Source organism: Paenibacillus sp. VTT E-133291, from assembly GCF_002264395.1.
Taxonomy (GTDB): Bacteria; Bacillota; Bacilli; order Paenibacillales; family Paenibacillaceae; genus Paenibacillus_AQ; species Paenibacillus_AQ nitricinens.
The window spans coordinates 1-57,671 of the sequence record NZ_NFVA01000004.1 but is presented as its reverse complement, the minus strand read 5'-3'; the positions used below and the strand labels follow the sequence as shown (position 1 = coordinate 57,671).

55 protein-coding genes and 1 pseudogene (1 of these 56 running past the window's edge) are annotated in these 57,671 nt (G+C 43.4%); 21 read left to right on the top strand and 35 right to left on the bottom strand.

Going from position 1 to position 57,671, the window contains the following annotated elements:
* The 5 genes from CA598_RS03085 to CA598_RS03065 all read right to left on the bottom strand — a co-directional run.
* Positions 1 to 20: the start of a methyl-accepting chemotaxis protein gene (locus CA598_RS03085; RefSeq protein ID WP_179283570.1), read on the bottom strand. 1,615 nt of this gene lie to the left of the window's left edge; only the first 20 of its 1,635 coding nucleotides appear in the window; it begins with the start codon at positions 18 to 20; the stop codon falls past the left edge of the window.
* 44 nt (positions 21 to 64) lie between these two features.
* Positions 65 to 829 carry a polysaccharide deacetylase family protein gene (locus tag CA598_RS03080; RefSeq protein ID WP_094875334.1) on the bottom strand — a complete coding sequence of 255 codons (765 nt, stop codon included), beginning with the start codon at positions 827 to 829 and terminating at the stop codon, positions 65 to 67.
* Complete coding sequence (locus CA598_RS03075) at positions 829 to 1,431, bottom strand: YkoP family protein (RefSeq protein ID WP_094868444.1); 603 nt, start codon at positions 1,429 to 1,431, stop codon at positions 829 to 831. The genes CA598_RS03080 and CA598_RS03075 overlap by 1 nt, the downstream gene beginning before the upstream one ends.
* 25 nt (positions 1,432 to 1,456) lie before the next feature.
* Positions 1,457 to 2,053, bottom strand: a complete 597-nt coding sequence (locus tag CA598_RS03070) for a sensor domain-containing protein (protein ID WP_094875332.1) — start codon at positions 2,051 to 2,053, stop codon at positions 1,457 to 1,459.
* A gap of 197 nt (positions 2,054 to 2,250) precedes the next feature.
* Positions 2,251 to 4,038, bottom strand: coding sequence for a helix-turn-helix transcriptional regulator (locus CA598_RS03065; protein ID WP_094875330.1), 1,788 nt, complete (start codon positions 4,036 to 4,038; stop codon positions 2,251 to 2,253).
* 220 nt (positions 4,039 to 4,258) lie between these two features.
* Here CA598_RS03065 and CA598_RS03060 point away from each other — a divergent pair, with 220 nt between their 5' ends.
* The 4 genes from CA598_RS03060 to CA598_RS03045 all read left to right on the top strand — a co-directional run bounded on the left by CA598_RS03060 (position 4,259) and on the right by CA598_RS03045 (position 7,838).
* Positions 4,259 to 4,840 carry an RNA polymerase sigma factor gene (locus CA598_RS03060; RefSeq protein ID WP_256990334.1) on the top strand — a complete coding sequence of 194 codons (582 nt, stop codon included), beginning with the start codon at positions 4,259 to 4,261 and terminating at the stop codon, positions 4,838 to 4,840.
* A gap of 97 nt (positions 4,841 to 4,937) precedes the next feature.
* The gene (locus tag CA598_RS03055; RefSeq protein WP_179283569.1) at positions 4,938 to 5,537 is read left to right on the top strand and encodes a DUF4179 domain-containing protein; all 600 of its coding nucleotides are present in this window, start codon (positions 4,938 to 4,940) and stop codon (positions 5,535 to 5,537) included.
* 270 nt (positions 5,538 to 5,807) lie between these two features.
* Positions 5,808 to 6,791, top strand: a complete 984-nt coding sequence (guaC, locus tag CA598_RS03050; RefSeq protein WP_094875326.1) for a GMP reductase — start codon at positions 5,808 to 5,810, stop codon at positions 6,789 to 6,791.
* A gap of 156 nt (positions 6,792 to 6,947) precedes the next feature.
* A complete protein-coding gene (locus CA598_RS03045; RefSeq protein ID WP_094868450.1) occupies positions 6,948 to 7,838 on the top strand; it encodes a diacylglycerol/lipid kinase family protein in 891 nt (296 codons plus the stop codon).
* 99 nt (positions 7,839 to 7,937) lie between these two features.
* On the opposite strand, the gene CA598_RS03040 is transcribed toward CA598_RS03045, so the two are convergent.
* From CA598_RS03040 to CA598_RS03030, 3 genes are all read right to left on the bottom strand, one after another.
* Positions 7,938 to 9,119, bottom strand: a complete 1,182-nt coding sequence (locus CA598_RS03040) for a multidrug effflux MFS transporter (RefSeq protein WP_094875324.1) — start codon at positions 9,117 to 9,119, stop codon at positions 7,938 to 7,940.
* Between the two features lie 258 nt (positions 9,120 to 9,377).
* The gene (locus CA598_RS03035) at positions 9,378 to 9,890 is read right to left on the bottom strand and encodes a DUF2798 domain-containing protein (protein ID WP_218832578.1); all 513 of its coding nucleotides are present in this window, start codon (positions 9,888 to 9,890) and stop codon (positions 9,378 to 9,380) included.
* Positions 9,887 to 10,453: a TetR/AcrR family transcriptional regulator gene (locus CA598_RS03030; protein WP_094875322.1), complete on the bottom strand. Its 567-nt coding sequence runs from the start codon at positions 10,451 to 10,453 to the stop codon at positions 9,887 to 9,889. Before CA598_RS03030 ends, CA598_RS03035 begins: the two co-directional genes overlap by 4 nt.
* A gap of 350 nt (positions 10,454 to 10,803) precedes the next feature.
* Here CA598_RS03030 and CA598_RS03025 point away from each other — a divergent pair, with 350 nt between their 5' ends.
* Positions 10,804 to 11,205: a RidA family protein gene (locus CA598_RS03025; RefSeq protein WP_094875320.1), complete on the top strand. Its 402-nt coding sequence runs from the start codon at positions 10,804 to 10,806 to the stop codon at positions 11,203 to 11,205.
* 115 nt (positions 11,206 to 11,320) lie between these two features.
* Here CA598_RS03025 and CA598_RS03020 read toward each other — a convergent pair whose 3' ends face one another.
* Positions 11,321 to 12,733, bottom strand: a complete 1,413-nt coding sequence (locus CA598_RS03020; RefSeq protein ID WP_094875318.1) for an alanine/glycine:cation symporter family protein — start codon at positions 12,731 to 12,733, stop codon at positions 11,321 to 11,323.
* Positions 12,734 to 12,932: 199 nt separating this feature from the next.
* Here CA598_RS03020 and CA598_RS03015 point away from each other — a divergent pair, with 199 nt between their 5' ends.
* From CA598_RS03015 to CA598_RS03000, 4 genes are all read left to right on the top strand, one after another.
* A complete protein-coding gene (locus CA598_RS03015) occupies positions 12,933 to 14,498 on the top strand; it encodes a catalase (protein ID WP_094875317.1) in 1,566 nt (521 codons plus the stop codon).
* Between the two features lie 140 nt (positions 14,499 to 14,638).
* Positions 14,639 to 15,625 carry an SDR family NAD(P)-dependent oxidoreductase gene (locus CA598_RS03010; protein WP_094868456.1) on the top strand — a complete coding sequence of 329 codons (987 nt, stop codon included), beginning with the start codon at positions 14,639 to 14,641 and terminating at the stop codon, positions 15,623 to 15,625.
* Entirely contained in the window at positions 15,622 to 16,728 is a 1,107-nt protein-coding gene (locus tag CA598_RS03005) for an undecaprenyldiphospho-muramoylpentapeptide beta-N-acetylglucosaminyltransferase (RefSeq protein ID WP_094875316.1), read from the top strand. The genes CA598_RS03010 and CA598_RS03005 overlap by 4 nt, the downstream gene beginning before the upstream one ends.
* Before the next feature lie 164 nt (positions 16,729 to 16,892).
* Positions 16,893 to 17,405, top strand: a complete 513-nt coding sequence (locus tag CA598_RS03000; RefSeq protein ID WP_256990333.1) for a DinB family protein — start codon at positions 16,893 to 16,895, stop codon at positions 17,403 to 17,405.
* 25 nt (positions 17,406 to 17,430) lie between these two features.
* Here the strand turns inward: CA598_RS03000 and CA598_RS02995 are convergent, their stop codons facing one another.
* Complete coding sequence (locus tag CA598_RS02995; RefSeq protein ID WP_094868458.1) at positions 17,431 to 18,018, bottom strand: NAD(P)H-dependent oxidoreductase; 588 nt, start codon at positions 18,016 to 18,018, stop codon at positions 17,431 to 17,433.
* Between the two features lie 121 nt (positions 18,019 to 18,139).
* Here CA598_RS02995 and CA598_RS02990 point away from each other — a divergent pair, with 121 nt between their 5' ends.
* Positions 18,140 to 18,577: a MarR family winged helix-turn-helix transcriptional regulator gene (locus CA598_RS02990; protein WP_094868459.1), complete on the top strand. Its 438-nt coding sequence runs from the start codon at positions 18,140 to 18,142 to the stop codon at positions 18,575 to 18,577.
* A gap of 157 nt (positions 18,578 to 18,734) precedes the next feature.
* On the opposite strand, the gene CA598_RS02985 is transcribed toward CA598_RS02990, so the two are convergent.
* The 5 genes from CA598_RS02985 to hprK all read right to left on the bottom strand — a co-directional run bounded on the left by CA598_RS02985 (position 18,735) and on the right by hprK (position 23,581).
* Positions 18,735 to 19,616: an SMI1/KNR4 family protein gene (locus CA598_RS02985; protein ID WP_094875314.1), complete on the bottom strand. Its 882-nt coding sequence runs from the start codon at positions 19,614 to 19,616 to the stop codon at positions 18,735 to 18,737.
* A 383-nt stretch (positions 19,617 to 19,999) separates the two neighbouring features.
* On the bottom strand, positions 20,000 to 20,698 hold the full coding sequence (locus tag CA598_RS02980) for an ABC transporter ATP-binding protein (protein WP_094875312.1): 699 nt from the start codon (positions 20,696 to 20,698) through the stop codon (positions 20,000 to 20,002).
* On the bottom strand, positions 20,698 to 21,819 hold the full coding sequence (locus CA598_RS02975) for an ABC transporter permease (RefSeq protein WP_094868462.1): 1,122 nt from the start codon (positions 21,817 to 21,819) through the stop codon (positions 20,698 to 20,700). The genes CA598_RS02980 and CA598_RS02975 overlap by 1 nt, the downstream gene beginning before the upstream one ends.
* A gap of 123 nt (positions 21,820 to 21,942) precedes the next feature.
* Positions 21,943 to 22,509, bottom strand: a complete 567-nt coding sequence (locus CA598_RS02970) for a TetR/AcrR family transcriptional regulator (protein WP_094868463.1) — start codon at positions 22,507 to 22,509, stop codon at positions 21,943 to 21,945.
* Positions 22,510 to 22,663: 154 nt separating this feature from the next.
* Positions 22,664 to 23,581 carry an HPr(Ser) kinase/phosphatase gene (hprK, locus tag CA598_RS02965; protein WP_094868501.1) on the bottom strand — a complete coding sequence of 306 codons (918 nt, stop codon included), beginning with the start codon at positions 23,579 to 23,581 and terminating at the stop codon, positions 22,664 to 22,666.
* A gap of 225 nt (positions 23,582 to 23,806) precedes the next feature.
* Between hprK and CA598_RS02960 the strand changes: the two genes are divergently transcribed.
* The 3 genes from CA598_RS02960 (at position 23,807) to CA598_RS02950 (ending at position 25,997) form a co-directional block, all read left to right on the top strand.
* Positions 23,807 to 24,397 (top strand): DUF1989 domain-containing protein, encoded by a 591-nt coding sequence (locus tag CA598_RS02960; RefSeq protein ID WP_094868464.1) that lies wholly within the window; start codon positions 23,807 to 23,809, stop codon positions 24,395 to 24,397.
* Between the two features lie 107 nt (positions 24,398 to 24,504).
* Positions 24,505 to 25,131, top strand: a complete 627-nt coding sequence (locus CA598_RS02955; RefSeq protein ID WP_094868465.1) for a LysE family transporter — start codon at positions 24,505 to 24,507, stop codon at positions 25,129 to 25,131.
* Positions 25,132 to 25,223: 92 nt separating this feature from the next.
* Entirely contained in the window at positions 25,224 to 25,997 is a 774-nt protein-coding gene (locus tag CA598_RS02950) for a YqcI/YcgG family protein (protein WP_094875310.1), read from the top strand.
* Positions 25,998 to 26,001: 4 nt separating this feature from the next.
* Here CA598_RS02950 and CA598_RS02945 read toward each other — a convergent pair whose 3' ends face one another.
* The 3 genes from CA598_RS02945 to CA598_RS02935 form a co-directional block, all read right to left on the bottom strand.
* A complete protein-coding gene (locus tag CA598_RS02945; RefSeq protein ID WP_094875308.1) occupies positions 26,002 to 27,312 on the bottom strand; it encodes an amino acid permease in 1,311 nt (436 codons plus the stop codon).
* A 142-nt stretch (positions 27,313 to 27,454) separates the two neighbouring features.
* Positions 27,455 to 28,045: a spore coat protein gene (locus tag CA598_RS02940; RefSeq protein WP_094868502.1), complete on the bottom strand. Its 591-nt coding sequence runs from the start codon at positions 28,043 to 28,045 to the stop codon at positions 27,455 to 27,457.
* A gap of 88 nt (positions 28,046 to 28,133) precedes the next feature.
* The gene (locus CA598_RS02935; protein WP_094875306.1) at positions 28,134 to 29,384 is read right to left on the bottom strand and encodes an MFS transporter; all 1,251 of its coding nucleotides are present in this window, start codon (positions 29,382 to 29,384) and stop codon (positions 28,134 to 28,136) included.
* Positions 29,385 to 29,520: 136 nt separating this feature from the next.
* Here CA598_RS02935 and CA598_RS02930 point away from each other — a divergent pair, with 136 nt between their 5' ends.
* The gene (locus tag CA598_RS02930) at positions 29,521 to 30,123 is read left to right on the top strand and encodes a TetR/AcrR family transcriptional regulator (protein ID WP_094875304.1); all 603 of its coding nucleotides are present in this window, start codon (positions 29,521 to 29,523) and stop codon (positions 30,121 to 30,123) included.
* 98 nt (positions 30,124 to 30,221) lie between these two features.
* Here the strand turns inward: CA598_RS02930 and CA598_RS02925 are convergent, their stop codons facing one another.
* From CA598_RS02925 to CA598_RS02885, 10 genes and pseudogenes are all read right to left on the bottom strand, one after another.
* Positions 30,222 to 30,809, bottom strand: coding sequence for a DUF1349 domain-containing protein (locus tag CA598_RS02925; RefSeq protein WP_094875302.1), 588 nt, complete (start codon positions 30,807 to 30,809; stop codon positions 30,222 to 30,224).
* Between the two features lie 27 nt (positions 30,810 to 30,836).
* The gene (locus CA598_RS33330; RefSeq protein ID WP_306035596.1) at positions 30,837 to 31,073 is read right to left on the bottom strand and encodes a YiaA/YiaB family inner membrane protein; all 237 of its coding nucleotides are present in this window, start codon (positions 31,071 to 31,073) and stop codon (positions 30,837 to 30,839) included.
* A gap of 57 nt (positions 31,074 to 31,130) precedes the next feature.
* Positions 31,131 to 31,313, bottom strand: a pseudogene (locus CA598_RS33325) (YiaA/YiaB family inner membrane protein); the annotation flags it as partial.
* Between the two features lie 192 nt (positions 31,314 to 31,505).
* Positions 31,506 to 31,790 (bottom strand): alpha/beta-type small acid-soluble spore protein, encoded by a 285-nt coding sequence (locus CA598_RS02915; protein WP_076285007.1) that lies wholly within the window; start codon positions 31,788 to 31,790, stop codon positions 31,506 to 31,508.
* Between the two features lie 235 nt (positions 31,791 to 32,025).
* Positions 32,026 to 33,621 carry an ABC transporter substrate-binding protein gene (locus tag CA598_RS02910; protein ID WP_094875301.1) on the bottom strand — a complete coding sequence of 532 codons (1,596 nt, stop codon included), beginning with the start codon at positions 33,619 to 33,621 and terminating at the stop codon, positions 32,026 to 32,028.
* A gap of 53 nt (positions 33,622 to 33,674) precedes the next feature.
* Entirely contained in the window at positions 33,675 to 34,556 is an 882-nt protein-coding gene (locus tag CA598_RS02905) for a carbohydrate ABC transporter permease (RefSeq protein ID WP_094875299.1), read from the bottom strand.
* A 39-nt stretch (positions 34,557 to 34,595) separates the two neighbouring features.
* Positions 34,596 to 35,516: an ABC transporter permease gene (locus tag CA598_RS02900; RefSeq protein ID WP_042192982.1), complete on the bottom strand. Its 921-nt coding sequence runs from the start codon at positions 35,514 to 35,516 to the stop codon at positions 34,596 to 34,598.
* A gap of 168 nt (positions 35,517 to 35,684) precedes the next feature.
* Entirely contained in the window at positions 35,685 to 37,259 is a 1,575-nt protein-coding gene (locus CA598_RS02895) for a response regulator (RefSeq protein ID WP_094868503.1), read from the bottom strand.
* Between the two features lie 11 nt (positions 37,260 to 37,270).
* Entirely contained in the window at positions 37,271 to 39,007 is a 1,737-nt protein-coding gene (locus tag CA598_RS02890) for a sensor histidine kinase (protein ID WP_094868473.1), read from the bottom strand.
* Positions 39,008 to 39,107: 100 nt separating this feature from the next.
* A complete protein-coding gene (locus CA598_RS02885) occupies positions 39,108 to 39,542 on the bottom strand; it encodes an Lrp/AsnC family transcriptional regulator (protein ID WP_094875298.1) in 435 nt (144 codons plus the stop codon).
* A 159-nt stretch (positions 39,543 to 39,701) separates the two neighbouring features.
* On the opposite strand from CA598_RS02885, the gene CA598_RS02880 reads away from it, so the two are divergent.
* Positions 39,702 to 40,184 carry a VOC family protein gene (locus CA598_RS02880; protein WP_094868475.1) on the top strand — a complete coding sequence of 161 codons (483 nt, stop codon included), beginning with the start codon at positions 39,702 to 39,704 and terminating at the stop codon, positions 40,182 to 40,184.
* On the opposite strand, the gene helD is transcribed toward CA598_RS02880, so the two are convergent.
* Both helD and CA598_RS02870 read right to left on the bottom strand, forming a co-directional pair.
* Entirely contained in the window at positions 40,148 to 42,571 is a 2,424-nt protein-coding gene (gene helD, locus CA598_RS02875) for an RNA polymerase recycling motor HelD (protein ID WP_094875296.1), read from the bottom strand. The genes CA598_RS02880 and helD overlap by 37 nt on opposite strands.
* 299 nt (positions 42,572 to 42,870) lie before the next feature.
* Positions 42,871 to 46,929 (bottom strand): glycosyl hydrolase 53 family protein, encoded by a 4,059-nt coding sequence (locus CA598_RS02870; protein ID WP_256990336.1) that lies wholly within the window; start codon positions 46,927 to 46,929, stop codon positions 42,871 to 42,873.
* Between the two features lie 352 nt (positions 46,930 to 47,281).
* On the opposite strand from CA598_RS02870, the gene CA598_RS02865 reads away from it, so the two are divergent.
* From CA598_RS02865 to CA598_RS02855, 3 genes are read left to right on the top strand one after another with little or no spacing between them, the layout of a single operon-like run.
* Entirely contained in the window at positions 47,282 to 47,824 is a 543-nt protein-coding gene (locus tag CA598_RS02865; RefSeq protein WP_256990332.1) for a sigma-70 family RNA polymerase sigma factor, read from the top strand.
* Positions 47,817 to 48,974, top strand: coding sequence for a DUF4179 domain-containing protein (locus CA598_RS02860; protein WP_179283567.1), 1,158 nt, complete (start codon positions 47,817 to 47,819; stop codon positions 48,972 to 48,974). The genes CA598_RS02865 and CA598_RS02860 overlap by 8 nt, the downstream gene beginning before the upstream one ends.
* Before the next feature lie 20 nt (positions 48,975 to 48,994).
* Positions 48,995 to 49,900, top strand: a complete 906-nt coding sequence (locus CA598_RS02855; RefSeq protein WP_094875291.1) for a DUF5643 domain-containing protein — start codon at positions 48,995 to 48,997, stop codon at positions 49,898 to 49,900.
* 109 nt (positions 49,901 to 50,009) lie between these two features.
* Here the strand turns inward: CA598_RS02855 and CA598_RS02850 are convergent, their stop codons facing one another.
* Positions 50,010 to 50,396 (bottom strand): MerR family transcriptional regulator, encoded by a 387-nt coding sequence (locus tag CA598_RS02850; protein WP_094868480.1) that lies wholly within the window; start codon positions 50,394 to 50,396, stop codon positions 50,010 to 50,012.
* A 138-nt stretch (positions 50,397 to 50,534) separates the two neighbouring features.
* On the opposite strand from CA598_RS02850, the gene CA598_RS02845 reads away from it, so the two are divergent.
* Positions 50,535 to 51,293: an SDR family NAD(P)-dependent oxidoreductase gene (locus CA598_RS02845; protein ID WP_094875289.1), complete on the top strand. Its 759-nt coding sequence runs from the start codon at positions 50,535 to 50,537 to the stop codon at positions 51,291 to 51,293.
* 55 nt (positions 51,294 to 51,348) lie between these two features.
* Here CA598_RS02845 and CA598_RS02840 read toward each other — a convergent pair whose 3' ends face one another.
* The gene (locus tag CA598_RS02840; protein ID WP_094875287.1) at positions 51,349 to 52,551 is read right to left on the bottom strand and encodes a macrolide family glycosyltransferase; all 1,203 of its coding nucleotides are present in this window, start codon (positions 52,549 to 52,551) and stop codon (positions 51,349 to 51,351) included.
* 181 nt (positions 52,552 to 52,732) lie between these two features.
* Here CA598_RS02840 and CA598_RS02835 point away from each other — a divergent pair, with 181 nt between their 5' ends.
* Both CA598_RS02835 and CA598_RS02830 read left to right on the top strand, forming a co-directional pair.
* Positions 52,733 to 53,440 (top strand): response regulator transcription factor, encoded by a 708-nt coding sequence (locus CA598_RS02835; RefSeq protein ID WP_094868483.1) that lies wholly within the window; start codon positions 52,733 to 52,735, stop codon positions 53,438 to 53,440.
* Positions 53,437 to 54,861: a HAMP domain-containing sensor histidine kinase gene (locus CA598_RS02830; protein WP_094875285.1), complete on the top strand. Its 1,425-nt coding sequence runs from the start codon at positions 53,437 to 53,439 to the stop codon at positions 54,859 to 54,861. The genes CA598_RS02835 and CA598_RS02830 overlap by 4 nt, the downstream gene beginning before the upstream one ends.
* 12 nt (positions 54,862 to 54,873) lie before the next feature.
* Here CA598_RS02830 and CA598_RS02825 read toward each other — a convergent pair whose 3' ends face one another.
* From CA598_RS02825 to CA598_RS02815, 3 genes are all read right to left on the bottom strand, one after another.
* Positions 54,874 to 55,458 (bottom strand): DUF2238 domain-containing protein, encoded by a 585-nt coding sequence (locus CA598_RS02825; RefSeq protein WP_094868485.1) that lies wholly within the window; start codon positions 55,456 to 55,458, stop codon positions 54,874 to 54,876.
* Between the two features lie 178 nt (positions 55,459 to 55,636).
* Positions 55,637 to 57,001, bottom strand: coding sequence for an MATE family efflux transporter (locus CA598_RS02820; protein WP_094875284.1), 1,365 nt, complete (start codon positions 56,999 to 57,001; stop codon positions 55,637 to 55,639).
* A 74-nt stretch (positions 57,002 to 57,075) separates the two neighbouring features.
* On the bottom strand, positions 57,076 to 57,671 hold a 596-nt coding region (locus tag CA598_RS02815), incomplete at its 5' end, for a RibD family protein (RefSeq protein WP_094875282.1).

The following is a 57,671-nucleotide window of genomic DNA, read 5'->3' as shown; positions in this document are numbered from 1 at the left end:
CGAACGGTTTTCTTTTTCAATGTCGGATTTCCCTTCCAATCTAGTGACATCATGTCATCCATAGCTACAGATTAATCTGACCGTGATGGTTGACTCTGGATCTAGCTTCTCCAATACGACTAGCTTCCTTGTTGAGCAGCTCATCCACCCGCAGGCCCTTTAACCCCCTTCTAGGAATCTCCTTTAAGACCTCTTCCAGTCCTGTGATCATGTTCAATGGCGCTTCTTCATCTGCCCAAGGCGTATCTCCACTGTCGTGAAGAACGATGATGGAGCCTGGTTTAATTTTTTTTAATAAGGCATGCTTTAATTGCTCTGCACTAACTGACGCTTTCCAGTCTCCGACCATGACAGACCACAACACGATCCGATAAGTCTTCCTGATTAAAAAGAGATCCCCTAGATTCAGAAGGCCCCAAGGCGGGCGGTAAAAGATAGGACGTTCGCCTGTGATTCGTTCCACAATATCAGCAGTTCGATCTACTTGCTTCCGTCTATTCGTCCATGGGGAGTAGATCCAATTAGGCGTATGCGCATAATTATGAATGCCGATCTGATGTCCTTCCCGGTGCATTCGCTCGATTATATCCGGGTATTGCTCAGCCTTTTTGCCTAATACGAAGAAGGTCGCTTTAACGTCATGCTCATGTAACAAGTCCAGTAGTTCAGGTGTATAACAAGGATCTGGGCCATCATCGAACGTAAAAGCAATTTCCTTCGCGGCTCCTCCTTCCGTATGAACTCCCCATCCCCAAATGCGGGTAATCACAAAAGGAACGATCATAAAGAGAACAATTATATCTATAGCTAGAATAATGAACGTTAGCATCAGGAAACCGCCTCTTTCCTTCGAGGAGCAAACCGTGCTTTCAAAGACTGCTTACTAAGCACGAGCATCTTAGGAGACAACTTCTCCGTGCTGTCCTCAACGCGATGTTTCCCCTCAGGATGCAGCATCCGAAGTAAGAACCGAAGATAGATTCCGAACCATCGCCGCTGCCATTTGGACTTGATAGGATGCTGCTCAAACCCTATGCCATGAATGATTCCGCGGTGAAGTAGCGTAATCCCCGTTAACGCCTGCACTTTGCTTAGTTCTGGATTGTTGTCCAGATCACGACTGATCTCCTTCATAGCCTCACGGAGCATACGTGCAGTACGGATTCCCGCTCGATCTGCACCAAATGTACGTGTCAGCTGCACGACCTGACGATTATCCAGATGAAGCTCACCCACCCAATCACCGGGAAGTATCTGGTGCCCATCTTGGCAGACCACACTTTCCCCGTGATACTTCACCACTACCAATTTACATATCCCATATGTGCGCACAGACTGACTGCGAAATTTGGTTATGACAGCAAATACGCTCTCCCACATCATCCAAAGAGATTGCGAGAATAATTTTATAAATGAAACTGAAGCTACCATTATTCTTCCTTCTTCCCGTTTAAGTTTATCTTCTAGCAAAATCTTTTACTAAACGCCGCGTATACCTGCCGATCATCTTTACCAGACTGTTTCCAAGATAAGCACCTATCCATAGAAATAACGCACCTAACAGCATGAAAAAAAGTGAGATGCTCAGCGTATTATTTTCAATCCCGAATACCGATATAGAAGAGATGCCGAGTAAGTACAAGACAGGTGCGAACAAAAGAATAATAGGAGCCAAGTAAAAAAGGGTTGCACATATTAGACTGAGCATTCCGATAATACCCTGCAGCATCAGTCCTATAATCGCTCTCCAGTTATGTTCATTTAGAAACTCTGCCCTAACCCTTTCCCACATGCTTCCTTCTTCTTGAGATCGGGTTGGAAGCGTGCGAACGGAGATATCCGTATAGATTTTCGTTCGAATTCGCTCATGCTGTAAAAAGGTTTCGGTAGAACGCAAAACATAATAAAGGATCGGAATCCCTACTATGGTGAAGGACATTGCAACTCCAAAGGTGATGCCTACCAAATAGAAGCAAAGGTAAAACAGCCCTGTGGCAAAAGTAATTAATAAGAAACAGAAATTCCTCACATGTTTCCGGATCATTTGATTCATCTTCTTCTCTCCCTCTCTGCAATAAAAATTTGTTCATCTAAGCAACTCCCATGCTAGCGCTTCTGATGTAAAATCGACCAGTGCCGTAATGTCATATGACAGTTTTTCATACAAAAAAAGCACCCTATTGCCTACTCCCGTAAGGGAATATAGACAACAAGGTGCTCGCGCTTCAATTTCAGATCATTCGGTTTTAGTTATTCCAAAGTACCAAAGGCTTTCTCAACAGCCTCTTCGCGATTCCGTACACCTAGCTTAGCATAGATGGTAGAAGCGTAATTTCTCACCGTGCCATCGGACAAATACAATTTAGCTGCAATAGACTTATAACGCATGCCCTTTGACAGGCATTCTAGAATTTCCAGCTCGCGCGGGGTCAGCCCATACTCATTACTCTGCTCAGTCTGCGCTTCAGATGTTGGGTGCATCTCATAATGATCAATTAATACATTCGTAATAGCTGGTGTTATCATCTTCACACCCCGATGTACGAGACGTATCCCTTCGAATAGCTCCTGCGTTTCAGTAGACTTTAACAAGTAGCCATCTGCCCCGTTTTGCAGTGCTTCGACTGCCAAATCTGTTTCTTGAAAAGTAGTCAGGATCAGCACGCGTACCCCTGGCCACTTTTGCTTAATAAGCTTCGTTGCTTCCGCACCGTCCATGTCTGGCATATTTAAGTCCATTAGCACCACGTGAGGTTGATCCTGTTCGCAGAAGCTTACTGCTTGCTCACCATTCTCTGCTAAACCTATGATCTCAAAATCGGGTTCCTGCTCTAAAATAATTCGCAGACTATCCCGGATATAAGGCTGATCATCTACCAGTAGTAAGCGGACCGTTTCCTCCTGTATCTCTTCAAGCCTCGGCAAACTACAGGTCACTAAGGTCCCTTCTCCTAACTTTGAATAAACATACACTTGCCCTTGCAAGTTAGAAGCTCGTTCCTTCATCGCGTTCAGACCAAACCCTGCTGTTAAATCCTCTGCGCCTAATCCATTATCCTGCACATCCAGCCGGATCAACTTCTCTTCGTAATGGAGACTAATGACAATTTCACTGGCTTGACCATGACGTACAGCGTTGGTTATTGACTCTTGGAGACATCTGTATAATGTCATTTGAGCCTGCTTGGATACTGTGTAGGCCTCTCCGAACGTTCTTAGGCGAATCTTAACCTTAGAGAAGGTTTGAAAATCATCCACTAATTTCTGCAGAGACTGTATAAGCGTCAACGAATCCTGCGAAGAACCCACTTGGTGCAAATATCTCCGAACGTCATCTAGGCCATGGCGAGTTAGTTTTAACAAGGCATCTATCTTTTGCGCCCCGTCCGAAGTGTTCACCTCCGTACGTAAAGTCTCTAGCCCCATAAGAATGGATGTATAAGAATGCCCCACCGTATCATGCAGATCTTTGGACAACCGATCTCGTTCTTCCAGAAGTGTCATACGCTCGACTTGTGAGATATACTGCTCCAAGACCGCATTCTGATCCTTAATGATTCCGCTCTGCTTGTGATTGACCATCAGTAAATGAAAGGCGAAGCCAAGCGTATACACCAAGCCAATATTCAAGATCATCGATACAGCATCCACTTGCTGTGACAACCTAGACAACAGAATTGGAATCAAAATAACCGTAATCGGTGCTGACCAACGATAAGACTTCTGTGCACTATTGCTAGCAATCATAAAGGCAGTAGGTAAAAAAGTTACATAGGATTCAGGAAATAGCGCAGCCAAATATAAACATAGACCACCCGATAGAAGGATCTCCGCAATCAGATAATATTTATAATGCAGCTGCAAACAGAACCAAGGCACTGAAAAAGCGATCAAGCCCCAAACAAACGCGATCCAAAAAGGAATCGTAAAATTATCCGAAAGATAACACATGGTAATCAATAAAGAAGTAGAAAAACAAATCCGAAACAGGAGGACGAGCCAATCGTACCAGAACCACTGTTTGACCAGATTAAACAAGACATTGCCCCCTATATACTGTGCTGACTTGACCTTTATTATAGTGTAACCCCCTGGGACCTTACTAGTTACAAAAGGTCATGAGTTGGAATGACATTTATGCTGATGCTACAAATTCCATAGAGGTCACTATCGACGTCTCTGAGATTCTAAACAAAACAATGTCACAAATCAACGACTTGAAATTGTTATATAAACGAAAAGCAAAGGAGGTGATCGCTTGGAAGAAGCTAGACCTAGCGGCGCTGCTACAGAGCAAATAGAGGCCGCTGTTTCACTGGTTAAGTCGGGAAATCATGAGGCTTATACATCTATCATCCACAGATTTGAAAAACCCATGTACATCTATTGCTATCATCTGCTCAAAAACCGGGAAGAAGCTCAAGATGCCGTTCAAGAAATATTCATCAAAGCTTATCAAGATATTCACCGTTATGAGCCTACTGTCTCCTTCTCTGCATGGTTGTACAAGCTTGCCTATCATCACAGCCTAAACCTGCTAAAGAAACAGCATCGAAGGTTAAAGATTGTATCGTACTTCAAACAACAGGAGGAAGCCACGGAGCACATTCCAGAGCCGGAATCGCCTTTAACTGAGTTACTGACCTATCTCACTTCAGAGGAAAGGCACATTCTATTGCTGAAAGCAGTGGAGCAATACAATTTTGAAGAGATTGGTCAAATCATGGACTGTAAGGCAGCAACCGTACGAAAAAAATATCAGCGCTTGCGCCAGAAGCTCATGGAACAAGCCAATAAACAACGAAGGGCAGGCGGATTATTTGCGCAATCCAACGAATGACAGACAAATGGAACAAATTGAAAGCATGATCCGGGAAACCGGGACGCCACAGTATAGCCTTAGTACACAAATTATGAACCGGATAGGAGAGAATCCCATGAATAAAACCACTAAACGAGGACGTATGTTTAAGAAAACATTAATCGCCGCCACTACAGCAGCTGCACTTGGTCTAGGGATTATCAGCACTGGCTTTATCTCACCCGCTATGGCAGATACACTGGGACAAATTCCTGTCATAGGCAGTCTGTTCAATAATAACGTGGATAATGGGCTGAAGTTGGCTGCAGAGAATGGCCTTATTACCAAGCTCGGCATCAGCGATACCCATGAAGGAGTAACACTGAAAGTCTCTGAGGCTTACCACGATGGAAGCCGCCTGTCGATTGCCCTTGAACGCGAGGGAGTAACCACGACGGACGATCAGTTAATTGGACACTGGGAAAATCGGGAAAGAGGTCTTCTGGTGACAGAAGAATTTATCGTTCTGGTGAACGGTGAGCGAAGTTTAATGAGCGTGATGCCAATCATCAATTCTGATCATACTGTACAAAAGAATGCTGCTCTGGTGGATATAATTCCCGAGGAAGGTGAGCAGCTGCCGGATGAGTTCGAATTAACCCTTCAGGTCAAACTAGCAGGGATTGATGATACTTATGAAATCCAGGTGCCTGTAAGCAAGGCAGAAGCACAATAAATTCCAAAGAAAAATGTAGCCCTTTCCGCTGAACAAACTGCAGAAGGGGTTTTTCTTTGTCTATAAAGCTTGAATCGCTCGATGACCTCTAAACAACTATTTTTTTATATGAATCATAATCCGTACACTAAATCGTTTGTATAATTAAGTCCAATTCACACCATAATGTACTAGAATTTTGACTTCTTGTTCGGAATGCTGTACATTACAAAGTGGACGAACAATAAACAAACCAAAATACTATAATGTTCGCATTTAGAGGTGTATATAATGAAAAAAGTATTCGATTATGAAGATATTCAGTTAATTCCTGCAAAATGTATCGTAAATAGCCGTTCGGAGTGTGATACAACAATCACCTTAGGTGGTCATACTTTTAAATTACCTGTAGTACCCGCAAATATGCAAACCATCATAGATGAGAAGATCGCCAGCTACTTAGCGGAAAATGGCTACTTCTACATTATGCATCGTTTTGAACCGGAGAAACGTACGTCTTTCATCAAAGACATGCACGCCCGTGGATTAATCGCATCCATTAGTGTCGGAGTCAAAGAAGAAGAATATGATTTCGTTGAACAATTAGCTAACGAGCAGTTGATTCCAGAATTCATTACAATCGATATTGCACACGGTCATTCCGAGGCTGTTATTCGAATGATCAAACATATTAAACAGTATTTACCTGCTAGTTTTGTTATTGCCGGAAACGTGGGAACTCCTGAAGGCGTTAGAGAATTAGAGAACGCTGGGGCCGACGCTACTAAAGTGGGAATTGGGCCAGGGAAAGTATGTATCACGAAGATTAAGACAGGATTCGGAACAGGTGGCTGGCAATTAGCAGCACTACGCTTGTGTGCCAAAGCTGCAAGTAAGCCTATTATCGCTGACGGAGGTATTCGGACACATGGGGATATCGCCAAATCTATTAGATTTGGCGCTTCTATGGTCATGATCGGGTCCCTATTTGCCGGGCATGAAGAATCTCCTGGTGATACCATCGAGATCGATGGAAAGCTGTATAAAGAGTACTTTGGCTCCGCTTCTGAATACCAAAAAGGTGAAAAGAAGAATGTTGAGGGCAAAAAAATAGTTGTCGAACACAAAGGCGCTTTAGCAGAAACCTTGAGAGAGATGGAGCAGGATCTTCAGTCCTCGATTTCTTATGCTGGGGGCAATAAATTAGAAGCCATTCGTAAAGTCGATTATGTTATCGTTAAGAATTCCATTTTTAATGGTGACAAGGTCTATTAATCCAGAAGAAATATAAGAATTATGTATATATAAATAGGTGAGTAAGGCGACTTAGGTCGTTCTTGCTCACCTTTTTTAGGTTGTTATGATTTCTGCTATACCACTTTGGGGTAATCATCTAATAGGTATTAGATTGAATAAGAGAGGATAATCCCTATGCCGCAAGCTATGATTATTATTAACCCCTCATCTGGTAAAGAAGAAGCTGGCGAATATGTCAGATATGCAGAAAGAGTTCTAGCTGATCAAGGCTACTTGGTTACAATCAAGGAGACGGCAAAAGAACTAGATGCAACTCGTTATTGTATCACTGCCTGTGAGGAGTGTTACGATTTAGTCGTCTCCATTGGCGGGGACGGCACACTTCACGAGACCATTAATGGTCTTATGAATCAGAAACAACACCCAAAGTTAGGTGTAGTCCCTTTAGGAACAGTTAATGATTTTGCCCGCGCGTTACAGATTCCATTGAATCCCGAAATAGCCATTCAAACTCTTGCTTCCTCTAACGTAAAGACAGTAGATATTGGTTGCTTGAATGACCGCTTATTCGGAAATGTTGTTGCCGTAGGTTCAATCGCCGGATCCTTATCCTCCGTAACAATCGAAGAGAAAACCAAGCTCGGCTCATTGGCATATTTGAAAGAAGGCCTAAAACAACTTACAAGCACTTCCCCGCACCCTCTTGTTATTCATTATGACGAGAAAACATGGCAAGGCGATTCCCCGCTTTTTCTCGCCGTGTTAACCAACTCCGTTGGCGGATTCGAGAATCTGATCCCTGATGCTGCGGTTGACGATGGTCTGCTTCACTGTTTTATTATTCAAGACCTCAGTATACTCAATACCATTACAGCCAGTATTTCTTTATTACTTGGCAGTCTTAAGGATCATAAAGACGTTGTCTATTTCACGGCCCAAAATGTAACTGTAAGCTCTCCAGAAGCTGTAAGAACCAATGTGGATGGTGAAGAAGGTCCGATTTTACCAATTTCGCTAAGTGTTCTCCCTCGTCATATCCAAGTCATTGTGCCGGAAGTGGACTAACAAATAAAAAGCAGTCCGGAACTCAAAAGGTTCCAGACTGCCATTATTATATGGATGCCCCGTTCCATACCTTCTCTTTGCAAATCACTTATAAAAATTCTATTCCGCTACAATAAACTTTCTACTTAATAACCACATTCCGCCGCTAATCCCTAAGAAATAGATGGGCATCGTCAGTAATGAACCATTATGCAGGGCGCTCATTCCCCATGTCGCCAAACTAACTAATAAGTAATATCCCAAGCTGAAGATCGCACCTGCTGTTCCCACAACATCCTGAAAATTGACAAGCGCAAGACTTAGACAATTAGGTAAGGCGATACCGGCCCCCATTAACATGACAAAAAGGGTTACCAAGATACATACGATCAGTATCATATCCGGCAACGTTCCGAGACTACATACTAATGTTAATAGTAAGGAACCGGTAGCCATGACTAGACAGCCGATGTGAATTATTTTTTCTGCGGCATAGAGACTCAATAATCTCTTGGACATCATCGCTCCCACTATCGATGCCAAAGCCACAACAATACCTAGAAAACCATATACTCCCGGTGAAATGTTAAAGTGTTCAATAAATATAAAGGGTGCTTCTGCATAATAGCTAAATAAAACTCCATTGATGCCCCCGATCAGTAACCCAAACACCAGTACACGTGGCAATGAGAGCATTCTTTTAACGATAGGTAGAATAGCCACCTTTTTTCTCGCGGAAACATCAGTCGTTTCTGGCAGCTTCCAAAAAGCATATACAAATAACAACACACTCATCGTTACTAGTGTAAAGAAAACCGCCCGAAAGCCAAAAGCTTGATCCACGAATCCGCCAATAAGAGGCCCTACGGCTGGAGTAAACGCAATCACCGCCGAGATTTGGGCAAACATGGCATGCCGCTTATTTCCGGATACACTCTCACGAAGAATCGTTTGTGTAATGATTGAGCCTGTCGCTGCCCCAAACGCTTGAATGAAACGGCTGACCAGAAGTAGAGTAATGGATTCCGAGTTAAAACACATCAAGCATCCAATACCATATACAATGAGGCCAACCAGCATGGCAGGTCTCCGTCCGATGAAATCAGAGAGCCAACCCCAACACAAAACACCTAAAGCAAATCCGATAAAATAGATACTTAATGTTAATTGTACAGAACTATTAGAGACCCCAAGTGCTACCGCAATATCCGGCAACGATGGAGTGTAGATCGTCTCACTGATTTGCGGAAAAGCCACAAGAACAATCATTAGCAGTAAAGATGGTGCTGCATATTTTTTCATATTAAATTCGCCCTCCTACAAGCTTATATCCTAGAACAACAAGAATATGAGCCTAGCTAGGGAAATGGGGGCATCATTATGGCAAGACGACTATAGATCATCATGTTCGATATTACCTTTCATTGTTAAGCTTTCTTTGTTATAGGAGGGTTTCAATTATTCAACTAAAATATCATTATATACGGTAATAGAAAAGCTCTCAAACGAAACGCTTCGCCTGAGAGCTTATTTATGTTACGAGTTTTTTTCCGAAAATCCTTATGCAGTTATACCAGCGGCGCTGGATTTTTTTTTATCCTGAGAAGCATGTAGCTTTACCATCACAAATCGTGCAAAAGGCTGGATCACTATACTTTCAGCGATCAGTGCAATCAGGAAATTTCTTGGCCAATTCGCTAAGAAGTGATGGAACGTATCAGAACTCAATCCATTTCCGATAATGTCTCCAATAAAGGTCATCACAAATGACATTCCTAATACAGTGAAAAGAATACGAAATAGAATTTTGGCGTTGAAGCTATCACTAGGTTGTGTGAATGTAGCTGTCAGCTTTTCTGCGATACGCCCAATAACCACAGGCTCTATAATCATAACAATGACCCAAATGATCGGAAACAGCTTAAGGATCGATAAGGCAACTTCCCCATTGAATTCTCCAACTGCTAAAATAATATTTAATGAAGACATAAACAGAACGGTTAGTGTACAAATAATTGCTCCGTATAATGCACCCTCTTTACCGTTTCTTGGTAATCTTGTTTCTAGATTCATGATGTTCTTCCTTTCAATATTGTGGGTATTAGTTTGGCAATGGTCTTTAAAGGTGCTGTAGATTGCTGTGTTTGACATAGCATGATCGCGCCCTCAATCGAAGCGGTCATCCATAAAGCAATATCAGAAGCTACTTCATTCGAGAACTCTTCAGTTACAAGCTTCGTGTAGTAAATAGTCTGTAGGTTCTCATAAAGTGAGTTACATGCTAGGCGGACAGGTTCACTGACAGTAGCCATTTCACTGACCATACTACTAAATGTATAGCCTGTAAGCTTGCCCTCGGTTTCTAAGTTATGAATTAATTTATTAACCAGGAATTGCGTAGCCTCTTGTGTAGAGGAATGCCTTTTGAAAATGTCCTCCATATCTATTGTTATGGCTTCCTTTAGGCCCATTAAACAAGCAATTAATAGTTCTTCTTTTCCATTTGGAAAATGATGATAGAGCGCTCCTTTGGTAACATCACAAGCTTTTAAAATTTCACTGACGCCTACACCCTTATAGCCCTTTTGTTGAAACAGGAGTGTCGCCTTATCAATCATTAGTAATTTTGTATCCATAATATTTTATCCCCCCTAACATACCAACCGGTCTGTTTGTCATTATAACAATATAAATCTCAATAATGTAAGTGTTTTTTTGCTGAAAGAGGCAAAGTTGCCGTCTTACGAGGATTAATGTTATCATTCTGATGAAGTTATCTTACTTTAAATACGAAGGAGGAATACCTGATGAAAAAGAGATCCCTAAAATATTTATCTTTTGGTATTGGGTATTCTACTGCTGTTTTTTTCTAGAATTAATGATGGATAGGATAGGTCTGTCAAAAATTAAGAGAAACCAAAAAACAGTGGAGATATATAACCTAGCTATCGTTATGTATCCATCTATTTAAAGGAGACTTCATAAAATGAACTTAAATAATAATGTGATTACAAGATATAATCCAGAAAATATTGCGAAACCCGTTGGTAACTATAGTCATGTAACAAAAATAAGTAGAAACGCTGAAATGTATGTATTTTCTGGTCAAATTGGAATCGATCAAAACAGTAATATCCCTACAGATTTTAATCAACAAGTAACAAATACGATGAGTAATATTGTGGAAGTCCTCTCTTCTCAAAAGTTAACTCCCGATAACGTAATCAAGATCAACATTTGGGCCACAGAAGAAATCGATTGGGATCATTTCTATGAAATCTGGAATAAAGTATTCGGGATGACGCCTCCTTCAATGACCATTGCTTATGTTAAAGGATTAGGTTTACCAGAATTAAAAATTGAGTTGGATGTGTGGGCGGCAGGTTAAATACTAGATTAAATATTCTCTATGCAAAACGAGCCTATAGAAGCAATTCTAAAGGCTCGTTTTTCTAATCTGACAGCAAAAAGAGCTCAGTCTCCTGAGCCCTTCAAATACATTTCTATCTTTTTATATCTGAAGAATTGTCCCAACCTTCAATATTCTCCAGCCCTGGAATACTGTCTTTATAGAAAACAGGGTCCTTCCCTTCACTTTTCTGCCGTTTATAATCCTTCAAGGCGGCAAAGGCCACTTTGGATAATAGCAGGATGGCAATCAAATTCACGATAACCATGAAGCCCATAAATAAGTCAGCCAAATCCCATACCAATTGAACCTTTGCTACGGAACCAAAAATAATCATCGCCAAGACACTGTATCTATAGAATAATAATACTTTTTTGTTGGAGTTCAAGAATTCTATATTAGTCTCACCATAATAATAATTTCCAATTAATGTACTGAAGGCAAACAATAAAATCATGATCGCTAGTGATCCAGATGCCCACGAACCAATATGCTCGCTTAATGCGGCTTGTGTCAGCTTGATCCCATCTAGCCCAGGCTGCTTATAGGCATCAGACAGTAAAATAATAAATGCCGTACTCGAACAAATAAGTAACGTATCCGTGAGTACGCCCAGGGCTTGCATTAGCCCCTGTTTCACCGGATGACTTGTGGTTGCCGTTGCTGCAGCATTTGGCGCACTCCCCATGCCCGCTTCGTTAGAGAACAAACCACGCTTCACGCCCTGTAGAATTACTGCACCAAGAGAGCCACCAGCGACTTGTTCAAATCCGAAGGCACTTTTCACAATGAGTGCGAGAACTCCCGGGAGCTCTGTAATATTAATCAGCATAATAATAAGAGCAGCCCCAATGTAGATTCCTGCCATTACCACCACAATATATTCGGACATTCTTGCGATACGCTTAACACCGCCGAAGATAACCAGCGCAAAGGCAGCAGCCATTATAAGGCCAAGAATGGCCCGATTGGTGCCAAATGAATTCTCAAAGGCCACTGTGACCGTATTCGATTGGACCGCGTTAAATACAAGCCCGAAGGATAATGTAATCAGAACCGCGAATATCGCTCCCATCCAGCGCTTGTTCAGGCCTTTCTCCATATAATAGGCAGGCCCACCGCGAAATCCGGTCTTATCCTTCACTTTATATACCTGTGCCAAAGTGCTTTCTATAAAACCAGACGCTGATCCAATAATGGCAATCACCCACATCCAGAAGATAGCCCCTGGACCACCTATCGCAATAGCAATTGCGATTCCCGTTATATTACCTGTCCCTACCCTCGCCGCCATACTGATGCAGAAGGCCTGGAAGGATGAAATACTATCTTTTGACCTTTCATTAGATCCTTTAAGAACCCGAAACATTTCTTTGAACATACCAAACTGTACAAATTTCGATCTTACGGTGAAATAAAGTCCACAAGCAATAAGAAGGATCACCAATATTTTCGACCATAAAAAATCATTTGTTACGCTAATCATACTATCTAAAAATTGTTGCATGTAATTCCGCCTCTCCATTCTGTCGATCCCAAGTTGCTAAGCTTATAACACATAGTATTTTCAAATATAACAGTCATTATTTCAAATGCCAATAAAAATTGTAACTTTCATAACATCTCTTGTCAGTGGGTTTCGCATACTTTTCAGAATTATGGTAGAAAATACTATACATATCTGAAGAAAGGTGGAGCTCTGCCCTATGGACAAGGAAAAAGAAGATATGACTTTAACGGATCGACAGGGTCATCCAATTACAGATAATCAAAATATACGGACGGTAGGCAATCGCGGACCGTCGACGCTCGAAAACTACCACTTTATCGAGAAAATATCTCATTTTGATCGAGAGCGTATTCCGGAACGTGTTGTACATGCTAGGGGTGCAGGAGCCCACGGGTATTTTGAAGCTTATGGAAAAGTAGGCGATGAACCCGTCTCGAAGTATACGCGTGCTAAGCTTTTTCAAGAAGCAGGCAAAAAAACACCTGTATTCGTACGGTTTTCTACGGTAGTTCATGGTGTTTACTCTCCGGAGACCTTTCGGGACCCCCGTGGCTTCGCCACAAAATTCTATACAGAGGATGGCAACTGGGACTTGGTCGGCAACAATCTGAAGATTTTCTTTATCCGTGATCCGCTGAAATTTCCTGACATGGTTCATGCTTTCAAGCCAGATCCCGTGACCAATCTGCAAAACCCGGAACGGATGTTTGATTTCGTATCGAACTCTCCTGAAGCTACTCACATGATTACGTTTTTGTTCTCTCCTTGGGGGATTCCAGCCAACTATCGGCAGATGCAGGGGTCTGGGGTCAACACCTATAAATGGGTGAATGAAAAAGGCGAAGCCGTCTTAATCAAATACCATTGGGAGCCGCTGAAACATGGCATTAAGAATCTCACTCAGCAAGCCGCTGAGGATATCCAAGCCAAAAACGTCAGCCATGCTACGCAGGATTTATATGAGGCTATTGCGCGCAAGGATTATCCTGAATGGGAGCTTTGTGTACAAATCCTGAGTGACGATGAGCATCCAGAGCTCGACTTTGATCCACTCGATCCTACTAAGCTTTGGGATCATGAACGTTTTCCATTTTTACCTGTAGGGAAGATGATTCTGGATCGAAATCCAGATAATTATTTTGCCGAGGTCGAACAGGTCGCTTTCGGGACTGGAGTTCTAGTAGACGGTCTGGATTTCTCGGATGACAAGCTGCTGCAAGGCCGGACGTTCTCCTATTCGGATACTCAGCGGCACCGGGTGGGCGCGAACTACATTCAGTTGCCGATTAATGCTCCAAAAACAAGGGTAGCAACGAATCAGCGGGATGGGCAAATGACTTATCATGTGGATAAGGCACCTGAGCAAAACCCACACGTGAATTACGAACCATCCTCGCTTGGCGGGTTAAAGGAGGCAACCCCTTCTGGCAAAGAACATCAACCGATGTATAATGATCGACTAGTTCGCGACAAAATTAGTCGGGCAAATGACTTCGGGCAAGCTGGAGATACCTATCGCAAGTTCGAGGATTGGGAACAGGATGAATTGATTCATAACCTGGTCGAAGCACTGAAAATATGTGCGCCTGTCATTCAGAATAATATGATCGAGCATTTCACAAAGGCCGATCCAGACTATGGCCGTCGAGTGGCTGAAGGTCTTGCTCAAGCCCAAGCCGACCACAAGCATATAGGTACCTCGGATAATCGAGCCGGCGCGGAAATTGCGGAGCAATCCGGTAAACAAACCGATGGTTATTAGATGTTAAAAGAAGGGTTAAGGGACCTGTTATACGGGTTCTTTAACCTTTTTTTGATTTTGGGAGCTTTCGCTTTGCCATATTCACGTAACATATGAACACTATGATTGTTGTGTAGCTAAGATCATAGGAGGAACAAACCGTGCAAAATACAACCATATTAATTACTGGGGGAACCGGATCATGGGGAAGACAACTCGTGAAACGGTTATTGGAAAGTGACCCTAAAGAAATCAGAATATTTTCCCGCAATGAGTCACTTCAAGTAGAACTACAACAGGAATATCATCATAATCCCAAACTAACGTTCATCATCGGTGATATACGTGATAAGCAAGAACTGATGCAGGCTTGCCATCAGGTAGATTATATCTATCATTTAGCGGCCTTGAAGCATGTCCCGATCTGCGAACAACAACCGGACAGTGCGATGAAGACTAACGTACTCGGAACTCAGCATGTGATTCAAGCCGCTATTAAACATGGCGTTAAAAAAGTGATCTACGTCTCCACTGATAAAGCAGCTCATCCATCGAGCACCTATGGAATGACAAAATCACTCGGCGAAAAGTTAATGGTTCATGCCAATCTCAGACAAACCAAAACACAGTTTGTATGTGTGAGAAGTGGCAACGTCCTCGGCTCAACCGGCAGTGTGGTTCCCATTTTCAAACAAAGTATTGCGGATGAGGTAGACATTTCCCTTACAGATGCTAGAATGACTCGCTTTTTCTTAACCATAGATGATGCAATTACCTTACTCCTTAAAGCGACAGAAGAAAGCAGGGGCGGAGAAGTCTTTGTGACCAAGATGCCTGCTTGCAATATTAAGGATCTTGCCCAAGTCTTAATTGATAACTTATCAACTAGCACGATCCAAATCAATGAAACGGGGATTCGCCCAGGAGAAAGCTTAAGCGAGGCCCTAATTTCGGAATTCGAGAGTGCTTCTTCCATTCATCTGGATGATCACTATTATGTGATTCTCCCTCCTTTTCCTATAGAAGGGTTACAAGAAGCTTATGCCTCTTGCCCGCCTGTGGACTTCCAAAGCTATGATTCCAATCATGTGTTGATGAGCCAACCCGCAATAAAAGAAATGCTACAACAAGGTGGGTTCCTATCATGAGGCCCTCGATCGTATTTACAGGCGGAGGCTCCGCAGGACATGTATCTGGTAATCTAGTGTTGATCCCTAAATGTCTTGCAGAGGATTGGGACGTCCATTATATAGGTTCTGAACAAGGGATTGAGCGCAAGCTTTTGTCTGAATACAAGGAGGATGTGACCTACCACCCCATTTCCACAGGAAAATTGAGACGCTACTTCGACTGGAAAAATGTAACTGATGTATTCAAAGTCATGAAGGGCATCTTTCAATCCTACCGGCTCCTACGAGCCATCAAACCAGGTGTAATTTTTTCTAAAGGTGGATTTGTTTCTGTACCGGTCGTGATTGGAGCCAAACTTAACAAAGTGCCCATCATTATTTATGAACCAGACTTAAATCTTGGACTAGCTAATAAAATATCACTTCCGTTTGCCACTCATCTGTGTACAAATTTTCTGGATACTGTAACCAAATCTGCTTCACTCAAGACCGCTCATGTGGGACCGCTCTTGAAGGAGCAATTCAAATTAGCGGATAAACAACGTGGTTTAGCCTTTTGCGGATTCACCTCTGTTAAGCCTGTTCTTCTTATTATGGGAGGAAGCCAAGGGGCACACAGCATTAACCAAATGGTGAACAATGTACTCGCTGAGTTGATAGATAAATTTCAAGTGGTTCATATTTGCGGGGAGGGAAAGGTTGATTATCACCTCTCTATGTCAGGCTACAAATCGTATGAATTCATTACAAGCTGTGAGCTGCCGCATTTATTAGCTATGGCGGATGTTGTCGTATCGCGTGCAGGCTCAAATTCTATGATGGAGCTTCTTTCCATGCAAAAGCCAATGTTATTAATTCCTCACACGAATGGTGGCAGCCGCTCTGGTCAACTTGCCCAAGCGCAGTATTTTCAACAAACTGGACTCGCTGAAATGTTACTTGAAGAAGAGATGACTAATCAAACCTTTGTTCATTCGATTATGATGCTATACGAGAACCGCTCTACTTACAAAGATAAGATGAAGCCTTATGAGAACGGCAGAGGAGCCTATAAGGTAATGAATTTAATCAAACAAGTAAGCGGCGAGGACTTAACAATGTTCAAGGCAGGTACGGTGTAGATGGGAATGAAGCTAGCGAATTGGCTACTCCTCTGCTTTATCGCTGTCGTCTGTATCTTGGTTTATTTTGGACAAAGGATCCTATAATAAACATCTCTAAATTGTACCGAACATTTTTGGAATGGGTATAATTAAAGCATCAATAATCTTAGGGGGAGTAACTCATGGAGAAACATCCTACGTTAGAAATGTATGACTACAATGTATGGGCTAATCAAACGATCATCCATCGCTTAAAGGAGTTGCCTAAAGACATTTATCATAAGGATATCCAGAGTGGTTTTTCTTCGGTAGCAAAGGTTGTGACGCATATTTATGTCGTGGAGAATATTTGGTTTGACTTGATTTCAGGGCGAACTAGGAATGAAGCTATAGCATCAGCAGCACAACTAGAGCCCTTGTTAGCAATAAAAGATATTGAAGAAATGGATGTCCTCTATCGTGAGCTATCCAGTAAAAATAAAATGGTTCTGAATAGCCACATAGATAAGGACCCCACCGTTGTGTTAGATCATCCAACTATGGGATCGCTTGAGACATCTATTTCCGGAGCTATCTTTCACATCGCGAATCATGGCAGCTATCACCGCGGTAATATCGGGATAATGCTGCGACAAATGGATCATACCTCAGTGCTACAGGATTATGTTGCCTATCTATACAACGAGCCGAAATAATCATAACGCTGCTTCATCTATCGTATTAATTAGCTACAGATTTGAAATATTGATACACCTGATTTAGCTTCTTTTCATGTTTACCTTTCGGGCTCTCCATGTTGCCAAACTCAAAAAACTTCACTTTCTTGATCCCACAATATTGAAACAATGCTTTTCTCATCAGCACTTTATGGGAATTATTTAACCAATATAAAGGATACAGGGTTGGACCCTTCATGCTGGAAATACAAACTACCGACTTCCCTTTCAGCAGCCCTTCAGGTATAAGCCCGCCCTTTTCTCTGTAAGCGAAATTAGAAGCAAACATTTGATCAATATAACCTAGCAGCATGGCCGGAGGCCGCCCCCACCAGATGGGATACACGAATACAATTTTGTCGGCCTGACGAATCTGCTCACGATATTTCTCTAGCTGGGGATCGGTGTGCATGTCTCTTCTCCGTTTATGTTCATTAAAAACCAGCACCGGATCAAATTGCTCTTCATATAGATCAAGTACCTCTATCTTCGAGATCTGTTGATTCTCATTACTTCCTTGGATGACTTTATTGAAAAAAGAATAACTTAAACTTTTATGATTCGGATGTGTATAGATGACTAAGACGTTCATTGCTCCACCTCTTTAATTATCATTTGATAACAAAATCGTATCACAACCTATATTTAGTTGTCAAATGATAATTGTATTATGATAATTATTTTGTTAAGGTTTACACTAAGAGGTGATCGTAATGGACAAAGAAGCGTTTTTCCATAAATTAGTGACCTTTACGACGGCAGTCCATGAAGTAACATTCGACCTAACCAAAGATGTTAGACCGGAAGGTATTACGCCTGTTCAATATAGTATTCTGGAGTATATTGCCGTTAGCCAGCCTGTTACCCTCAGCCAAATCAGCGATTGTAAGAATATCTCTATGCCAAACACAAGCCGTGAACTTAAGAAATTAACGGAAAAGAACCTTTGTGAGAAGTTTGATGTCGCAGAAGATCGGCGTAAGCAATTTATCCGACTGTCTGAAGAGGGACAAGCGATGATGAATAAAGCTTTTGAGCAAATCGGCGAACGTTTTCTGGATCGAATTAAAGATTCTTCTACTGAAGAATTGGAGGAAATCAACCAAGCGCTCGATGTACTTCAGTCCAGGGTGTTCATTAACGGTCAATGAGTGGATAAAAAAGAAAACAGAGCAGCGTATCTCCATGATTGGATAACCGCTGCTCTGTTTCCTGGTTCATGAATGGGCTGATTCATGACTAATTATAGGTTCACCAAAGTCTAACGACTCGGAACCCGTCTCGCCTTCAGCTAAATCGCCGAATCCACTATTTCACCAGTCCACCGATAAAGGACTCGAAATTGTCAGCCAAGCGAGTAATCTTGTATTTGTTATCACGATCTACATGGATAACCTCAGGTTCGCCATCATTTCCAAACTCGCGGTAATCCAGCATGATTACTTCATTCTCCGAAGGACAATCACAAATCACCACACCAACCTCTGGATAACGTCCATTTTCAATCACATTCCGGCTGCCTGAAGCTCCACAGAGCGACCTATTTTTATCTCGTCCAATGCCAAGGATACCTGAAATCGTAATAAATTCTCCTGTTCCCGGAATTGGGTACCGATTGTTATGAGGAATTCCCCCATTATGTAACTTCATCATTTCAACGTAGTATTTTGGCAACTTAAATACCAGCTCTTCTTCCACTGAAGCAATCAATGCATCTGTAGGCCGTTCAGAGATATATTCTTCGAACGCATACTCGCTGTCATCCCAAAAATTGGTGGAGTCGATTGCTACTACAGGCTTATTTGCGGGTTTACTCACAGGCTTTTTGGTAGCTTTCTTAGCCAATTTGCGTTTGATCCAACCCAAAAACTCCAAGGTGTCCTCATCATCAGGCTCTAGCTCGTCTGCAATTGTAAATGCTTTTAAAGCTTCGTCATAGCGCTTCAGATAATAGTAGGAAACTCCGATACGGTAATGCCAGAGCGGATCACCTTCGCCCTCTTCTTCAATGCTCAAATACTGCTCTAAGGCCTCTTCATATTGCCCGAGATTATTAAGTGCTCTGCCCAAATGACTAGTTAGAACATAATCTCTTTCCTCTTCAGGAATTTCCGTTATTGCATCCACGATTTCTTGAAATTCATCCTCTTCATGCCAAGTGTCCAATTTTTCCAATAGCTCATCACTCATCATTAATACCTCCTAGTAACGATCACTCAAAATACCTATTAGAAATTATACCATTTATAGCCTATGCCCAGCCAATAACGCAAGTCCTCCTGCGTATTCATACCCTTGAGGGGGTTATTACATAGGAATAGTATGTCGCAAGAAGATTACAATCATCACAAAAAAAGCGCCGTGTCAGCCACAGTCGCTCTTTGATTACGATTCTTTTCATCATTAGCTACTCAGTCTTTAACAAAAGTTTCAAACTTAGCAACTGACTCGAGCTGGTTGAATACAACACCTCTAATCTTAAATGATCCTCTAATTTCTGAAAGCATAATTTACTATTAAAAAAATAGGCCGCAGAATTGATCTGCGGTCTATTTGTGTAGACAGAGAAAAATTTATTTATAAACATCTTTTAGAGGGAACAAAGATAACTTACCATCCTCCATCCGGTATACTTTATCACAATATTTAAGCATACGTTCATCGTGAGTAACCATAATCGCTGCTTTCTGGCGTGACTTCACCTCTTGCGCGATTAGACTAACTACTTCATGGGCCCGTTTAGTATCCAAACTAGCTGTAGGCTCGTCCGCCAAGATGACATTAGGGTTATTTATTAAAGCGCGAGCGATGGCTGTCCGTTGCTTCTCCCCACCTGATAACTCTTCTGGAAGACTTGTTAGCTTCGCGCCAAGACCCAGCTCTTCGAGCAGCTTAGTGGCCAATTGCTTATCCTCTCTAGTTACTGTGCTCGACATCCTTTTTACTATTAGCAATTGATCCAAAACATTTAAATATGGAACCAAATTTGAAGATTGCATAATAAATCCGATTTCTTGTAGTCTTATATTCGACAGTTCTTTGGCAGTAAGCGTAGAAATAGTATGCCCGTTCAGCTTAACTTCCCCTTCTGAAGCTTCAAGCATGGCTCCAGCGATAGACAAGAACGTACTTTTACCTGAACCCGACGGTCCAACTACAGCCACGAACTCACCCGGCTCGACCGATAGGGTTACATGATCGAGTGCGGCGATACGATTACTTCCTTCAGCATAGTATTTTGTGACATCATTCATTTGTAATCCCTTAGTCATTATTCAACCCTCCCCAATGCCTGTAGCGGATCAATCTTTGTAATCTTTCGAACGGATACCATCGAACTTAACACAGCGATGATTAGTAAGATTAAAGAATAAATTACGACAAGATTCGTTTCCAGCTTGAAAGGCATACCCTTCGGCATAATGGCGGCTGTCCCATAAGTCAGTAAGATTCCAATTACAATACTAGTCAAAGAAATTATAAATACTTGCGATATAATGGCTTTTCCAAGGAATTTGTTACTGGCACCTATAGCTTTCATAATGCCAAACTGGTTGCTCTTCTGCATCGTAATTACATAGAAGAACACTCCAAGCACGAATGCAGAGATCGCCAGCAAAAATGCTAGCATCATTAAAATAGTACCATTCTCTTCCTTGTAACCTGGCATCCCTTGAACAGCTTCTGCCCGGGTAACCGTATCCGTACCTGATAATTTGCTATTCATTACTTCTGGATCGATATCCTTGCCTTGCAGCATAATTGCATTAACCGGACCTGGAATTCCTTTATCTGAACCCGGAGCAGCAAAACTAATCTTCCGCCACTCCTCCATCGGAGTAAATACGGAAGCAACGTGGTTATAGGTCTGATCCTTCACAAACCCGATAATCGTTAATGATTCCGTTGTACCGTCTAACTGAAAAGTATCACCTAGGCTATAACCCTCATCCTTCATGGTCAAGTTCACTAGTACACCAGTAGAATTCTCAGAAGTTAAACTCTCCCCTTCCACGATAGTCGGCTCCAAGAAACTTCCTGGATTAATTCCAATAATCGCGATGTCTACCTTATCCTCATTCTTAGCACCTTGCTCTTTCAGCGCTGTTGCCATTGTACTTCCCATCGGTGCTGCAGCACTAACATTTGGCAATAACTCCACTTCGGTCAATAACTGCTCAGACAGAAGAGACTTGCTCATCGAAGACTGCGACCCTTCTTCAAAAACTACATAATCAGCCTTCATAGTCTTGAGTGTGGATGCAGCTAGTGTAGATAATCCAGTTCCTAAACCTGATAAAATGAATACCAACCAAGCAATTAATACAAAAATAATAGCAATCATTGAAAACTTCATTTTACTATGCATTATTTCCTTCATAGCTAAGAACATTATCTTTTTTCAGCTCCCTTTATATTAATTGACACATGTGTCAAATTAGATGGCACCACCACATCTGTCTCATTTATTAAACAATATAAATGACACATGTGTCAAATTCTCTTCAAAATTAGATCAGCTCTTTGCACCCCCAATCCACATTTGAAATAACACCTTACCCCAATCAGGTGTTGGGATATTCAGCATATTTGGTGTATTAATTAGGTTAAAAAAAACACCAATAAGTACAGGAAGTGGGATATCCTGCCGTAGGCTTTTTTCCTGCTGTGCGCGTGCGAACAAACCAGATAGCTGAATTTTAAGAGTCTTATGTGCTTCTTCAATAAATTCAAGATCCCTCGCCGCTGCAGCAGAATTCGCTGTGTTTATTTTACTGGCATCTCCCAGGAGCTGATGGAGCGAAGATTCTTCTACGTAAATGAGAAGTAACTGCTCGAGAGCGTCCATGGGATTTGCCTCGTTAATTGTTAATGCCTTATCTAATACCGCTGCAATTACGCGCTTCATACAAGCGGCAACGATTTCTTCTTTATTAGCATAATATTGATAAATGGTACTTCGGGCACCGGACAGATGCTGCGAGAGCAGTTTGAGATGAAAGCCATCGTAGCCATGATCCAATACTAATTTTTTTGTCATATCAAGCAGCTCGGTTTCAGTAAAAGTTTGTTTTCTACCCATGGTCCATCCCCCTTTTCATTATTACAGTTTAGCATACGCAAAAAGTAATGCGTAGGTCATAATAAAAAGACAGACCGTCCATAAGCAGCACTCTCACCTGCGGACAGTCCTTTCAAAAGTACTTGGATATTCTATTTATCCATATGTTTTACCTTCACGACTGCATCCCGTTTTCAATCCTCTGCATAAACTCTTCAACGGCGCTATAGCCAAGCTGTTTCAGATACCAGTTGTTGGCGGCAGCTTCGATTAGGCCGGCTACGTCACGGCCGGGCTGAAGCTGGATTTCAATATGTGGAATTTGGACACCAAGATAGTCTGTGAACTTCGGCTCCAGCTCGAGCTCATTATTCAAGGAATTCTCTCGCCAAGGAGACAACTCAATGTCGAGTACAATTCGCGTCTCATCCTGAAAAGCTCTACGCCCGTACTGGCGTACAACATTGATCAGACCAATACTGCGCAGCGCTAGGAATTCGCGGGTCGTCTCATTATGTGTGCCGAGAAGCGTTGCCGGTCCCAGCTTCTTCAGCACCACGATATCATCCGCCACAAACCGGTGGCCTCTTCTAATAAGCGTATGCGCGGTTTCGCTTTTTCCAATCCCAGACTTGCCCCGGAGTAGGACACCTATACCAGACACATTTACACATACCCCATGAATTGAAAGCTCTGGCGCCAGCGCCTTCACCAGATAGGTGTCAATCTTTGCGATGATCTCTGTCGTCGTCTCCTGCGTCCGAAGCAACGGGATGCCCTCTTCTTCGCAGAATAGAGTTAAATAAGGAATCTCCTGCTGACCTGTCGTCACAATAAAGCATGGTGGATGATACTTGACGATATTACCAATATGTAACTTGCGCTCTTCAACGCTTAGGGTTAACAGATAATTGATTTCCTTGCAGCCCAATACTTGTACCCGCTTCGTTGGGAAAAAATCAAAGTAACCCACGAACTCCAGACCAGGTCTATGCGCCTTTGAACGAGTGATTTCACGTTCCATGCAGCTAGCACCTGCAAGTACTTCCAGCTTAAACTTCTCTGTAAGGCTTTGAACGGTAGTCGATTTCAAAGTTGTTCCCTCCTGTGGCTGCGTATCTTGAATACGCAATACGGTTAACGGGATATATTCAACGACAAATGGGATGATTCCTGCAACAACGCTACTATAGGCTTGTAATGTCATCATATCTAATACAATTGTTTCTATGAACGTCACACTGCTCCATACTTGGTATGACTTTTTTGGCAAAAAGCCATACTACTTCTCACAGACTATGACCGAAGGAGAATACTCATGAGTGAACACCAATGGCTAATTCCAGCAACCAAGGGATTGGGCTTCAAGTTGGACAAAGGGCAGATCGTCCGGGTAACCGATGTAGAAGGAGAGCAGGTAGCAGATTTTGCTGCTTATAACGCCGTTCGCCCTAATGAACGGATTGACCCCGGTGTAACGATAGATGCTCTAGGCAAGATGAATGTGCTCCCGGGGGACATCCTCTATTCCAACCAATACAGGCCACTGCTTACGATTATTAAGGATACTGTGGGCCGTCATGATTTCATTAACTCTGCCTGTCGTCCCGAGATGTATGAGGTGCTGTATAACAAAAAGGATCACGCCAGCTGTTACAATAACCTGAATGAGGCGCTATCGGAGTTTGGCCTGCCCGCTCCCGATCAGCATTATCCGTTTAATCTTTTTATGAATACTGTCATTGATCCTTCTGGAAAAGTCAGCGTGGAGCGACCGCTTTCTAAAGCCGGGGATTATATGGAGTTGCGGGCTGAGATGGATCTGATCATTGCCATATCAGCTTGTCCCTGCTCCGAAAGTGTCTGCAATGGGTACAAGTGTACACCGATTGCCGTAGAGATTCTTTAGAGTATGTTGCAAAAAGAATAGCGCCCACCAGGCTCGTCTTCTAACCGGCCCACTTCTTGAATAGAATGACTTGTACAAGTTAACATCTCATTCAAGGAGCGATGACCATGAATAGCTTTATCACCTATATAGTACTCGGCATCTCATTATCTGCACCTATTGGTCCCATCAATGCAGCCCAGCTTGACCGGGGAGCGCGGATGGGATTTTTCCAATCCTGGATGATTGGACTGGGGGCCATGTGTGCGGATTTAGTGTATATGCTACTCATTTACTTTGGATTAGCTCACTTTCTGAATACCCCGTTTATGAAAACCTTCCTATGGACATTCGGCAGCTTCGTTCTCCTGTATACCGGAATTGACACTTTGAAAAATATCAATGCCGTGCCTGGATCCGCCTCGCGTGGTGCACAGACCGGCACTAGCGCCTTCCGTTCTGGATTTCTAATGGCACTGATGAACCCACTCAGCATTCTGTTCTGGTTAGGCATTTACGGCTCCATTCTGGCCAAAAGCATAGAAAATCAACATTTCGATCAGGTGCTGTGGAACAGCATGGGTATTTTTGTCGGCATCCTACTCTGGGATGTGGTGATGGCGATGCTGTCTAGCTTCTTTCATCGGTTCACCGGCCCTTCTATGCTCCGGTTCATTTCCCTTGCCGCGGGGATTTGCCTTCTTGGTTTTGGCATCTACTTCGGCTCTCAGGCATTTATACAGTTGTTTGGCTAATAGGTTCAACCAGCAAGAGATTCCCTAGGCCTTCACCTATCTCCCTCCCTTCGCATAGGATGTTTTGAACTTAACGAGGAGGGTGTTTTTGGATGGCCCATTTGAACACAAAGGTCTGGCTGGATGAACATCTGGCTGAGCTGCCGTACTGGCAGCAGGATGCTTTTCGTCAATTTACATCTATGATTGCAGATCCTGAAGGCAAATATCCCTGTATCCCGGGACGGCAGGGGTTTCTATCCAATAATTTACGCTTTGGTTTCGTTGCTGATCCACGAAACGAAGACTCGACTACGGAAGTCGCTCATTTACTTCGCCAATATGGCCAATGCTCGCGGGATACCGGTAAATATGCCTCCCTTGTCCTGTTTTTTGAAACTCCGGCAGATCTGGCAGAAGGCTACTCCATCGAGGAATATGAGAATTTGTTCTGGTCCATTCTGGGCCGCGTCAGTGCGGTGGATACGGTGCCCTGGCCGGATGAAATTTCTACCGATCCCGCACATCCTTCGTGGGAGTTCTGCTATGATGGGCATCCGTATTTTGCGTTCTGCGCAACCCCGGCACATGAGCTGCGAAGAAGCCGCCATACCCCTTATTTTGTGATTGCCTTTCAGCCGCGTTGGGTATTCGAGAATATTAACGATTCTACCGCATTTGGTCGAAATATGAAAAAGCAGATCCGCAAGAAGCTCGCAGACTATGATAGTATTCCTGCGCATCCTTCCCTTCAATGGTATGGGCAGGAGAGCAATTTGGAATGGAAGCAATATTTTCTGCGGGATGACGAAAGTGCGCCGTCTAAATGTCCATATACTTATATGAAGAACAAGTTCAAAGCTATAGGAATTAAATTTCACTCTTAAGCGCTTATGAGGTTTGTTCGCGTTTTTTCAAGAGGTGCTCCCTAAACCAGGTAATCAAAGCAACGACACAGATGATCAGAAGGCTGGACCAGAAGCCGGGACGGCCCCCTTTTTCAAAAAGTGTACCTGCCACGGCAGCAATGATCAGCACCGTAGCGACCATGGATCTAATCCAACCGCCCATCTTTGGTTTCAATAGCTTAAGGAAAGAGGCAAGGATAAATAGCCATGTGTACAAAATAACTAGACCGGCAGCTGTAGTGATATGCTCAAAAATTTGCTTTGGCAGAAACAAGCTCAGTACAATTGTTACGCAAAGGCCCAGCATATTGATACCAAGCGCGTAGAGCGGCATCTTTCTTTTTCCTTTTGTCACCGCCAACCAAGAAGGGGCATCTTTATCCTCGGCCAAGGTCACCAGCATAGTCGAGACCGCATACAATGAAGCCACTAGGATAGAGAACCCGGCCACGATCATTACCCCGTTCAGCACGTATACAAGAATAGGTAGTTCCATCGCTTCAAGTGCAGCAATAATTGAGCTTTGATCAGGTCTCACTTTCTCAGGGCTCACGAATAATAGGGCGAGTCCTATCGACAGTACATACAGCAGGGTCACGCCCAGCAGCATAAACCTGCCTGCTTTCGGAGCTTCTTTTGGGTCGCGTAAGTCCATCGCCATAAAGCCCATAACCTCAATACCCCCAAAAGCATAGAACGCATAAAGTAACCCTTTCCAAGCGCCCATCCATCCTTTGTTCAACCATGCTGCCGAACTGTGAACCGTATCCCAATTCCCCCTCCCTCTCAAAAGGGCAACCATGGCGACCACGATGAACATCAGTACCGCGGCGATTTTGATCATGGCGAATACATTTTCCGCTTTGTTAATCCCCTGGCTACCTAGAATAATTACCAGCAGACCCAGCACGGCATAAATTGCGGTAAAAACCCAAAGCGGCCAACTCGCAAACCATACCCGCGAGAACAGTCCCAAAGCAGTCATAGTACTGCCAAGTATTAAAATTTCTGAACACCAATAGATCCAGCCCATGCCAAATCCGGCCCAACGTCCAAAAGCCGCCTTAGCATAACTACGGAAAGAACCCTTTTGAGGATCCTGCATAGTCATTTGGGCCAGCGCCTCATAGACGAACAGAGTTGCCACAGCCGCTAACACAAAAATAACCAACACCAATAATCCGCTTTTACGGATAGCGATGCTGGAACCAAGAAAAAATCCCGTGCCAATTGTGCAGCCTACACCAAACAGAGTAAGCTGCCACCAAGGTAGCTTGCCAGTTGGAGTACCCATATGTATATCCCCCCGTCTGGTGTTACTATGCGTTTTCGGGAGCTATTTTATTCTGGTATAGGCTTAGGCAGACAAAAGAAGACCCGACTTCCTGTTCAACAACAAACGAGTCGGGTCTTCTACGGTTAGAATTGGTCAGTGCCTAGTTATTTACGGGCATCTGAGGGGAACCGGCAGCGGGAACATAGGCATCCAGCATCTGCTGTATTACTGAAACCTGAAGCTGCGGAACCTGATAGTAGGCATGTTTGTTCTGATAAAGGAACAACTCATATCCCATTTCAATAAAATGCTGCACCTGTGAAGCCAGCACCCGGCGCAGCGCTGGGTTCGTCACTTCGGGTGAAGACATGGCCAGCAGTGAGGCATGGGATTTGATTAGACCCAGCATATACCCGCTGACGCCCGCATCTTTCACCTCTTCCAGTGATTGGTTAGGCTTCTTCGGCTGGGCCGGTTGGAGGCCGTAAACCGGCTGTGTCATATTCGGGATAAGATAGGTAGCCGTTTCCTGGCTTGGCTTTTGCCCTGTCTTAAAGCATTGGCAGGTCAAGTTGTACTGATCCAGCATGAAATTGTACTGCCGATCCAAAATAGACAAAAGCTCTTGATCCTGTACAAAAGTTCTGAACATCATAAACTGGTCCAGTACATTGATCTGGCAGGACAATACCTCGTGCACATCGAACATTTCATGGGCGCCGTGGTCTAGCTGCTGCCCCCCTATTGTCATGCTTCCTGGCTGTAGTTGCTGCTGCAAAGTGTATTCTCCTTTGTTCTTAGATGAGTACCCTTAATAATATGAAGGATCAGGTGGCCAATTATGCATGCACCTTCTTATTATCAATCCGAATCTTCCTTCTATGTGTCGTGAATAATCCGAAGTACCCTATCGTTACGAGGATACAGATTATAACATCAACAACAATCAAGTTCTGATAATCCCCAAAATAATCGAAGGACAGGCCTCCAATTAATGCACCTACTATACCGCCGCACTGGTGCATGAGAAGTAGAACACCAGTTTGTTTTCCTTTACCCTTTGCAATCTCATTAATAACAAGCATTCCACCTGGTAATGCGCTTAAGTAGGTAATTCCGAACGCTATAGCAAAAAGAATTGGTGAACTTCCTAAATGCATAAAAAGGAAAGCAAAACCTACAATACGTATGCCATACAATAGAGACATCATCATTAATTTATTGTATCGGTCCAGAAAATAGCCGCAAATAAGAGCCCCCGTGATTTCCATAATTCCAAGTATGCTCATAGATAAGGCGATCATGCTTGGTGATACATCTGCCAACTGATGTATGGCTACCAAATTCATCTCGACGGATCCCATATTGATACCGCAGGTGAACAGCGCAATCGCGACCACGACAAAGATAGGAAAAGAGATAAATCTTTTAGACGGTGCAATTACGCTAGATAATGTATCTTGACCATCGACTTCTATTGAACGATCCGAAGGAGACCTCTCCGTATTTTTCGGTTGTGAACTCTTAATTCCTAACCAAATTACGGGAAGCGTCACACAAACACCTAAGATAAAAGAAGCCATAAAAGCGTTCTTCCAAGTCAGCCAGTCTATGGTTACGAAAATAGGAGTAACAATCGCTAATCCTACGGAAGAAGCACTCGCCAGCAAAGCCATTGCTTTAGCCCGATGATGCCTAAACCATTCAAACATCAATATATAATTCGTCGTCGCCCCAATACCTGCCAAACCAGAGATAACACCGTATCCAATAAAAAAGACAATAGGATGGTGACCTAACACGACAATACCAGTACCCAAAGTACTCAAAATTGCACTTAACATTAGTATCTTCTTTGTGCCATACCGATCCACGAGCCAGCCCCCCAAAGGTGCACATACGGCTACGATGAATAAATTGGTGGACCATGCCATTGAGATAAATCCCCTGCTAATCTGTAAATCCGTCGATATCTGCACCTGAAAGAAAGACAAGCTGAAGCGGGTCAATGCACCAATAAATCCAATAACCCAGAGAGATCCTAATCCAATCCATGCATACCTGGATTCCTTAAACCATGTCGTTTCCATTATGGTTTCCACCCTTGTCTAATATAAAAGATACCGTTCGGTATCTTTTATATTAGCATAAATGCTTTTTTTTGCAACAGAATAATTTCATTTGATATACTACGTGTACATATACAATTAAGGACGGAGGATGATAATGGAAAAGGGGGAGAAGACTCGCAAATACATCATAGCTAAAGCCGCTGAACTGTTTAACCAGAAGGGATATTCGGGCTCCTCGTTATCTGATATAACAGATTTGACAGGCATTAAGAAAGGTGGCATTTATCGCCATTTTTCCAGTAAAGATGAGATTGCATATGAAGCCTTTAGCTATGCGGGTAGTATTGTGGGGGCCCAACTAGCTAATGCCATTAGTCAGCAAGAAACGGCCTCTGGCAAGCTGTTAGCATATTTACATGTATACGAGAAAGTAGTTGAAGCGCCACCTTTTATTGGGGGGTGCCCGCTCCTCAACACGGCTATTGAAAGCGACGACAGTCATCCAGGCTTACGTGAAAAAGCCCAGCAAGCCCTAATAGGCACACTAGAATCCAAAAAGAAAATCATTTCTGAGGGTGTACAAAGTGGTGAATTCAAAGCAGACCTCGATATTGAGGCACTAGCTACCTTCTCCCTTTCCATCATGGAGGGTGGTATCATGATGAGCAAGCTCGAAGGTAATAATCGGCACATACGGATGAATATCAAGAGCTTTGCTGCTTATTTAAAAAATGAGTGCCTACGCGAGCCCGGTTAGTTCATTCAAAACTTTGTTAACATACAAAGATTTTAAAATAAAAAGGAGCCTCGTCATTACTCACGAGGCTCCTTTAGCTTAATCTTAGTTCCATAACTTTATTTATGTTCCAACCACTGGCATTCTGTGATTTCTATTTCTGTAAATGTTGCTTTAAATGATGAATCTTCTGGGCTACAAGCATATAAACCAAAATTGATATACTTGCTCCCTTCAAACAAATGAAAAATACGCATCTGCTTAAATGTAATCCCATCAAGAGAATTTTCAACACAGAAGTCACTCTCACGCCGACTTAATCTGTAATACATTGTTTTTATAGTTGCATCGATATCTGTTGTAGCCCAATCCGAATATCCGTGATTCGTAACCACACTACCCAATCTTTGATATTCTTCATTCTCATATTCAATCGATGCCTTGAACCAATTGTCACTGTCCTGATAGACAATTACTCCACACTGATCAAATCTATGAGCACTATCAAAATCAGTCTTCACTATAAAAGAAAAATATTTCTCATCAGTCTTCATCAGTAGTGCAGGTGCATTATCATTTCTAAACCCATAATAGGTGCGTTGCCAAAAATCAGTATTAGGCTCAGTCACAATTTCAATCTTGTTATCTGTAATAGAAGAAGTGCTGGTTGGATGTTGCCAAAAGAGATTTTCTTTTATAAAGTTCATTTCACTGCTCCTTATCTAGGTCCCTCTTTACCCTTGAATGTCCCTCCTGGCATCTTGCTCGGCGAGAATCTCTTTATCCTCCGCGTTATCTCTCGTCACTTTCTGAACGCCAACGGCGCTATATGAAATCAACAGAATAACAGCTATATAATACCCCTTTACATTCAATTGAAATGGAGCATTGTACAGACCAATAAAGAACATTACATACCCAATAACCAAGCCTGCAAAAGCCATAATTGTGAAAGCCCCTGTATTTCTCATCCTGTGTTTCGGATTTTCTAGCTTAATTTCCTTATCCTCTGAATTGTCTCTAACAACCTTTTGCACAACGATACAGCTAATCGTAATTAACACCATGCAAAGCAAATAATACCCTTTAACGTTCAATTCCCAATCGTCGTTGTACACCCCCAAACAGAATAGAAAAAGACCTGCAGCCAATGCAAAATACGATACCCCTGTGAAAGCAGCTGTGTTGCGTTTACGATACCTCTGATTCATCCGACGATTCCTCTCCCAATACAGAATTGAATGGTGTTATAACCTTCTTCACTATACTGTGGAACATCGGTAAAATTCTACCATTAATTAGGTTGTTTTGGGAAAACGCAAAGAAAACGGTCTCAGTCCCAGGTAATTCAGGACTAAAGCCGCCTCCTACATTTTCTGCAACTTTATGATTTAGAAAAAATGCTACTCCCTCTCCTGATCCACCAATTGCTGCTGTGCGAGCCGAATCATCTCGCGGACCATCGATCCACCAATTTTTCCGCCAATCTGACCCACTGATTCCGTACTCAAATGTCCATTCTCACCGTGTTCCAATGGAATACCAAGTTCTTTTGCGACTTCATATTTCACATCATCAGGCCGCTCCGGATCTACATCATAACCCTCGCGCCGCATCACCTCGGCTTTAAATGTTTGCATTCCGCGATTAACTCCCGGCACTGCATATTTCCTGTTTCTTCTGGACATCCCTTATCCCCTCCTAAACATGTTTTAAGTAACATGCCCGGAAATCGGAACCTCCACCCCTGTTGATTTGCTCCGATTATTTCCAAGAGGGTGCTAAACTTCCGTTAATTTGATAATTTGATGTAAATTTAAAGATAAATCCTGTGTCCGATAGCGACCTCCTATTCGGACGATCCCCACAACAGGGAGGCCCAACAGTCATTTCATGACTGTTGGGCCTCCCTTATCCTGTATATTACTTGTTCGCTAAGAAAGCATCGATTTGCGCTTGCAGCTCAGCCTGGATTTTATCAATGCCAGCTGATTTCAGCTGTTTGTTCAAATCTGCAAGGCCTTTGTCGATATCTTTAATTACGCCATACTCGAGCGGAATGGCATAGCGGAGCATTACATTGCCCACATTGGCAATTTCCGTCTTCACTTTGCTATTGTCGAATACAAAGGTTTCAAGGGCATAGTGGTAGACGTTAGCTTCCCATCCCTTAGCCAGATCGTTAGCTTCTTGAGGGAATGCTTCATTATCAAGGTTGAGTGGTGAGTTGAAGTTCCAATTAGAGAATCCAGTAAAGTTTGGATTTTTGTCGAGTGCTTTATATTTGGTGTCGCCAACCGGTTCATAGTGCACGCCACTAATTCCGTACATTATCAGGTCGTGCAGTTCTTTATCATTCTGCATCAGATCAATCAGCATCAAGGAACGTTCTACATTTTTGGAAGTCGCATGAATCGACGTACCGTTTTGTGTAGAAATCGCCACTGATTTTTTCTTCCCTTGGTTGATATCAGCCAACGCCACTTCATAAGGAGAATTTTCTTGGCGCATCAAGGCCATGAGTGCTCCAAGTGTTCCGTTATTATGCGTAATCGAGGCCGTTTTGCCTGCTTTAAAATCCGCCTGATGATCATTTTTGCTGTTCAGAACGTTTTTCGACCAGGCATTGTTATCAGCGAGATCTTTGTAATACACGAGTAGATCCTTGAACTCTTGCGTTTCATAGACGTTAAAGACTTTGCCTGTTTCATCGGTCAATTTGAAGGCAAACGGAAGATCCAGGTCAAACATATTCCATTCGTTTTGCTGCTTCAGTAATACACGGTCCAAGTTATGATACTTCCAGTCTCCTGTTTCCGGAGTGAAAGGTGTAATTCCTTTTTCCTTCTCAGCTATCGTCTTCAAATAGGTAGCATATGCTTCCGGGCTGTTGATTTCAGGAAGATTGTATTTCTTGCGCAAATCTTCACGATATAGAATCAGCTTTTCAACAGACTCTCCTCTGTTTTGCGGAACCATATACAGCTTACCGTTTACTTTTGCCTGATCCCAGCTCACATCTGACATAGCTTCCTTAGTTTGCGGCATATATTTGGTAAGCAGCTCGTCGGTTAATTCTAGAAATCCGCCTTTCAGCGCCTGGTCATTATAACCAGCCCAGTTTGCCGAATAGATGAGGTCAAAATCTTCATTTGCCGCCAGCTTCAGTGGATATTTTTGAGCCCAGTCAGACCAGTCCAAGAACTCTCCCTCAAGGGTCGCATTAATTTTTTCTTTCAGTTTCTTGTTAATTTCAGCAAAAACACTATCATAGTCTATCGGTTTAGGCCCAACGAAGATCATTTTCAGCTTTACTTCTTTAGAGGTGTCTATGGTATCTGAAGTTTCGGCTGCATTCGTTGCACTCGCTGTTTCGGTAGGCTCACTTGTTACCTCAGCGGCATTATTGGTAGCCTTAGCCGGTGTATTGGCTTTGTTGTTGCCACCACCACATGCGCTCAAGATCATTACGAAGGTTAAAACGAGTGCGAGCATAATGAATCTATTTTTTCTCAGCATTTCAAGCCTTCCCCCTTGTATTCATTATATTGATAAACCGGATTCCCCCGGGTTCATCCTTTCACAGCGCCAATCGTCAAGCCTTGAACGAAATATCTCTGAACGAATGGATAAGCGAGCAGAATCGGACCTGTAGCTACAACCGTCATTGCCATCTTCAAGCTCTCGCTTGGAATCGATGTGGTTACAACTGCTCCTGCACCCATCATGGCTTTTCGCATGCCGTCCATATTACCAAGCATTTTGTACAAATAATATTGAAGCGGCATCAGCTTCTCATCGGAAATAAATAGAAGGGCATTGTACCAGTCGTTCCAATAGGCAAGAGCCAGAAACAAACCAATAGTAGCTAGAGCCGGCTTAGAGAGAGGCAGGATTAAACGGGCGTAAATCTTAAAATCGCCTGCACCGTCAATTTTAGCCGATTCTACTATTGCTTCCGGAATGCTGCCCATAAACGACTTCATAACAATGATGTAAAAGACGTTGAGCATCATCGGAATCACTAAAGCCATCAGTGTATCTTTGATATGGAGGTAATTGACCATAAGCAGATACCATGGAACCAGACCACCATTAAATAAAGTTGTAAAGAAAAAGAAGAACGAAAATTTATTGCGCCATTTAAAATCTTTTCTGGATAGCGCATAAGCCGTCATCGAAGTCAGAAACAAGCCAAGCAATGTGCCTATTATAGTAACGCCTATGGTCACCATATAGGCTTGAATCATCTGGTCGGGATACTTAAACAAAATGCTGTAGGCTTCTGTTGAGAAGGCCGTAGGTATAAATTGATAGCCCTCTGTTAATATTTTCGACTCTTCCGTCAGTGATGAAGAGACGACAAGTACAAACGGGAATATACATAAAATTGCGAGAACGATTAGGGATACATAACCAATACCCGAGAATATTTTACGATCGAGCTGCTTCATATCGTTACCTCCATTATGAAAACTGTACCTCTGATGCGGTTAGAATAAAGCGCGGTCTTTATCGTATTTACGAACAGCATAGTTCACAGTCATGATCGTTGCGAAGCCAAGAACGGACTGGAAAACGCCAGCTGCAGCCGACATGCCGATATCATTCGAAGTAATCAGCGACCTGAACACAAATGTATCAATCACATCTGTCGAAGAGAACAACAAACCGTTGTTGCCGATCATGTTATAGAACATCCCGAAATCACCGCGGAAAATATTCCCGACCGCCAATAGCACCAGAATAATAATCGTCGGATACAAATTTGGAATCGTTACTTTCCGGATCCGCTGAAAAATATTGGCGCCATCGATTTCAGCCGCCTCATACTGTTCAGTATCTATGCCCGTAATCGCGGCCAAGTACATTACTGTTCCGTATCCAAGGCCTTTCCAGGCGGACACGAGAACCAGGATATACGGCCAGTAGGCAGGCGTATTGTAAATATCAATAGGTTCTAGCCCGAGTCCTCTAAGGAGTGCGTTCACAGTACCAATATCATAATTGAGCAGGTTATAGGCAATCGCGCCGACAACGACCCATGAAATAAAATAAGGCAGAAAGAGCGCCGATTGCGTAATTTTGCGGAACCATTTGCCCCCAACCTCAAACAACATGATCGCGGCAAAAATCTGCAAAGAGTTATTCACTACGATAAATGCAATATTGTACAATGCTGTATTTCGTGTAACCCGCCAGGCATCCCCTGATTCAAAGAAAAAGCGGAAGTTATCGAGCCCGTTCCAGGCACTTCCAAAAATACCGCCCGCGTAATCATAATGCTTAAAGGCAATAATAATGCCTGCCATCGGGACATAGGCAAACAAAAGAAAAAAAGCAACCGCCGGAGCCAGCATCAGCAATAGAACCCTGTAGTTTTTCAAATCGCTCCAAAATGTATGCCCTTTCATCTTTGCACCCCTTTCTTCTCTATATCTCTCATTATAAAAGGACGGCGGCGGTGAGATAATTCAGCGAAACAACTAAACATAATACTAATTCAACGATTCATAAACAATTTCGATAAAAAGAAGACCCTGTTCCATATAGAACACGAGCCTCCTCAATAAGAAATCGATTCAGATTTTATTTTTCTTCCGGTACTCGCCGGGCGACATGCCCATATACTGCTTGAACTGCCTATTGAAATAAATAATGTTCTTATATCCGGCTTGTTCCGCAATCTCATATACTTTCTTCGTTGGATCCTCGAGTAGCTCGCATACCCGCTTCATACGTAATTCACTTAGAAAATCGCTGAAGAGACTATTGGTTTCGACCTTGAACAGATGCCCCAGATAGTTAGGGGTAAAGTCGAAATGTGCGGCGACCTCGTTTAACGTTATTTTTTGATCTAATCTTTCTTTCACATACTCCGTGATTTCATCAATTAACTTACGTTTTTGCCTTTGGCGTTTCAAATAAAGAAGCTCAGACAGTTCAAAGAATCTTCTTCTCAGCCACGATAGGATATCATGCACCGTTTCGAACTGAAACAGCACAAAAGGATGATGCGAATCCCAATTCAAAATCTCGTACAAATGCTCATTCATTTGCTGCAGATCAGCATGAAGCTTAGAGGTGATCCGGATAATGATATCGTAAATGTCGTTTTTCTGGGAGATCGGGCTGTCTCCGGCAAATAGTTGAAGCAAGCAATCATCAATAGTGGTAAGGTCGTAGTCGAGCATAGCTTTAAGCATACGATCCACAATAACCTCTAAGTCCGAAGCCATCTTTTCCTTTGGAGACCATTCCGAGGCATCTTGGATTAACCTATTCTTCCCTACGATCCATTTAATGCTTAAAGCGGCCTGCGCCTGCCGATAGGAATCATGTAGCTTGACCGGGTCGGTTGTGTACATTCCTCTTCCGATCGTAATCGAACAGGAGAACTCCTGATAGAACGCCCGAATCAACTCTTCCAGCAAAGCTGTAAAATATTGTTCCTGAACCGCAGCAAGGATCACAAAGTGATCGTCATAGGTCGTAATTACCATGCCCAAATTTTGATCCTGAGCAAACTTTCGGATAAACTGATTGGCAGTGCTGCTCCATAAACTCCGCTCTTCTTCCGTCCAGGTTTGGATTTTTCGCGCCATGTCGTCGATCTCAATGATGGCAACCGCCGATGCACCTTGTAAGTATGGCGTGAGGACGTTGTGAATGTGCGTTTCAACCTGTCCCGGTGCCGCCTCGTTAAACCAACGCAGCAGTAGCTCCTGATTAACAAGCGTCAGCGTTTCCGACAAGGAAGTACGCTGCGTCCTCTCCTTCTCAATCTTGGCGCAGAGTTCGGTCAGCGTCTCGTTCAGCTCGTCATCATCCACAGGCTTAAGCAGATAACTGTATGCATTCAATTGAATCGCTTCCTTGGCATAATTGAAATCCTGGTGTCCGCTAATAAAAAGAATATGGACCTCAGGGTTAATCTCCTTCGCTTTCCGCGCAAATTCCACGCCCGACATAATCGGCATGCCGATATCAGAAAGAATGATATCAATAGGATGCTGCTCCATCATTTTCAGTGCGGCAAACCCGCTCGTTGCCGTTCTCACGCTATGCAAAGACAAATGATCACTGCCGGCTACACGCCGTCTAAGCCATTCCAAATCGATTACTTCATCATCCACCAGCAGAACATTGATCTCCATCGCCATACTCCTCACTCCCCCATCACTTCCCTGATTTCTGCATTTTCCACCGGTAAAATAATTTGAACTGTCGTTCCCGCTCCAAAATAGCTGCCGATTTGAATGCCGAAATCGCTCCCGTATCGCAGTTTAATTCGTTCTTCCACATTTCTCAGACCGTAGCTGCCTGGTTGATATGCGCTTGATCGCATGTTTTGAAGCGTCTCCGGACGCATGCCGATCCCGTTATCAATGACCTTGAGTTCGATGCGGTCACCCAGCCGCTTTCCAGTAATACGAATCGCAATGGTCTCCCCGAACCAGGCGTGCTTGAATATATTCTCCACAAATGGCTGCAAAATCAGCTTAATAATAGGTACCTGTAAAATTTCCGGATCGACATCATAATAAACCTCAAAGGCGTCCGCATACTTCACTCTCTGAATTTCCAGATACATCCTCACCTGCTCCAGCTCATTTTCAAGAGAAATATATACATGCCCGTCGTTTAATGTGAGTCGATAAAACTTGGAGAGGCCTTGCACCATCTGCGTAACCTTCTCCACTTCCCCCATATTGGCCAGACTGCCGATGGTCGACAGCGTATTGTACAGGAAATGCGGACTGATCTGGGCTTGAAGCACATCCAGCTCCGCTTGCTTTTTCTGAATGCCCTGCACATAGACGTTCCGGATGAGTTCCTGAATGCTGGTCGCCATTTGGTTGAAGCTATTAGCGATATAGACAAATTCATCGTTCCCCGGAAATCCGATTCTTTTATAAAAATTACCCTCCTGAAACGATCGGACCAAATACACAATCCGCTTGATCTTCTTGCCAGATATACGTGCGACTAGAAAACCGATCATAGCCATCACCAAAAAACTGATGGAACAAACGGTACTAATCACCTTCCGCATTCTACTAGCATCTTTGTTCAAATAAGAGTGAGGTACGCGCGCCTCAATGACATAGCTTGATACCGGAATATCTTCACTAATAACTAAATAAGCATCTTGTTTCGTATCTTCAGCAGCAACACCCTGCTCATACAAAGTCATTCCTGTAGCCCTATCCAACAGACGAAGTTCAATCCCCTGTTCAATCGGAAAAGTATCAAAATTACCAAATAGCTCATCAATCCTCGCCGTAACGCGAATATATCCGATAATAGCAGGTGCTGCCTTGGAAGAAACAAGCTTGCGGAAATATGAAATATTACCCAGCTCCCGGTCGGTATCCGCTTGAAGCCACAAACTGTCTTGATTATTCGTAACAATCGACTTAAACCACTCCGTATTCTCGATCACCTGGTCAGAAAGAACATAATAATCACTTCGACCGATGGGTGTCGACATATCATCCCCGGTAATTTCAAGCATCGTCTCATTGACGGTAAAAAGAGCAAGTCTCAGCTTGTTCCCATACAATTGCAGAGGGGCTTTCATATAAGGAACGATATCATCTCTCATTTTGAGCATATTTTCCAAAGGATCTCCCCTGAACTGAAGGGCATTCTGAAAATTCGTATTTAGAAACAGCGAGTTGGTCATACGTTTGATTTCATCTGTCTGGTATTCGATGTTGTTCCTCGTCTGCTTTAATGCGGTCCGGACATTCGTTTCCGCCATTTCAGTCCTGGACTCTACGAGCATTGTATAGGCTATATAACCTACCAGCATATCTGTCAGCAATACAAGAATGAGATACGGAATCATCATCTTGTATGTGAATGGAATATACTTTTTACTAGACAGTTTCCTCTCCATGCGCATGCTCCCTTATATACGTATCCATACGACTGCTATTTCGACCCATTCTACAACGAAAAGAAAGCGGTTACTATATCTTGTATTTGGAAACTTTGCTTTAGAGTAGCACTCTGTTCTCCAAAATATTTTTCAAGCTAATATGCGATTTGGAAGGCCCGAACTTTATAAGGTGATCTTGAAATTCAGCAAGCGCCTCAATCGTTGAGGTCTGTACCTTAATGAGATAATTATATTCTCCACTAATGCGGAACAAATCGGTAACTTCCATAGCATTGTTACAAAAATCGGTGAGCTCTTGGCAATGTTCTGTTTTAATTAGAATAAAAGTAGTCGTACCTCGGTTCAGATCCCGCAAATTAAAAGCTGTATGATACCCCGATATGATGTTCCTTTCCTCCAACTTAATGATTCTTTCTTTAACGGATGGTTGTGACATCGAAACCTCTTTGCTGATTTGTGAAATGGGCATTCGGGCATTGTACTGTAATAATTGCATAATCTTTCTATCAATATCATCCATAAGATGCTCCATATCAAGCGCCTCCTAACGTTATTTAATAAAATAAACTCTTTCGTCTAAAATACCTTATATTCAATAACCATGTCAGTATAAAACACTTATCTTATATATGTATCTCCTATTTTAATCCAACTATAATAAATAGTACATTAGATATAGGAGCGATTAAAGATGAGCGTAAAAGGCCTTGCACATATAGCGATTCAAGCCAAAGATTATAAAGCAACAATTTCATTTTATATCGACGTTTTAGGGTTCAAGTTAGGTCATCATTGGAGTCTGCCCTCCTTTCAAATCAAAGAAGCTTCGATGCTTATTTCACCTGATCAAAGAACTTGCTTAGAGATTTTTGATAACGATGCAGTCATTGCCGCCCAAGGGAAAAAAGCCTTGTCTGAAGAGGAAGTAGCACACGGAGCGTTACTACATTTTGCTTTTTACGTAGATAATGTGGATGAGATATACCAAAAAGCCCTTGCTCATGGAGCAAAGGCTTTTATAGAACCAGATTCGCTTTCCCTTGGTGAACCGCCTCTTCTGATCAAGAACGCGATCGTTCACAGCCCCAATGGAGAAGTTATCGAATTTCTTGAAGAAGTTGATTTTGATATGTCTAATTACACTACTTCATACAAAGATGCATCCAAGGCTTGAATAAAGTACGACCAATCGCCTGTCGTGTACAGTAGAAGCCGATGCATCGCGCGTGTACAAGCTGTATAAAAGAGTTTACGTTCACTCTCCCGATGATAAGTCTGCGTAGAAGCATCGTAAATTAGCACGGCGTCGAATTCTACGCCCTTAGCAAGGTACGCAGGGATAATTAGCGTTCCCTTCTCAAAGGTGAGCGTCTCCTTCGTAATAAGCCGCAGATTCTCGCCCCCCTGTGCAAGCAATGCTTCATAGGCTTCGCGGCTTTCCGCAGCAGTCTTAGTAATAATGGCGATGGAGTCTAGACCTTCAGCCATAAGCGCCGCAAGATCCTCTTTTATCCGCACCGCCCGCTCCACATCATTGCTAGCCTTCAATAGGTGCGGCTTCTTGCCTCCCCTATCAAAAGGTACGATCTCTTCATTAGGTAGCAGCGCCATCGTAAACTCCACAATCTCACGAGTCGAACGATAGCTTCGGATTAAACGAAATAGGTTCGTTTCCTCTTCACCATAAAGCCGGATCAAAGGAGAATCCACCTCTTGCAAATTCGTCGCTTGCGGGAATATCGCTTGACTGAAATCGCCGAGTACTGTCATGCTGGCGCGGGGAAACAGTTGCTTGAGAAACGCGAATTGGAACGGCGAATAATCCTGTCCTTCATCAATAAATAAATGCCGCACCATTGTATTCGTGCGTGAACCCTCGATAAGCTCTTTTAAATACAGGAATGGGGTTTCATCCTCATAAAAAAGTTCGGTATGGCTCAACTTTTCTTTCGTTTGCATACAGATTTCTGGCCATTGATCAGGTACTTCGGTCTCACCCGTCATATTCCGATAAGTGGCTTCATCCCTAAATAACTGCTCGTATAATCCCATCATATCTATGAATTTTAACCGTTTGACATCCCGTCTCAGCGGTTTGAAGTGCTCCTTCACGATCATGCCCCGCAGCAGCTCATCTTCCTGCGAACTAAAATCAAAGACATTCTCTTCCCCGTCCTTCTGAGTACGAAAATCGCCATAGATTTCAAGATACTGCTCCGTAAAATCGAAGACAGCCTCTTCTCGCCGGTACTTCTTAAGCACCTCACTGTATGCTTCGGCATATTGATCATTGTCGAGGTAATCGACCTCATCTTGAACCCAGGGTGCCTCCATTTCCTGACGCTGTAGCTTAGTCAACTCACGCAGCAGCCACTCACGTAGTAAAGCGACGCGATTAGCCAATCGTATAGAGCTGTCATAGCTATAAAATTGCGACTTCATTTGCTCCGCAGTAATCAACTCGCGGTCCCGGAAACGGATACTGTGGAACAGCATTCCATCTTTGCCTAACCATAATGCGTAGCTTTGGAGAGCATGCAGGAAAGCCTCTGAAGCCTTATATTGCATCCCCGTTAACCGTGCTTCATACCCCTGTGAGGATTGTGATGTCAGTACATATTCAATCTGCTCGAAGGGGCCCTCTAAATTCATTGTGGATCCGAGCCAATAGGCAAGGTACTCCTGAAAGGTCGTTTGCTGCATATTCTCTTCGCCGAGCTCAGGAAGCACCGTCGATACATAACTGTTAAACATCGGATTTGGCGAAAAAAGAACGATCTGATCCGCCTTGAGCCTATCGCGGTGTTTGTATAATAAATAGGCTACCCGTTGCAGCGCTGCGGACGTTTTGCCGCTGCCAGCCGCTCCCTGCACAATAAGCATACGGCTTTTGTCATTACGGATGATGGCGTTCTGTTCCTTCTGGATGGTCGCCACAATGCTCTTCATTTGTGAATCTGCGCCTTTACCAAGCACCTGCTGCAGCAATTCGTCCCCTATCGTTAAGCTCGTATCGAACACATTCTGGAGCTGACCGGAACGGATCTGATATTGTCGCTTCAGCATCATCTTACCAGTAATCTGTCCTCCCGGCGTTTCGTAAGTAGATGGCCCTGGGGAATGATCATAGTACATGCTTGCAATAGGCGTTCGCCAGTCATACACCAGAAAGTCCACACCGTCTGCATCAACGAAAGAAGCCACTCCGATATAAATTTTCTCACTCAAGCTCAAACCGTCTTCTTGAAAATCCATTCGTCCTAAATAGGGAGACGGCAGTAGCCGTTGCATATTCTTAAAACGCTGCACCCGTTGCCGGTGGCTGCGCTCCCGCTCGGATAACAACGCTTCTTGCTGCTTTATACTGTAGAAGGTCTCTTCGAAATCTTCGTCGGTGCTCGTATTGACCGTGACTTCTTCCCAAAACCGCTTGCGAATGTCCACCACTTGATCACGTAACCCAGTCACTTCTGGTTCTAGTGCTGCGATTCTTGATCGCAGCTTTTCCGTAACCAAATCAAGCCGATCTTGTTCTTGCTGCCAATCCATTACGTTTACCATCTTCACGAACACGCTCCTTTTCAGTCTTGTTATAAAGAAGCAAAAATTAAAATTTGACAAACTGTTAATCCACATGGTATTATAATAGTGTAGATAAGATGTTATATTTATGCTCAAAAAAGATAAATAAACAGTGATTATCTTATAATATCATGAACTTTTCTTGCATGCAAATTATATATATAAGTTAGAAGAACCAGCAGACTCTGCTGGTTCTTCTTTTTTGAATGCCTAGCTTGGGCGTACATAGAAAATAGACCGTCCCTCGGACGGTCTATTTTCTTACTCAAGTAAGCTTACTATTTAGTTTGCAATAAATTCATGATGATGGTCACTGCCTCTGCTCTTGTTGCTGTCTCATTTGGTGCAAATACATTGCCGTTACGTCCGCTCACAATGCCTGATTTCTTAACGGCTGCAACCGCATCCTTTGCCCATGCAGGAATTTGGCTATCATCAGCAAAGCCTGTTGATGCCGCCGTTGTTAAATCTACTCCTGCTGCTCTAGCGATCATTACCGCAAGCTCTGCACGTGTTATGCTCGCTGCCGGACGGAAGGTAACATCCTCATAGCCGCGTATAATCTTCGCCTCTAAGGCTTGTGCAATGGACTTCTCGGCCCAAGCAGGGATTGTATCTGTGAAGCCCAGTTCCACACCGTTTCCAGTAGGCTTCAGCGCATTCATCAGCATCACCGCAAATTCAGCGCGTGTCACCGCAGCATTCGGCTTGAACGTTCCGTCGGTATAACCCTTGACGATCCCTTCGCTCACCGCTTTCTTAATATTAGCCTGTGCCCAATGTCCCGAGATATCGCTAAATTGAGCCTCTATTGTCGGTTCAGTAGATGCATTTGTTACTGGTAATCCAGTCGCTTGATCCACTACGAGTACAGCAAACTTCGTAAAGTGCTCCACATCTGCAGCAATACGATTTCCATCTATTTTGCCGCCATTAACTTTCACCCAGCTCTTCTTCACTTCATCATAATAAAAGATCGCTACAGTTTGACCGCTCTTCACTTGTCCTGAGTCGAACACAAAGGTTATCGTGACTGGTTTACTAAAGTTCTCCGCGAAGTTTTTTAGAACTTCATAGATCGGGCTTACGAAAATCTCATGATTGCTGAGAAGACTCTCTGTTTGGAGCACTTTCTCAATCGTTAATACCAACTGCTTGCCTGAAGCATTAGCTGGAATAGAAATAACAAGCCCATTATCCAGTCTGACTTCGCCCGCTTGACCTGCAGGAAGCGTCAGTTTCCCATTGGAGGAGATAACCGGAAGTAATAGATTAGAGGTACTACCACCATCATTACCGCCGTTTCCATTGCCATCAGAACCGTTATCTTGCACAGCTCTCGTTATCATTGCTGTATATCTCGTACCTGTACCATCTTGGGCAATTACGAATAACTCCAATTTATTACTACCGACTTCAAGAGGAAGCTCTATGCTGGTAGCCCCACTTGCCAAACTTATCGGACCCGCCACAAGCGTATTGGCACTATTGTACATATTCGCTGTCAAGGTGCCATAAACCGCATCACTGGCCGTTGCCGTTACTGTGAAGTTAGATAAGGAATACGGTACATTCGCTGTATAATCGTATACACTTCCGCTCACTGTTTGATCCAATATTATCCCACTCAAATTCAAGCTGTTCAAGCTTGCACTGGAACTTAATGTTGTAAACGTAATCTCTTGTCCGTAGCTTACTCCGACTCCATTCACAGCATAGGCACGTACATGATAGGTAGATCCAGACTGAAGTCCTGTAAGACTTACTAAAAAGGCTCCTGTTCCACCTGATTCAGCTATAGCCTTACCATCCTCAATTGTCGGATTGGCACTAGTAGAATATACCATTCCGCGCTCTGTAACCGTAGCACCACCGTCCGAAGTGATGTTTCCTCCAACTGTAGCTGTCATAGATGTGATATTTTGTACTTCTGCATTCGTATCAACAATAGCAGATTCCTCAATACCTTTGACAAAGCTTAGATAGAAATCATCAATCGATCCCCATGCGCCGCCATCTGCTTTGATATTAGCTCCGATTGTAAGGGTTCCATCGGTAACGAGAATATCCTGGATCTCAGGATTATTCCACTGTGCCCATCCTTTCACACCGGTGTTTACTTTCACTTCCTTACCATCCGTTACAGCAAATAGATTCATATTGGGGTTGGCAGCATCTCCCCCTTGAATAAACATCGAAAGATTATAATATCCCGGCTTCAGACCAGAAATAGTCTGCTCTACTCTAAAATCCACTGCTTTCGCAGAGTAGAAATGTAGTGAATAGTTGCCTGTTTTGGCATCAGTAACTTTATTTTGGTAGTCTGTATGTGGAGCATTAACGTCAGCATAGGTGATTTTCCACATGCTTCTATCACTATTTTCAAAGCCTGCGTTGACGATAAAGTTCTCTTTTTTAATAACTAGAAAAGCCTTTACCACCTGACCGCCTTCCACCGTTCCACCGATCACATAGCTGCCCGCGCCCTTACTAATGGCTTGCTCAAGCGCAACTTGATCCCAAACGACTGACATCTTGCCGGAACTTCCATCATTGTAAGTAACACTTACCTCTGTTGGCAGATGAATGGGCTCCCCAGCAATCGCCGTTATCGAAACATCCTTAATTTCATCTACAGCAATAGGGGCCACTGCGCCTGTATTCACATATTTGAACACATTCAGCGAGGCAAGCGGATGTCCGTTAAAATCAAACAAAGCCTGGTTATCAACGGCACTTCCGCCATACCATTCCCCTGCATCATCAGGGTCATATTCCTTCGCGTAGCTGGATGCCCAACCGGAACCGTACTGTTCCCAAATCAACTTATTCTGCTCCAGATTGTCTTTCGAACCTACCGGAAGCCATGCAGGCTCCCAATAAAACACGCCAATTCCCGCTTTACCCACATTCGCAACCGCTGCAATTACATCTCTAACCGAAGTGGCCTGACCTTGAACGCTTATAGGATAGTTTAAGGTTTGACCTGAGCTTTGCGGTGCTGTATTTCCGTGTCCATCCCCATCCTCAGCGGTATACGCGTAAGAGGTTTCTGCTACCATTACTTTTTTTCCATAAGTATCAGCCACTTGCTTCAACACAGCTGTCAAATTGCTTAATGTACCGTGCCAGAATGGATAATAAGAACTTGCAAACACATCATAGTCTACATTGTTATCTTGCAAATTCTTCGCTATAGTGGTATATCTGCCTGCCGACTCCGGATTTGTAAAATGCAGAGCAACCAGAATATTCGGATTGATCTCCCGAATGGCTTTACTTCCCTCATTGAACAATTGGCTCATCTTCGTCCAATTAGATTCACCAACGAATTGTCCATTCGTTTCATTGCCTACCTGAACCATACCAATATCAATTCCTGCATTAAGCAGGGCTTGCAGACTTACTTTGGTATATTCGTAAAGTGCAGTCTTCTTATCTTCAAAACTCAAATTGGCCCATGCCTTCGGCGTATGCTGCTTGGCTGGATCGGCCCAAAAGTCGGAATAATGGAAGTCCACTAGCAGCTTCATGCCGTTTGCGGTCGCCCTTTTCCCAATTTCAATCGCGGTTGCCAGATCATTATTGCCCCCACCATAACCTTTTCCAGCTGTATCAAAAGGATTATTCCATATCCGTACCCGAACGTAATTAACCCCGGCTTCATGTACGGTTTGAAATATATCCTGCTCAGCTCCGCCTTCATTATAAAATTTGACTCCGCTATTCTCTAAAGAAATAATACTGGAGATGTCCACGCCCTTAATAAAATCAGGCTGAAGTCCTTCCACCTTCTTCACAAAAATATCTGCGGGCACCGGCAGGGTCGTATCCGTACTCACTTGTTTCAATTCAAAGCTGTCCAAAAATCCATATGCGCTTGGAGCGCCGCTTATATTCGCACCGACCTCAAGACTCGGAGTAGCCTGCTTCAGGATAAATTTCAGGTTGAGTGTTCCCCAAGCATTATAGCCAGTGGTAGCAACAGCGGATGCCTTCTCGTCACCCGCAAACAATTCAACATTCCCCGTTTCATTGTCAGTACCGCCCATCGACTTGACTGAGAGCTCATAACTTCCCGCAGGCAGGTTCGTTATGGTCTGCTTAAGCGAGATGGTCTGGTTTCCAGTAGCAACTTTGTTAATCCAATATTTAAAAGCATGAGCACCTTCAGCTGGATTTAGCCAAGTATCATCGGCATATGCAAAATGCTTAATTTCTACCTGATCCCAATCTGCCGCATCGACACTCCATGATCCATCTTCCCAGAAATTGTCCTCGAAACCGCCATTTACTATTAAAGAACTGTTCGAATCTGCAGCCAAAGCACTCCTCATGTTGAATGAGAATGAACTTAGCAGCAACAACACTGCTAAAAATGCAGAGATACCCTTTTGATTAACTCTCACGTTCTGATCACCTTCCATTCTAAATTTTTAGATGCATATGTGCGCGTTCTGATTTATGTAAGCACTTACAAATCAATATACCAATAGTTAAAATATTTAGTAACGGATGAAAAGATAACATTTTGTATGCTTAAGCAAGCTTTATAGGCTTTAATCTTCATTTTCCATTATTCTGGAATAGATGATATTAAATAGATTTTAGATTTTTTTATCCAAATATAACTTTTTGTATGCCTTCTCCATCTAATCATACAGAGGGCCCTCAAGGAGGAACAATCATTTGCTGGAAAACGAACTGGATATCAAAAAAGCGCAGAAAGGCGACCACGAGGCGTTTACCCGTCTTTTCAGGCAACTGGAATCCCAGTTGTACAGATTAGCCAAAACCATTCTGCTAAAAGATGAAGATTGCGCGGATGCTCTTCAAGAAACGACACTGAAGGTGTATAAAGGGCTCACCAACCTTAAACAGCCTAAGTTTTTTAAAACGTGGGTTATACGCATCCTGATTAATGAATGCAATCAGTTACTTCGTATGCGAGAGCGAACTATAGCTGTGGCGGAGATTCCCGAAGAACCGGTCGGTTCCTATGTGCATTTTGAAGATTCAGGCAACGTAGACCTGCAAAGCTTCATTAATCAGTTGGACGAATCCCTGCGGCTTGCTATCATGCTTTTTTATTATGACGATTTATCCATTAAGCAGATTGCAGATGTGCTCGACATCTCCGAGGGAGCGGTCAGGGCACGACTTCATCGCGCACGGAGATTGTTGTCCAAACAGATACATCCTGTGCGGGAGGAGGGTCTTGCTAATGAATAATAACCATTTAGAGAAGCAGATCAGGGAGCTAGGAAAGGCTAATGCACAGGAGCTTCCTCCTTTACTGCGGTCGCGGCAGGATTCCATTTATGCATCGCTCGCCACAATTGTCCAGGATCCTGTGAAAAAGGAAAAGAAAAAACGGATATATCCAAAAATCGCAGCTGCTGTATCTGCAGCGATAGTGCTAAGTGTTATGCTAACGGCCGTCTATCCGCCAACATTGGCCAATGCGCTCAAGCAGCTTCCATTGATTGGTGGGATTTTTGAAAGGGCAGATGATATAGGATTGCAGGCCGCTCAGCGTCTGGGTCTGATCACCCGACCGAATAGCAGTGATACGCATGATGGAATCACCTTGTCTGCCGAAGAAGCAGTATTTGATGGCAACCGATTGGCATTCTCAGTGAAACGTGAGGGAGAAGGGCTGGACGGTAAGCTTGCCGGGGTGACGATTGGAGCAGATGGCAAACCTTTTCTAGGGAAAGGTTCGATAATGTCAGCAGAAGTATTGATCGATGGGGTTTCAATGGAGCAATTCTCAGATGGTCGTTGGGAAGCTGTTCCTTTTCTATCCTGGATGGAAGGCAAGGAGCAGAATACAGCTATTTTTGAACTGGTGGATGCTTCGAATTTGGGGATCACCAAGCCTTTTCCTGATCAATTTGTACTGACTGTAACCCTTCTCTTAAACGGTATAGATACACCATATATTCTAGAGATTCCTGCACGGAAGGTCACAGAAAATAGTATTGCCGTACCTGATATACGTGCACAAGCAAAGGAATGGAGTCTGACGCTGCAAAAGCTGGAATATAGCCCATTAACCACACGTCTGTTGCTTAAGCTTGAACAAGAGACTGGCGGCGATTACGCAGATTTTAATACATTTGGCTTTGAAGTGATGGACGAACAGGGGATGGTTCTGCAAAATATATCACAAAAAGCACTCCTGTCTTCCAATAGATCGCGGGATCTGAATCTGCTTGTAGAGCCGTTCGAGAAACATCCCAATATGCTCACAATCCGTGGCTATCTTTATGAGTTCGAGGACCCAAAAAGTAAGAGTGGCGCATTCAAAATAGACCATGCTGGAAATCCTATGAAGCATTATATCGACGGTCTGGAAATAAACGTGCTAGTTAAATAAAAACTAAGGAGATGGATTTCATGAAGAAAATGACTACGAAACTGTCTGTAATTTTAAGTGCTGCTGTATGCCTTGGAGCGTTGGGAATGCCGGCGCTAACCCAAGCAGCCAGTGTTCAAACCGCCGCTGAAGCTTCCCTGAATACAACAAAAGTCGCCGATTCACACGATCAGCTTACTTTAAAGGGCAGTGCACAGTTTGACGGTAATTATATTAAGATCGATCTGAACCGTGAGGGATCCCTGTTCTCAGGAATGCTCGCAGGAGTAACCTTGAATGAGAAAGGTGAAACTTATCTGGCAGAAGGAACCATTGTGGGGATAGACGCCAAGATCTCTGGACCAGGAGGGATTGATTTACAATCACCACGCTGGATCAGTGATGCTGACGCCAACAAGGCGGTTGTTGTATTGCAGACCGGATGGCTAACTGAACAGCAAAAGGCAAGCCTAGCTTCCTCTGAATTGAGCATCCATGTGAAGCTTAACGGAATCGAAGATCCGTATGTACTAAAGTTTTCTCTCAAGCAAGCAGGAGTAGCGCGTAACATTCAGCTACCCGCTTTAAAGAAAGACAACCAATTTGAAATCAAAACCAATCATGTTGCTGTGAGAGAGACTTCTGTGCGCATTGCTTTAGCAGTGAAAGGTGTTGCTACCCAAGCACAGGCTTTAGGATATGATATTTATGATAATCTGGGAAACGAATTAGAATATATTGCACGGGAATCTGTTGCAACAACCCAGAATACTGTTTCTGAAGATTTATTGTTCGAGGCGCTTCGCCCGGCCGCAGAATATCTCATTATCAGACCTTATCAAGCGGTATTTGAAAAAGGCACTGCCGGGGCTTATAAAGTAGATGCCAAAGGCAATGTAGTTAAGAATTACAACAAACAACTGGAGATCAAAATTCCTTTGAAATAATAATCGTTATCGCAGCAACAGATCCATATTTAGGAGGAAAAGGGGAGTACCTGTTGGCCGTAAGGCCTGAGGTACTCCCCTTTTGCATGGATAAAACGTAATTGTACTACTAGTCATCCATAGACAAATCCAGTGTATTCCCTTTTCGAATGAAGACCTTGTAATTAGCAATTTTGTCGTTCAGCATCTTCTCTGTCTCTGTTAAATGTCTGATTTGATCCTGAACTGAGCTTCTATGATCCTCCAGAAGATTCAAGCGGGCTTGGCTTGTATGTTCTCCTTCTAAATATAACTGGGCATATTGCCTGATTTGTGAGATGGGCATTTGGGTTTGCTTTAACCTCAGCACAAATCGCAGCCAAGCAAGATGAGTATCATCATATACCCTTTCCCCATTGGCATTTCGTATCGGAGCAACGATCTCTTCTTTTTCATAATATCTCAGTGTATATGTGGTTATCCCCAATAACTTGGATACCTCGCTAATCGTGTACATGCATATCCTCTACTCTATTTTATTTTGTAAGTCACCCTGATTATAAAAAACATTTGCCTTAGAGTAAACTCTAACCTATATAATCAAATCGCTTTAAGATCGAATTACATTCTCGTAGAAAAAATAGGAGGCATTCACATGAAATACACTGTAATTACCGGCGCTAGTTCAGGGATAGGTTATGAAACAGCCCTAGCTTTTGCTTCTCGTGGAAAAAACTTAATCCTTGTGGCCCGCAGAAAGGAACAGCTGGAGGAATTACAGTCTGAAATTGCCCGGATTCAACCGAATGTAGAGGTCGTCATTCAAACGGCTGACTTATCCGTTATCGAGAATGCTTATACGTTGTATGAGGGCCTGCAAGGATATGCCATCGAAACCTGGATCAACAATGCCGGATTTGGGAACTTCGCTTCAGTAGCCGAGCAAGACTTAAATAAAATAACTACAATGCTACATCTGAACATAGAAGCGTTAACCATACTCTCCTCTCTTTTCGTTCGTGACTATTCTACTGTTGAAGGAACGCAATTAATCAACGTTTCATCTGGCGGCGGCTACACCCTTGTGGGCAATGCTATAACCTACTGCGCGACCAAGTTTTATGTAAGTGCATTTACCGAAGGACTATCTCATGAATTAAAGAGTCAAGGTGCACCTATGCAGGCTAAAGTGTTGGCACCTGCCGCAACAGAAACAGAATTCGCGAAGCGTGCTTTTGATGTCACGAACTTCGAATATCACGGCGCTGTGCGGAAATTCCATACCGCAAAGGAAATGGCTGGCTTCATGCTTGATCTGTATGACAGCAATCATGTGGTAGGACTTGTGAATGGTTTGACGTATGAGTTTGAGTTGAGAGACGCTATTTTAAATTATGTGGAGAGTACGCGATAGGCTTGTCTCGAAAGTTAAACAAATATGGCCATCCTTCAACGGATGGCCATGCACACTAACCAAGATATTGACACTTCCATTCGAAAATCTCATCAACAGCTTGATGAGCTCCACCCGATGTTCGAAAAGAATCTTTAGTCGTTGCAACAGCTTTTGGGAATGACGGAAGGGTGAGCACACGCTCTACAGCTTCACGCAGTTCAGTTGCAGTTAATCCTTGCATTTGTAATTTAATGCCCGCTCCAAGATTGACGACTTGCTCCGCAATGATCGGCTGATCCGCACTTTGTGGGATTACAATTAGCGGAACCCCATAGTAGAGACCCTCATGCGCACTATTCATTCCACCATGCGTAATGAATATTTTTGTGTACTGTAATATATCCGTCTGTGGAACATAGTTTTTAACTATGAAGTTGTGAGGAATTTCTCCCAAATCATAGATTTGCACTTTGTTCCCAATGGACATAACAATCGTATGATCCGTATTCCCGAATGCCTCAAAACAAAGCTTATAGAAATCACTTGCTTGGTTGAAGACCGTACCCATTGAAATGTAAATTAGGTCCTTCCCCTTGATTGCAGAAAATTCAAAATGATCTGACGTTAATCGTGAAGAGATGGAAGGACCAACGAATTTATATGATGGGTCGAAGGCTTCTCCATAAGGTTGAAACTCCCTTGTCGTATACACGATGGTAAGTGGTGCAGGATTACAGAACACTTCATAAGGAGAGTGAATCTGTACACCGTATTGTTCCTTTATTTTTAAGGTCAGACTTTGAAATCTATCGTCTACAGCTTTTACTATTTCTGCAGGGGCTTCTGTGTAGAATCGTTCCATGATTTGATCAAATGATTCCTTAGTCTGTGCAAAAGAAGTACAAGAGTTGATTGCAGGAAGAATAAGAATTTGAGCCAGTAAACGTCCACAACCAAACATCGAATCATGGATGATGTAATCGAAATGCTCCCCTTTGATCTGTTCAAGAACGCTTGGTATAACGATATCCGCCGTAAGTAAAAGCCCATTGACTCTTTCAAGCAGATAATCCCTTCCACCTGAAATAAAGGCCTTTACAAATTGTTGAGCGTCCAATGTCCGTACTATAGCACCTGTCTCCTCCATACGCTCCCGAAAAGCTTCTATAGTGAAGTACATTACCTCTTCTCCACGAGATATAAGCTCCTGTACAACACCAATCGTTGGATTGATATGTCCCTCTGATCCAGCATTAATAAATAAGACACGTGCCATGCCTACCACTCCTCAGTTATGACCTTAGTTACGATGTATGTAGCTCCCTCTTTTGTCCTTTTCAATGTACCCATTATATGTTTATCTAAGAACCGACTTCTACTTATTAAAATCTCCAAATGATATTCTAATCTAATTTTATCGAATCTTACTATAATAATGAAAACATATTTAGCGAAGAATGGAGAGTGATGAAAACATGGACCGGATTCTGATCGTCGATGATGAACCCGACATTCGTGAGCTTATTCGCTTACATCTGGAACGTGCGGGATGGGACATCTCCGAAGCGGAGTCTGGGCGGCAGGCAATTCTACAGCTACAAACGCAGCCTTTCTCACTGATCGTTCTGGACATCATGATGGACGACGGTAACGGTTTCGAAGTTCTACGCTACTTGCGGGAACATCGTCCGGAAACGCTGGTTATTGCGCTTAGTGCGAGAAGAGAGGTGGAGGACAGAATTGATGCGCTTGGACTGGGAGCCGACGATTATATGACCAAGCCTTTCAGTCCAATGGAACTGCTGGCGCGGATACAGGCCCATTTCCGCAGGCGCCATCCCGAGACATTTAGCCGGCCCCATGTGATTCAATTGAATAAGCTTATTCTGGATATCGACAATTATGTACTACATAATGATGGGCAACAACATGGACTGACTCCTGTCGAATGCCATCTACTGCAAGTGTTCATGCTCAATCCTGACCGCGTACTAACAAAAGGAGAAATATACAAGCAAGTTTGGCAGCATGAAAACTATGACGCCAACAACCTCAGCGTCTTCATCAGCCGCATCCGAAAAATACTTGAAAGCGCACCCGGGTCCCAATCTAATCTTCATACCATTCGCGGCATCGGCTACCGCCTCTCAGGTGACGGACGATGAAGAGACGAACTAAGCTATGGCTGATGATGCTATCCAGTGCCGCAGGAAGTATCGTCTTGTTTATTACGATTACCCTAATGACCGGGAAGACTTGGACCCCAGGATATGATCTGAAGACGTTAAACGCCATCTCACATGAAGCACTTGCGGCTATACAACGGCAAGACGCCTACTCGGGACCAGAGGTTCAACCCCTTCTGGAAGAAGTACTACGCCCGCATTCCAAGATCCGCCTAGAGTGGCTGGCTGAGGACGGGTCGACGCTGTATGATTCCGCCGGCGAGAATAATTCCTACGACTTCCGCAAATTAGCCGACCGTGTTGACCATATGCCAAATAATCTTTGGGGTGAAAATACTCCGATCACTCTCACTTATTCCGTTGCCCATGATCATCGATCCTATTACATGTTATTGAGTTTATCCAGCGAAGACATGACATCTGGACAAATATATTTTTTTCTCCGAACGTATAAGGCTTTACTAACATTTATTTTACCTCTGTTACTGGCGTTGTTGCTACCCTATCTCCTTTCCTTATGGTTTTTCTCTTCCACCGATCGTCGCATTACAAAACTGAACAACGCGCTGAACCAAGTTGGAATCCGACGCGATATCATCGTGCTGGAGGATAAGTCGAGGGACGAGATTGCTCAGCTGACTCAGCACTACAATTCAATGGCAAAGCGTATCCAGAGCCAGTCTGCCCACATCGAACAGTTAGAACATCGGCGAAGACTGCTCTTATCTGACCTGTCTCACGATTTGCGAACGCCATTAACTATGATTTTGGGTTATGCCGAAATGATCCGAACCGGTGCGTACAAGAATGAGAACGAGCTTCAGTCCGGGGCCAAAATCATCCTGCAGCGCTCTCGCTACATGGATAAGCTGCTTGATCAATTACTTGACATTACCCGTCAAGAAGAGCATCTACTTCGGCTTCAGCTCGCTCCGCATAATCTGTCGGAATTAATGCGAAAGATCGCAGCCGAGTACCTCTTATTCCTGGACGATAAGAACATCGTGGTGGAGGCAGACATCCAAGATACAGATGTCGAGGTCATGATCGACGCACCGCTAATCGAACGTGCTTTGCGCAACTTGCTGGACAATGCCGTTCGTTACGGTGAAGAGGGACATTATCTGGGAATTGGACTAACGGAGGAACAAGAGGAAGTGGCTCTCACGGTCAAAAACCGGGGTAAAGGTATCGCCCTGAAGGATCGCGAGCATATCTTCGAGCGTTTCTACCGCGCCGACGGTGGAAGAAAAGGCGAAGGGCTCGGCCTCGGGCTCTCGATCGTCAAGGAAATCGCGGAATTGCACCATGGCAGCGTGCAATTGCTGGACGAAGCCGTGACGGAAACCATTTTTCAGATTAGAATTCCTAAGAAGTCTCCTAGTGAACGTGAAAATTAACGTTGATCAAAGCTACGTTTTTCTGCGTGCTTTTACGAATAAATAGAAGGAAGCGACGAGAGCGCCCAATGTTCCGCAAATCATATCCATCATCGTATCGGTCAAACTACCATTTTGCGAATGAAGCTCAAAGAGATGATCCACCGTAAACTCATAAATCTCCCACATTCCAGCCATTGCAACAGCAAACAGGAACGCGAACCAAGTGATGATGTTAGAAGGCAGACCGCCCAGCTCTTTACGCTTAGCCAACTTGAACAAGATGAATCGTCCTACGAAGAATAAAATAATTCCAGACAGCAGATGTTCAATCTTATCTAAGTAAGGGATGACACCATACAAATTGAATAAATTGGCGAGCATCATCGTGATTGTGATAAAGACCAGCACCGAAAATTGAAGTACGGGAGGCAGTTCGCTGTTGGTCCTTGTGATTAAGCCCTTAAAGAGTAACAGGACCAGAATGATAAGGGCCGCTTGAAATGTTTTATCATAATTTCCATTCAGGCCAAAATAAACAATTGATACTCCGCAAATGAGGTAGAGAATCATTTCAAAAAAATAATTAAATCTATGGTTTCTAGAAGTCTCTTGCATAGCAGTTCCTTTCTGACTAGACTCGTTTAATTAATTATCGCCCGTTCAAAGCCACCCCATACGACAATCATATCATTAGTTACAAAAAGACTCCCGTGACTTTCCCTTAGGCGGGAATACACGGAAGCCTTGAGCAATCCACAGCCCGGATGTGTGTTTACTTTTATGTGCCTTGACCTTACATCGCTTTTTCAGCCAAATCGTTAACTAAATTCCTCATCCACTTCCGGGAGTAAATCCGGGCGTAACCGAACCCAAAACGGACAACCTCCTCAAGTGATATGACGAGATATACAAGGTAGACAGGCTGCTTCCAGACGTATGATAGCAACAACCCGGAGGGGACACCTATCAGCCATGTCGCGGTCGATTCCATGCTAAACACGAACTTGCTGTCTCCCCCACTGTTTAGAATACCGCCTGCTATGATCATATTGGAAACTTTGGCCCAAAGAAATCCAGCGAATACGATAACGATATATATGCTCATCTGTTTAGCATCCTCGGAGATATTGAATGCGGAGACATACAGCTTCGAGCCTGCCGCAATGATAACCCCGACAATTAGAGAGATGATAATGCCAAGACGAATGAATTTTTTCGCATGATCGAGTGCGATGTCCGTTTCGTTCGCACCCAAACGGTTGCCAACCAATACCCCAGCCGCACTAGCCAGACCGGACAATAAGCCGATGCAAAGCCCTTGCAATGGGAAGGTAATGGTCATCGCCGTCATCTCCATCGTCCCCATGCGGCTATAGATAATCGCATATGCCGTTTCACCCAATACCCAGATCAATTCAGTCAGCAGCAGCGGATACGTCGTTCCAAAAAACTTGCGGATGAGCGGTTTAGGAATGATGAACAAGTTCTTTAGCCCAACAGCGCCCGGTAAACGATATTGGTACACGGCACCAATAATCAACAAACATTCTACCACCCTGGAAATAAGGGTAGCCATAGCCGCGCCCTTCAGACCAAGCGCTGGAGCACCGAAGTTCCCGAAAATAAGTACGTAATTCAGTATAATATTCAAAACAACAGCAATTAAGCTTACATACATCGGCCATTTGGCATGCCCCGTACTACGCAAAATCGCGGAATACATCATCGTGAGCATGACAGGTACAAAGCCGATCGACATGATCTGAAGGAAAATATACCCATTATCTATTACATTCGCATCTGTCGTGAACATGCTCAGAAAAAGCGGCGAATCGATGAAGACCGCTGCAGAGAATAAGAACGAGAACGCGAAGCCGACGATCAGTCCAAGGCCAAGCACCTGGGAGACACTTTTGGAATCTTTGTTCCCCCAAAACTGGGCTGCATAAATGGATACACCCGTCGATAAACCAGCCAAGACAACCGCGATGATCCCATATATTTTGGTGGACATCCCCACCGAGGCAATCGCCACATCTCCAAGCTGCCCGACCATCAATTGATCCGTCAAATTGAGCAATGCCATCAGTAAGCTTTGAAGCGTAACGGGCACAGCGATTTTATACACACTTTTGTAGAAGTTCTCTTTCTCTGACATGAATCGTTCACAACCCCCATATTCTCGATTTTACAGCGTCCATAGCCATTCGCAGTCTATGACTTTGTGTGAGGTTATATCACTTTTTTGTAGCGCATGAGCGTATAATTATCTTTTGGCTGAATTTCTACAACCTTGAACTTTTTCGCAAAGCATAATTGCTGATACCCGTCTCCATCCACTAAAGTAATGTTCGTGGAACCGCCTATGATGATCGGGAGCTGCATCAGAATAATTTCATCGACGATGTCTTGATTGAAGATATGCCAGTTCAAAAAGCCGCCGCCCTCGACCATCAAGCTGGTAATGCCAAAGTTGTCTTCCAACTGACGTTCAAGCTCCACGAAATCGACTTTATCCTCACCGCAGATGAGGCACTCCTTCCCTCTTTCCCGGATTTGCTTGATTTTATATTCATCCCGCCCTTTCTCGGTTGTGACAATAATCGTCCTCCCCTCATCCGAGAGCACATTGCTATCCAGCGGAATATCCAAGGTGGTCGTCGGAATGATCCGGATTGGATTTTTGTTCTCCTCATACCGATTAGTAAGAAAGGGATTGTCCGTCAGAATAGTATTTTTGCCGACCATAATGCCCTGCACATTCCCCCGGAATAGATGAATGAATTCCATATCCTTACTGGAAAACAAAGAAAAAAGCTCCTTACTCG

What these genes read in the sequence shown, in the direction of transcription:
- CA598_RS03080 (WP_094875334.1), bottom strand. Translation starts at nt 829, where the DNA reads ATGCTAACGTTCATTATTCTAGCTATAGATATAATTGTTCTCTTTATG.
- CA598_RS03075 (WP_094868444.1), bottom strand. Translation starts at nt 1,431, where the DNA reads ATGGTAGCTTCAGTTTCATTTATAAAATTATTCTCGCAATCTCTTTGG.
- CA598_RS33330 (WP_306035596.1), bottom strand. Translation starts at nt 31,073, where the DNA reads ATGAGAAATACAGGGGCTTTCACAATTATGGCTTTTGCAGGCTTGGTT.
- CA598_RS03015 (WP_094875317.1), top strand. Translation starts at nt 12,933, where the DNA reads ATGGACAAGGAAAAAGAAGATATGACTTTAACGGATCGACAGGGTCAT.
- CA598_RS02960 (WP_094868464.1), top strand. Translation starts at nt 23,807, where the DNA reads ATGAGTGAACACCAATGGCTAATTCCAGCAACCAAGGGATTGGGCTTC.
- CA598_RS02985 (WP_094875314.1), bottom strand. Translation starts at nt 19,616, where the DNA reads ATGAGTGATGAGCTATTGGAAAAATTGGACACTTGGCATGAAGAGGAT.
- CA598_RS02970 (WP_094868463.1), bottom strand. Translation starts at nt 22,509, where the DNA reads ATGGGTAGAAAACAAACTTTTACTGAAACCGAGCTGCTTGATATGACA.
- CA598_RS02880 (WP_094868475.1), top strand. Translation starts at nt 39,702, where the DNA reads ATGAGCGTAAAAGGCCTTGCACATATAGCGATTCAAGCCAAAGATTAT.
- CA598_RS02870 (WP_256990336.1), bottom strand. Translation starts at nt 46,929, where the DNA reads ATGAGGAGTGCTTTGGCTGCAGATTCGAACAGTTCTTTAATAGTAAAT.
- CA598_RS02860 (WP_179283567.1), top strand. Translation starts at nt 47,817, where the DNA reads ATGAATAATAACCATTTAGAGAAGCAGATCAGGGAGCTAGGAAAGGCT.
- CA598_RS02825 (WP_094868485.1), bottom strand. Translation starts at nt 55,458, where the DNA reads ATGCAAGAGACTTCTAGAAACCATAGATTTAATTATTTTTTTGAAATG.
- CA598_RS02925 (WP_094875302.1), bottom strand. Translation starts at nt 30,809, where the DNA reads ATGAACTTTATAAAAGAAAATCTCTTTTGGCAACATCCAACCAGCACT.
- helD (WP_094875296.1), bottom strand. Translation starts at nt 42,571, where the DNA reads ATGGTAAACGTAATGGATTGGCAGCAAGAACAAGATCGGCTTGATTTG.
- CA598_RS03070 (WP_094875332.1), bottom strand. Translation starts at nt 2,053, where the DNA reads ATGAATCAAATGATCCGGAAACATGTGAGGAATTTCTGTTTCTTATTA.
- CA598_RS02905 (WP_094875299.1), bottom strand. Translation starts at nt 34,556, where the DNA reads ATGAAGCAGCTCGATCGTAAAATATTCTCGGGTATTGGTTATGTATCC.
- CA598_RS02820 (WP_094875284.1), bottom strand. Translation starts at nt 57,001, where the DNA reads ATGTCAGAGAAAGAGAACTTCTACAAAAGTGTGTATAAAATCGCTGTG.
- CA598_RS02990 (WP_094868459.1), top strand. Translation starts at nt 18,140, where the DNA reads ATGGACAAAGAAGCGTTTTTCCATAAATTAGTGACCTTTACGACGGCA.
- CA598_RS02950 (WP_094875310.1), top strand. Translation starts at nt 25,224, where the DNA reads ATGGCCCATTTGAACACAAAGGTCTGGCTGGATGAACATCTGGCTGAG.
- CA598_RS03035 (WP_218832578.1), bottom strand. Translation starts at nt 9,890, where the DNA reads ATGAATCTAGAAACAAGATTACCAAGAAACGGTAAAGAGGGTGCATTA.
- CA598_RS02955 (WP_094868465.1), top strand. Translation starts at nt 24,505, where the DNA reads ATGAATAGCTTTATCACCTATATAGTACTCGGCATCTCATTATCTGCA.
- CA598_RS02915 (WP_076285007.1), bottom strand. Translation starts at nt 31,790, where the DNA reads ATGTCCAGAAGAAACAGGAAATATGCAGTGCCGGGAGTTAATCGCGGA.
- CA598_RS02940 (WP_094868502.1), bottom strand. Translation starts at nt 28,045, where the DNA reads ATGACAATAGGGGGGCAGCAGCTAGACCACGGCGCCCATGAAATGTTC.
- CA598_RS02900 (WP_042192982.1), bottom strand. Translation starts at nt 35,516, where the DNA reads ATGAAAGGGCATACATTTTGGAGCGATTTGAAAAACTACAGGGTTCTA.
- CA598_RS02890 (WP_094868473.1), bottom strand. Translation starts at nt 39,007, where the DNA reads ATGGAGAGGAAACTGTCTAGTAAAAAGTATATTCCATTCACATACAAG.
- CA598_RS03055 (WP_179283569.1), top strand. Translation starts at nt 4,938, where the DNA reads ATGAATAAAACCACTAAACGAGGACGTATGTTTAAGAAAACATTAATC.
- CA598_RS02975 (WP_094868462.1), bottom strand. Translation starts at nt 21,819, where the DNA reads ATGTTCTTAGCTATGAAGGAAATAATGCATAGTAAAATGAAGTTTTCA.
- CA598_RS02830 (WP_094875285.1), top strand. Translation starts at nt 53,437, where the DNA reads ATGAAGAGACGAACTAAGCTATGGCTGATGATGCTATCCAGTGCCGCA.
- CA598_RS02840 (WP_094875287.1), bottom strand. Translation starts at nt 52,551, where the DNA reads ATGGCACGTGTCTTATTTATTAATGCTGGATCAGAGGGACATATCAAT.
- CA598_RS02895 (WP_094868503.1), bottom strand. Translation starts at nt 37,259, where the DNA reads ATGGAGATCAATGTTCTGCTGGTGGATGATGAAGTAATCGATTTGGAA.
- CA598_RS02850 (WP_094868480.1), bottom strand. Translation starts at nt 50,396, where the DNA reads ATGTACACGATTAGCGAGGTATCCAAGTTATTGGGGATAACCACATAT.
- CA598_RS02910 (WP_094875301.1), bottom strand. Translation starts at nt 33,621, where the DNA reads ATGCTGAGAAAAAATAGATTCATTATGCTCGCACTCGTTTTAACCTTC.
- CA598_RS02980 (WP_094875312.1), bottom strand. Translation starts at nt 20,698, where the DNA reads ATGACTAAGGGATTACAAATGAATGATGTCACAAAATACTATGCTGAA.
- CA598_RS02855 (WP_094875291.1), top strand. Translation starts at nt 48,995, where the DNA reads ATGAAGAAAATGACTACGAAACTGTCTGTAATTTTAAGTGCTGCTGTA.
- CA598_RS02930 (WP_094875304.1), top strand. Translation starts at nt 29,521, where the DNA reads ATGGAAAAGGGGGAGAAGACTCGCAAATACATCATAGCTAAAGCCGCT.
- CA598_RS03040 (WP_094875324.1), bottom strand. Translation starts at nt 9,119, where the DNA reads ATGAAAAAATATGCAGCACCATCTTTACTGCTAATGATTGTTCTTGTG.
- guaC (WP_094875326.1), top strand. Translation starts at nt 5,808, where the DNA reads ATGAAAAAAGTATTCGATTATGAAGATATTCAGTTAATTCCTGCAAAA.
- CA598_RS03020 (WP_094875318.1), bottom strand. Translation starts at nt 12,733, where the DNA reads ATGCAACAATTTTTAGATAGTATGATTAGCGTAACAAATGATTTTTTA.
- CA598_RS03025 (WP_094875320.1), top strand. Translation starts at nt 10,804, where the DNA reads ATGAACTTAAATAATAATGTGATTACAAGATATAATCCAGAAAATATT.
- CA598_RS02885 (WP_094875298.1), bottom strand. Translation starts at nt 39,542, where the DNA reads ATGGAGCATCTTATGGATGATATTGATAGAAAGATTATGCAATTATTA.
- CA598_RS02935 (WP_094875306.1), bottom strand. Translation starts at nt 29,384, where the DNA reads ATGGAAACGACATGGTTTAAGGAATCCAGGTATGCATGGATTGGATTA.
- CA598_RS03000 (WP_256990333.1), top strand. Translation starts at nt 16,893, where the DNA reads ATGGAGAAACATCCTACGTTAGAAATGTATGACTACAATGTATGGGCT.
- CA598_RS02845 (WP_094875289.1), top strand. Translation starts at nt 50,535, where the DNA reads ATGAAATACACTGTAATTACCGGCGCTAGTTCAGGGATAGGTTATGAA.
- CA598_RS03045 (WP_094868450.1), top strand. Translation starts at nt 6,948, where the DNA reads ATGCCGCAAGCTATGATTATTATTAACCCCTCATCTGGTAAAGAAGAA.
- CA598_RS02995 (WP_094868458.1), bottom strand. Translation starts at nt 18,018, where the DNA reads ATGAACGTCTTAGTCATCTATACACATCCGAATCATAAAAGTTTAAGT.
- CA598_RS02835 (WP_094868483.1), top strand. Translation starts at nt 52,733, where the DNA reads ATGGAGAGTGATGAAAACATGGACCGGATTCTGATCGTCGATGATGAA.
- CA598_RS03030 (WP_094875322.1), bottom strand. Translation starts at nt 10,453, where the DNA reads ATGGATACAAAATTACTAATGATTGATAAGGCGACACTCCTGTTTCAA.
- CA598_RS03005 (WP_094875316.1), top strand. Translation starts at nt 15,622, where the DNA reads ATGAGGCCCTCGATCGTATTTACAGGCGGAGGCTCCGCAGGACATGTA.
- CA598_RS02945 (WP_094875308.1), bottom strand. Translation starts at nt 27,312, where the DNA reads ATGGGTACTCCAACTGGCAAGCTACCTTGGTGGCAGCTTACTCTGTTT.